Source organism: Nitrincola nitratireducens (assembly GCF_000585235.1).
GTDB lineage: Bacteria > Pseudomonadota > Gammaproteobacteria > Pseudomonadales > Balneatricaceae > Nitrincola > Nitrincola alkalisediminis.
In genome coordinates, this window is the sequence record NZ_AONB01000005.1 from 57,672 (window position 1) to 115,342 (window position 57,671).

The window sequence follows — 57,671 nt, forward strand, 5'->3', positions numbered from 1 at the left end:
TAGTTGCGGCACGTCCTTCTATGGGGAAAACCACATTTGCCATGAACCTGGTTGAGAATGCTCTGATGGGCACGCAACGTCCGGTATTGGTGTTCAGCTTAGAGATGCCTGCAGACCAGTTGGTTACACGTATGTTATCGTCACTAGGTAAAATCGACCAAACCCGTGTTAGAAACGGGCAACTTGTTGAAGAGGATTGGCCGAAGTTAACGGCGGCCGTTAATATGCTCAAGGGAAAGCCCTTGTTTATTGACGACACGGCAGGCATTAGTCCAAATGAAATGCGTAGCCGAGCAAGACGTATTGTCCGAGAACATGGTGATTTGGCGTTAATCATGGTCGACTATTTGCAGTTGATGCAGTTGAAGACGGGCAAAACAGAAGGGCGAACTGCTGAAATTTCGGAGATTTCACGATCCTTAAAGGCGTTGGCTAAAGAAATGCAGTGCCCGGTTGTTGCCTTATCACAGCTGAACCGAAGTCTTGAAAATCGTCCAAATAAACGTCCAGTCAACTCAGATCTAAGGGAGTCAGGAGCGATTGAGCAGGACGCCGACGTCATCATGTTTATCTACCGAGACGAAGTGTATAACGAAGACAGCCCAGAAAAAGGGGTTGCAGAAATCATCATAGGTAAGCAGCGTAATGGCCCGATAGGTACATCACGCTTGGCCTTCATTGGTAAATACACACGCTTTGAAAACTTATCGCATATTCATTACGACTATCCTGAAGACTAAGATTCGCCAGCATCTTTGAATACACGATCTTTAAAGGCATCGGGTAAAAGTGATACTTTTCGGGTCGTGTAGTCAAAAAAGACGACGCCTGTCTTGGCATGAGCGATTTCAACGGCTGTTTTGCGATTGGTGAGTAAATAATAAAAATCGCATCCATATTTGTTGAAGTCGCCCACCGAAATATCTACTTGGATGACATCTCTATGGAAGCCCTCTGCTTTATAAATGATCGCAGAGTCCGTTAGGATAAGTCCAAGTCCTTCGATATCAAGTTCACCGTAACCCAGTTGGTTGAGAAAACGTATGCGGGATTCGTGAATGATTGAGAGAAGTGCATCATTGCTTAAATGCCCGCCATAATTAATGTCACTGATTCGAATCGGTATTTCAGTGCTAAATAGGTAGTTATCTGGCATATCGATTTTGATGCGTGGCATGATTGTTCTTCCTTAGTCATGAGATTTTTCTAACGCAATTTTAATCTATCTATATCATAAAAGTGCGTTGTAACAAGTCAATCTGAACGAGATTAAAGTGAGGTTACAACTCGCACTATGCCCTGGCATAAGGTCGCCAAGTCCTCATCTGTGATTACATAAGGTGGCATGACATAAACCAGTTTTCCAAATGGGCGCACCCAAATGCCTTCTTCAACGAACTTTGGTTGCAAGCGTTTGAGTTCGCAGGGGGCGTTAAGTTCGACGACACCAATACCGCCGAGGCAACGCACATCGGCAACCTTGGGATGATTCTTGAGGATCGCGAGATGTTGCGTTAGTTGAGCTTCAAGCCTTAGGATATTGCTTTTCCAATCCCCCTCAAGCAGTAGCGTTACGCTTTCCAGTGCAATGGCACACGCGAGAGGATTGGCCATAAAGGTTGGACCATGCATGAAGCATCCCGCACCGCCTTGAGAGATGGTTTTGGCAACATGATCGGTGGTCAGTGTTGCAGCTAGGCTAAGATAGCCGCCCGTGAGCGCTTTGCCTAAGCACAGAATATCGGGGGCGATATTGGCGTGTTCGCAAGCAAACAGTTGGCCTGTACGACCAAACCCCGTGGCAATTTCGTCGGCAATGAGCAGGCAGCCATATTGATCGCAGAGGCGTCTGGCATGACGAATATAGTCAGCGGAGTAAAAGCGCATGCCACCAGCACCTTGAACAATCGGTTCCAGAATAAGGGCTGCGGCCTCCGTATGATGCTGCTTGAACGTCCTCTCCAATGCATCTAAATCGGATGCGAGCAGTGCCTCTCCAAAGGGGGTTTCAGGTGCTGGAAGAAAAATTTGACTGGGTAAGGCCCCTTGAAAAATCTGATGCATCCCTGTAACGGGATCGCAGACCGACATAGCGGCAAATGTGTCACCGTGGTAGCCACGACGTAAACTGATGATGCGATTTTTACGGGTATACCCACGCGCTTGCTGATATTGCAAGGCCATCTTGATGGCGACTTCAACACTGACAGAGCCCGAGTCAGAAAAAAACACCTTCTCCAAGCCATCGGGAGTTATCTGCACCAGTTTTTGTGCTAAATCCATCGCTGGCATATGCGTTAAGCCGCCAAACATTACATGTGAAAAAGCATCGATTTGATTTTTAGCGGCTTGATTCAGACGTGGGTGTCCATAGCCATGAATGACAGACCACCAAGACGCCATGCCATCTATTAAGGTTTGGCCGTTGGCCAGTGTGATTCTGACCCCCTTGGCTGAAGTGACGGGATACACCTCAAGCGGGTCCGTCATGGATGAGTAGGGGTGCCAAATGTGCTCACGATCAAAGGCGAGTGCATCTGTGAGTTTTGGATCATGCATAGCGGAGCTCTCAATGGAATTATGGAGTGGAGCGGGTGTCAAGCGCATCAATACTCAGGACTTGGATAGATTGCGCCTCGACTTTCCAGCGTATGTTAAACTCATGTAACGCAAGTCCATAGATACGCTCATCCTTGTCAGATTTATAGGAGGGGCGTGGATCGAGTCTTAGCACGTCTTCAATCTGGGCTTTCAAGGAATAGCCTTGAGATGTTTCGATGCGGTCACACACTTGAATGGCTGACGCTGAAAAGACCACCTCTTTTTGGCTATCAGGCGCATCGGCAGCCCAGTTAAGCTCGGCATCTGTTAAACAGTCCGAATAAGGAAGATAAGGCTTGATGTCCAAAACCGGGGTGCCGTCTAGAAGGTCTGCTCCCGACACATCTAACCAGACTTTGTCTTTATCAATGCGTACGCCATCCAATTTGACCGCTGAGAGCCCGATTGGATTGGGCCGAAAGGTCGAACGGGTTGCAAAAACGCCCATTTTCTCATTGCCACCCAGTCGAGGCGGGCGCACACTGGCTTTCCAGCCAGCAGCAGCCGTCGCACTGAACGCAAAAATAACCCAGATATGTGAGACGTCCTCCAGTCCTTTGACGCTGGCGGCAGAACCATAGGGCTGCCAAATCTCGATGCTTGCCTTAAGCGTGTTGGCTAACCCCGGTTGCCTCGGAATGCCAAATTTCTCTTTAAATGGGCTGTGCACTTGACCTATGTAATCGAGTGTAAGGGACATAGAACCTTCTTGTTAGTTCGTCGCTGCAGTCGGCATTGCCAAAGGGGCTCTCTGAGCAGCGGGTGTAGCGTAGCTCCAGTAACGTGCACCTTTTTCAACCTGTTCAGCAAGACGGTTAATATGGCTGACAGCATCTAAAAGCGCGATGCTGTCTTCACTTGATAAATGGCCTAAGGTACTTTGCTCAAGCAAAAGACTTTTCAAGGTTTGGTATTCTTTTTCCAAGGTTAAGACAAGTTGATGGCCTTGGGTACCTTGAACAGAACTCCCTTCCTTAATTTCACATAGATCGATCAAGGCAATCACTTGTTTCTGATAATTAAAAATAGCTTGTTTAACGCTCTTGTTTTCGACTTGGTCAAGCATTGAATAAAATTCAGGCAGTTTTGCTGATAAGCGAGTGACTTCGCTGTAGTAGCGCATGACGCGCATGGAAATGGGGAGTACTTCATGAATGTCGGGTGATAGATTTTGACGTCCAATCTCTTGATTAAATTCAGCAATTTTACCAATTAAGTATTGAATCCCCTTGGCTTGTTGCTCCAGTTTAGCTGTGGCATTACGCTCTGAGCTAATGGCTTCTCTAGCTAAACGGCTTGATAATTGGCTGACGCGGCTGAGTTCAAGGCTGATGGCTTCGATAGCGAGGGTTGGCGTATTAATGATGGTCTTATCGATGAAACGGGGTCTTGCCTCATCTTCTTCTTGGCTACGAAAACGGGTGAGTAAAAAGCGCTCCAGAGGTGTTGTCAGCGGCCACATGAGGACAACCCCCATGACATTAAATAACGTGTGAAACAAGGCGAGTAATATAACCAAGTCATATTGTTGCGGATTCAGGGCATCTAACTGTCCTGCCAATAGCATGAGCAACACAAGCCCAACACAACCGGTTAATAGATTAAAGGCTACATGTGCAGCCGAGATACGCTTCGCATTGGCTGTTGCGCCAATTGACGCCAGAATCGCGGTGGTTGTTGTGCCGAGGTTGGCTCCGATGACAACGGCTGCGGCAGCTGACATGGTAATCGAATCGGTGTACACCAAGGACAAGGCAATGGCCATGACGGCTGCAGACGCTTGCATTAAAAATGTCATGACGAAACCTGCAATGACAAATAACCCTAAGGCCAATACACCCGTTCCCAAAGCCGCTAACTGAAAATCATCGCTTAATCCATCAAATCCAGCCCTCATAAAATCAAGGCCGATAAAGAAAATACCAAAACCGACGAGCGCTGTGCCGAGGTGCGAGATACGCTGTTGTTTCCCGATAACTTGCAGCAACATTCCCATACCAATAATGGGTAGGGCAAATGCGCTGATCTGAATTTTGAAGCCGATGGTGGCCACGAGCCATCCCACCATGGTTGTGCCAATATTGCAGCCATAAATAACAGCAATTGACTGACCCAAAGTGAGCAGACCCGCATTCACAAACCCTAAGGTTGCAACGGTAACTGCACTTGATGACTGCACAAGAGCGGTAATCAGTGTTCCAGATACGAGCCCTCTTAGACGTGAACGTGTGGCAAACTCCAGGGCTTTTTTAAGCGAACGTCCTGCTGCGTTTTTCATACCGTTGGTGAGCAGTTGCATGCCCAGTAAAAACATACCTATGCCGCCGAGCAACTGGCCAAACATTTCAAATGTCATAGGGGAGATCCTTTGCTGATCTGATTGCTTTATTTTTATCTAATAATAGCCTGAAACTTAACGAAAAATAATCTTTATGCCGGATTATTCAGGCGTGCGAGCCAAGACCCAAATGTCAACGGTTTCGACGCCGTTGTTTTTGAGCAACCGACTAATTTCATTGACGGTGCTGCCCGTTGTCATCACATCATCCACGATTGCGACTCGCTTAGGAAGAGGCTTGTTGAGGCGAAAGCAATCGATCAGATTCTGTTGACGCTCAATAAAATTTAACTCTTTTTGATGCGGGGTTCGTTTGATTTTTCGAATCGCACCTAAATGGGCAGGCAAGGTTAATTGTTTCGAAATCAGATGAGTAAGCAAGGATGACTGATTGTACCCTCGTTTTATTTCATCCCACGGGTGCATGGGTACTGGGACTAAGGCATCAGGGAGTGGAAGGTCTTTTGACAGGATATACTCCGACATAAGACTCGATAGCCAGCCTAGATGTGAGGTTTTCTTGGCGTATTTAATGCTGGGTAGCAATCGATCAATCGGAAATACATATCGAAAAGTGGCTAGGGTTGTATCAAAGGCTGGGGCGTGTTTTAGGCAGCATGTGCAAATCTGCTTAGTCGGAAAAGGGGTGGGACGTCCACATTGATGACAGCAGGATATCGACCAAGGAAGGTCGGACATGCAGTCATCACAGATGCCGAACGTGTTCGCAGGGTGCAAACCGCACAATACACATGTATGGTTATTTTTTAACCACTTGTTAACTTTGTTGAAAAGCATTGGTTGACAAGTCCTTTTGTCAAATTATTATCGCTACCTAATATCCTGTACACGCACATCAGTGTTGGCCGACATCCATTTGGCCAGCGTTGATCATTAAAATAAGGTCACTCAATGCAATACTCTAGCGCAATACGTCATGATTGGACAGAGCCAGAGGTTCAGGCTCTTTTTTCGTTACCCTTTAGTGATTTGATTTATCAAGCACAGACGGTCCATAGGGCGTATTTTGATCCGAATGCGGTTCAAGTGAGTACGTTGCTTTCGATTAAAACCGGTGCTTGTCCAGAAGACTGTAAATACTGTCCTCAAAGTGCCCATTACAACACGGATCTCGAAACCGAACGTTTGATGAAAGTGAGGGCTGTATTAGAAGAGGCCCGTGCCGCAAAGGCAAAAGGCGCAACACGTTTTTGCATGGGGGCCGCGTGGAAAAACCCCAGAGCAAAGGATATGCCCGCGATTTTAGAGATGGTGCAAGGCGTTAAAGCGATGGGGTTAGAAACCTGCATGACGCTTGGAAGCTTAAGTTCCGAGCAGGCGGCTTCACTCGCCGAGGCGGGCTTAGACTACTACAATCACAATCTGGACACCTCCCCTGAATACTATGGTCAGATCATCACAACACGCTCCTATCAAGAGCGTTTAGACACCCTGTCACATGTTCGGGACGTGGGCATGAAAGTGTGCTGTGGTGGCATTTTAGGGCTCGGAGAAAGCCAACGAGATCGAGTCGGTCTGCTCTTAACCTTGGCAAACTTGCCGGCACACCCAGAGTCAGTACCCATTAATATGTTGGTGAGAGTAGAAGGGACGCCTTTAGCCGATGTTGAAGATCTTGAACCCTTTGAGTTTATTCGAACCCTGGCTGTTGCTCGGATTATGATGCCAGCGTCACATGTGCGTTTGTCGGCGGGAAGAACGGCGATGAATGAACAAATGCAGGCTCTGTGCTTTTTGGCAGGTGCGAACTCTATTTTTTACGGTGAAAAGCTGCTGACAACCGAAAATCCGATGGCGGATGCAGATCGGGCTTTGTTTAAAAAATTGGGTATTCATCCGGAGCCGATTCAAGTCTCCGATGAGGATGACGAGGTAGCGCAGTTGATGGATCAAATCCAAATTCAGAAGGATCGTGAATTTTTCTACGATGCATCACGATGAACTCCATGGATTTAATCTTGCAGGCCGCACTCGATGAACGTGCGTTGTCGCATTTGTACCGTCGACGGCTAACGCATAGTGGCCCACAAAAACCGCTCTTGCAGGTTGAAGGGGAGTCATTGCTAGCATTTTGCTCCAATGATTACCTTGGCTTGGCAGCGGACCTCCAAGTTGTATCTGCACTGACGAGAGCTGCATATGAGTATGGTTGTGGTGGTGGAGCCTCTCACTTGGTCTGTGGTCACAGTCAAGCTCATCACCAATTAGAGGAAGAGTTGGCCGCGTTTACGGGACGGGAAAGGGCACTATTATTTTCAAATGGATACATGGCCAATATGGGCGTGATCACGGCATTGACGCATGCATCCGATGCTATCTTCCAAGATAAACTGAATCATGCCTCTCTGATTGATGGCGGATTGTTGAGTCGTGCCACATTCAATCGCTATCCGCACCTCAACTATGACGTGCTTGAAAAGCGCTTGATCCAGTCTCAGGCGAATCGGAAACTGGTGGTCAGCGATGGTGTATTTAGCATGGATGGTGATACCGCCGAAATTGATCGCTTGAGTCGTGTCTGTCAGTCTCATAATGCATGGCTGATGATTGATGATGCTCATGGTTTTGGGTGTCTTGGTGAAAATGGCGGCGGTGTCGCTGAAGTGTATCGCGCATCGCAAGCGCAATTACCGATTCTGATCGGCACGCTTGGCAAGGCGTTCGGTACCTCAGGCGCCTTTGTTGTTGGATCTCATGCTCTAATCGAAACGCTGATTCAATTTGCGAGACCTTATATTTATACAACGAGTCTATCGCCTGCTATTGCTGAAGCGACGCGTGTAAGTTTGTCCTTGATTCAAGCAGAGGGGTGGCGGCGTCAAAAACTTCAGGCGTTAATTGCCTATTTTAAAAATGGATGCCAAGCACTCAACCTTCCCTTAATGCCATCATCGACACCGATTCAGCCTTTACAGGTGGGGGGATCGCAACAGGCCCTTAAGATCAGTCATGCCTTGAGAGAGAAAGGGATACTGGTGACTGCGATACGACCACCGACGGTGCCGGATGGACAGTCACGTCTACGAGTGACCTTGACAGCACTGCATGATTTTACCCACCTAGATCGGTTGCTGGATGCTCTGTCTGATTTGGCGCCCTTGTTTGTTGAACCGGTGGAGCGTCAGTCATGAGTGCGAAACAGGCGGGAAATGCACCTTTAGACCTAGTGGTGTTAAGCGGGTGGGGCAGTGATCCGAGCATATTTGATGGATTCCTATCCAGATGGTCTTCGAGTTTTCGGATCACCAAGATCGATTATCAGTCAGTACCACTGCCAAGTGGAAATGAGAGCATCAAAGACCTTAAGTTGCATTTAATCGACGCGCTGCTTGAGCAAGTGCCTCAAAAGGCGATTTTACTTGGCTGGTCATTAGGTGGATTGGTGGCCAGCTGGATTGCAGATCGATTGCAGGCAAAAGCTCTTATTACGTTAGGCTGGAACCCTTGCTTTGTTCAGAAGGTCGGCTGGCACCCTGCAATGCCGCAGGATGTGTTTCAGGTATTTTCCTCAGATTTTAAAGCGAATGTTCGGCAAATGCAGATGCGTTTTATTGCTCTGCAATCGCAGGGTTCCGTCCAGGCATCAAAAGAACGTAAGGCCTTGTTAGCAAATCGAAAAGACTACTTGGATGCACAGGCATTAGAGCAGTCTTTGCAATACCTTGGATTGTTGGCATCGGATGCCCGTTCCGAACTGGTTCAGCTCAATTGTCCTTCATTGTTGCTCTATTCTGAGCATGATGCGTTGGTTCCGCTAGAGATTATGTCTGAGGTTAGCCCTCTAAACCTTCAATCAACGGTTGGGTTGATTGAAGGTTCCGCTCATCTACCTTTTATCTCCGAGCCGGAACAGGTGAATCGATATTTGTACGACTTCTTGCGTCAGCAGAATCTAGTGGCTGAGGAGGACGTATGATTGCAGGTTATGCTGATGAAAAGCGCAAAATTGCGGCACAGTTTAGTCGTGCGGCAAAGGAGTATGATAGTGTGGCCTCTTTTCAGCGTGAGGTGGCCGATTATTTATTGAGCACCCGAGTGAACTCCGCGCAGGCTGCGAATGAGGTCTGGTTAGATTTAGGTGTGGGAACGGGCTATGCATTGCCCTGTCTTCGGCAATTGAATCCGCGAGGTGTACTCATCGCATTGGATATAGCGGAAGGCATGTTGGCGCAGGCGTCTGGACGGTGTGATCGGTTGGCGGTGAGCAGAGTCTGTGGTGATGCAGAGCATCTTCCCTTCGCTGCGGATACAGTGCATCATATTTTTAGTAGTTTGGCTGTGCAATGGTGTTTTGATCCAAGCCAGTTATTTAAGGAGTTGCATCGAGTTTTAAAGGTCGGTGGTCGTGCAACTTTGGCAACCTTGACTGAATCGAGTCTCTTTGAATTAAAGCAAGCATGGCGAAGTATCGACAATGATGTGCATGTGAATCGTTTTTTATCTCATGGTGATATTCTCAAGTATGTGCAGCCATATTTCTCAGTGGACTCTGAAGAAAAGTCCTATCCTTTGAGCTATCCCGATGTGATGAGCTTGATGAGAGATTTAAAAAAAATTGGTGCCAATCATGTCATTGGCAAGGCATCATCGGGTTTGAGTAAACGCTATTCTGCGCGTCAACTGATGAAAGCCTATGAGCCTTTTTCAGAGGGAGGCGGTGTGATCGCAACCTATGACGTGTGTTTTTTAGATCTTGTAAAGGTATCTGAATGAAACAACATTTTTTTATTACCGGCACGGATACTGGGGTCGGTAAAACACTGGTGTCAACTGCCCTGTTAACCTTATTTAATCAGCAGGGGTATGCAACGATTGGATTAAAACCCGTTGCGGCAGGGTGTGAGATGACACCCGAGGGATTGCGCAACGACGATGCTTTGCAGTTGCAAAACGCAGCGAGTGTTGAGTTGGATTACGACTTAGTGAACCCTGTGGCGTTAGCACAGCCCATAGCGCCTCATTTGGCGGCGGGTTTTAAAATGCTCAGTGCCGAGCGGATTGCTGCGTTTTGCCGTGGAGCTATGCTGCACGATGCCAACATATACATTATTGAAGGGGCTGGTGGATGGCGCGTTCCTTTGAACCGCAGAGAAACCATGGCAGACATACCCAAGCTTCTAGAGATCCCGGTGATATTGGTTGTGGGAATGAAGCTCGGTTGTCTTAATCATGCCTTGCTGACCGCTGAATCCATTCGTCGAGACGGTTTGCAACTAGCCGGATGGGTGGCAGTCGAAACCGAGCCATCAATGCTCGTACTGAATGAAAATATACGCTCCTTGCAAGAACGAATTCCTGCGCCATTCTTGGGACATATACCCTATATGGCTGCACCCAGCGCTGAAGCTGCGGCAGCATGTCTCAGTATTGAGTGTTTAGAGGTCGTCTAAAAAAATTGAACAAAATATGCTCAATTCTGTCATATGTGCTATACTCAGATTGACGTTTCTAACAACTTAAGAAACAAAAAAGCAAACAGGTGACGTATGAATATCAATGGTGTTTCTGCCCAGGCAACGGGGCTTTTGAACGTTAATCGTGGATTGGATAACAATCAGCGCCAGGCAGGTGATATTCAAGGAACAGGCCGTTCAGATCGGCCTGAATTGGCGACGGGTGTTGAAGTCAATCCGGCTGTTGCTCAATCTGCTGTTAATGCAAATGTTGCTGCGGCTTCCACGCAAGTGGTGAGCGAGAGCAGCGAAGTTCTAGGCTCAATGATTGATACCCGAGTGTGAGTAAACCTATCGGGTTTTGAATTAAACGGAGGCTGTTGTATGCAAATCAATAGCTATACTCCTGTTATCCCTGCAGGAGGAAAAAGTGCGAACACTGGCACGATTTCCTCTTTGCCAGTCTCTGCAAACGCTTCTGAGGTCGACACCAAAAATTCGGCCTCTCTGCCTCCTCCTTCGACTCGCATCGTTCCCACTGAAGGTGTTAATACGCCTGTAAACAGGGTGTCGTCCTCTACGTCTGTTTCCAAAGCCGAACAGCAGCAAGAGCAACAAAAACAGCAGGTTTTACAAGAGTTGGCGAGTCGTGATCGTGAGGTCAAGCAACACGAACTGGCGCACAAGGCGGCGGGTGGTCGTTATGCAGGAGCGATTACTTATGACTTTCAGCGTGGACCTGATGGTGTGATGTATGCTGTTGGGGGGTCTGTCAGTATCGATACCTCGCCAGTTCCCGGAGATCCTAAAGCCACTCTAGAAAAAGCCGAAACCATTGTCAGGGCCGCTTTAGCTCCAGCTGAGCCGTCAACTCAAGATTTAAAGGTGGCAGCGAGTGCTCGGGCGATGGCGAACGAAGCTAGGGTTGAGCTTCAGAAAGAGCAGGCCGAAAAATTGGCCAAAGAGACAGAGTCTTCTGACGAGACAGCAAGTCAAACGATAAGCGCTGAGCAAGAGGAAGAAACGCCAGCCCTCAGCACTGTGCAAGAGTTTCGCTCCGAAGCTGAGACCGAAGAGGAATCTCAGCGAGAAAAACGTGAAGAGATTGCTGAAGCACTAAAAGAGCAACGACAGGAAACGGCCGAAAAGTTGAAAGAATTTGTGCGTCAGCTGTCTGAAATTCAAGAAAAGATTAAAGAGTTGAATCTCCGCTTAGTTGAAACAGGCGCCTTGCAGCGCCTGAATGAACCCGGCTCTTTATTTGACACTCAAGCTTAACTCTTTCCCTCACTCAGTAGAAAGCGCTCAACCAATTTTAGGAAGAGCGCAGGTTTTTCTGCATGCGGCCAATGACCCGTGCCTTCAATAATTTTGAACTGATAGTTCGGAAAGAGTGTTTCTATCGATTGCTGATGCTCGCGCTGAATATAGGCAGACAAGCCGCCTTTTATGAACAGGGTAGGGCCTTGGTAAGGTGTACCCTTAGGAGCGGCTGATATGTTTTTATATTCCTGTTCTAACACGCTTAGATTCATACGCCAAGCAAACTGCTTTGTCGGTGTTCTATAGAGATTTTTGAGTAGAAAGGCTCGGGTAGAGGCCTCTGGAATCATGTGTTTAAGTTGCTCATCCGCCTCATTGCGTGAGGATAGGGATGGTAGATCAATGTTCGATAAACCACTAAAGACTTGCTCATGATGATGCGGGTAGGCTACAGGTGAAATGTCAGCAACAATCAGTTTTGAAATCAGCTGAGGTTGATTGAGTGCTAACTCCATCGCCACTTTCCCCCCCATAGAATGACCAAGCATATAGCAAGGGGCCACTCCAAGGGTGTCGATCAATTCGACTAGGTCTTGTGCCATGCTGGGGTAGTCCATGGTCTCTGAATGGGGGGAGCGACCATGATTGCGCAAATCAATGCTGATAACATCGAAGTGCTCGCTAAGTGTCTTACTGATTCCTCCCCAATTCTCCAAGGTACCAAAAAGTCCGTGTAAAATAAGTAAAGGAGCACCGTTACCGGAACGTTGATAATGAAGTTGCATAGAAGATCTCATTTTATGTCGATGAATTATCGATACGAGTGACGCTCAGCGCTAAGCTGCCTTTTGACAGTCTTGCGTTGATTGTTTCATTAAGCTTAACCTGACTCGATTCAGTAATACCTAAGCCATCGGCTGTTTGCAAAATGGCATAGCCTCGGCTGAGCGTAGCCAGTGGGCTCACTTGATGCAGAAGCGCGGCTTGGTGTTTTAAGCGATTATGTTGATGATTTATGAGTTGGTGCATCGCTAACCTGTGTCGTGCGTCTAGTTGCTGTAGGTATCGATGGTGCTGCTGAACTAAATTGAAAGGCGCCTGCTTCATCAGCCGTTTATTCAGCTGTTCAAGTTTAAGCTGAGTATTTTTGATTTGGCGTTGCATCAGCGAGTGTAGACGCAGCTCTGCTCGATCAATGCGTTGGGCCTGCTCTCTGAGTTTATCGCCTGGGTGGCGTAAACGCTTTTTCAGATGAGAGAGCGACTGACGGCTTGTATCCATCTTTAGCAGTATGGCTTGATAAAGTTGACGAGTCAGGCGCGATAGTTGGTTGTGTATATCGAGTTGATTCGGGCTCAAGATTTCAGCGGCCGCAGAAGGCGTCGGAGCTCGATAGTCCGCCACCCAGTCGGCAATGGTGATATCGGTCTCATGCCCCACAGCCGAAACGATGGGGAGTTGGCTGGCAAAAATAGCACGAGCCACGCTTTCTTCGTTAAAAGGCCAAAGATCCTCAAGCGAGCCACCGCCACGTCCTACAATTAAAACATCACAGCGACGATCACGATTGGCAAATTCAATGGCCTTGACGATTTGCCCTGCAGCTTCTTTTCCTTGCACGGCTGTCGGATAGAGTGTGACCTCTAAACCGGGAAAACGGCGCTGGAGTACGTGTAAAATATCATGTATCGCAGCTCCCGTTGGCGACGTGATGATACCAAGATGCGTGGGGTGTACAGGCAGTGCGCGTTTATGCTCAGTGGAAAATAACCCTTCAAACTGAAGCTTGGCCTTCAAGGCTTCAAATGCAATTTGCAATTGCCCGGTTCCGCCAAGTGCCATTTGTTCTGCAATGAGTTGGAAGTCTCCACGACCTTCATACAAGCTTACTTTGGCAGTAAGAACCACTCGGTCGCCCTCTTTGGGCAGTGTTCGAATAAACTGAGTACGGTTTTTAAACATGGCACAGCGAACCTGTGCACGTGCGTCTTTTAAGGTGAAATACCAATGGCCAGACGAGGGGCGCGCCAAATTGGAAATCTCCCCTTCGACTTGAATAAGGCTAAACGAGGACTCTAATAATGTTTTGGCAGACTGATTGAGTTCGCTGACAGAGAGAGGTTTGGATAAATTCATAAGAATGATTGGACTGACTCATCGTTTTGTCTAAGGTCGGTTACATAAAAATAACACAGTATTGACATTGAAAGCTTGGGGTAGATTGAGAAATTATACTATCTTGTATATACTAATGGGTCTTATTTTTCCAATGTCAGACAGGCTGCTTGATAATGTTGCGAATCGTTGAAGAAGCACTTACCTTTGATGATGTACTTTTAGTACCTGGGTATTCAGAAGTACTGCCAAAAGACGTTTCACTGAAAACCCGCCTCACCAAGGGCATTGAATTAAATGTGCCTTTAGTATCGGCAGCGATGGACACCGTGACTGAAGCCCGTTTAGCAATCGCTATGGCGCAAGAAGGCGGTATTGGTATTATTCACAAGAACTTAGCGCCAGAGCTACAGGCCGCTGAGGTTCGTAAGGTCAAGAAATATGAGTCAGGGGTTGTCTCCGAACCTGTGACATGCTCGCCAGATACCCGCGTAAAAGAAATTCTTGAAATGGCCCAAAATTATGGTTTTTCAGGATTTCCTGTACTTGATGGCGAGGATTTAGTTGGGATCGTGACCAGTCGAGACGTCCGCTTTGAAAGCAATATGGATGCGCGTGTCGAATCCATCATGACTCCAAAAGATCGCTTAGTGACGGCAAAAGAAGGCGATGACCCTGTTTATATTCGTGATTTATTGCGTCAGCATCGAATTGAAAAAATTCTGTTGGTCGATGATAACTTCCGCTTAACGGGCATGATGACCGTTAAGGATATGAGCAAAGCCAAAGCCTTCCCTTATGCTGCCAAAGACGGCAAAGGGCGTTTAATTGTCGGTGCGGCTGTTGGAACTGGGCCAGAAACACCTGAGCGCGTTGAAGCCTTGGTGAACGCTGGTGTCGATTTAATCGTCGTTGATACGGCGCACGGCCACTCGAAAGGCGTTATTGATCGCGTAAGTTGGGTTAAAGAGAATTTCCCGCAGGTTCAAGTAGTGGGGGGCAACATCGCGACAGCGGAGGCCGCCATTGCGTTGGCTGAAGCGGGTGCGGACGGTGTAAAAGTCGGCATAGGTCCAGGCTCTATTTGCACCACACGTATCGTTGCCGGTATTGGTGTTCCTCAGATTAGCGCGGTTGCGAATGTTTCCGAAGCCTTGAAGCCTTACGGTGTGCCTGTGATTGCTGATGGCGGTATCCGTTTCTCGGGTGATATCTCTAAAGCGATAGCGGCTGGTGCGTCGGCTGTAATGGTCGGCTCGATGCTGGCGGGTACGGATGAAGCACCGGGTGAAGTTGAGCTATTCCAAGGTCGTTCTTTCAAGTCATACCGTGGTATGGGCTCTTTAGGGGCGATGTCGGGATTGACTGGCTCATCGGATCGCTATTTCCAAGACGCGAAGGCGGGTGTGGAGAAGCTTGTGCCTGAAGGCATCGAAGGGCGTGTGCCCTGTAAAGGCCCTATGCACAATGTTGTTCATCAATTGATGGGCGGGTTGCGTGCTTCCATGGGCTATACAGGCTGTGCAACCATTGAAGAAATGCGCACTAAGCCTAAGTTCGTTCGGATTACCAGCGCGGGTATTACTGAGAGTCATGTTCATGATGTCAGCATTACAAAAGAAGCACCTAACTACCGCGTAGGCTAAATCTGATACGGTATTTTTTTGATTAAAGTGGGGCGTTTGCTGCCCCATTTTTTGTTTTTAAACCCGGCTGCGTAAATCCTTTTTCGGCAGCGGATTTGATGATTAGACTAGCCTTCACCGGAGTCACTGAAATGAGTAAAGATATTCATGCGCAACGAATTCTAATTTTGGATTTCGGTTCGCAGTATACCCAGTTGATCGCCAGACGCGTTCGAGAGCTTGGCGTCTATAGCGAGATTCATGCTTTTGACATGAGTGAAGATGCAATACGTGAATTCGCGCCAAAAGGAATTATTTTGGCCGGTGGGCCTGAGTCAGTGACTGAATTGGACTCACCAAGGGCTCCAGAGGTCGTATTCGATCTTGGCGTTCCTTTACTCGGGATTTGCTATGGCATGCAGACCATGGCTGAGCAGTTGGGCGGTGCGGTCGAGTCGTCTGAAAAGCGAGAGTTTGGTTATGCGCGGGTGCGTTTAGCCAGCAGCCCAAGTCGCTTATTGGAAGGTATCGATGACCATATCGCCAATAACGGCTCCTTATCTTTAGATGTTTGGATGAGTCATGGCGATAAAGTAACTGTGATGCCTGAAGGGTTTCATGTAATTGCGTCGACTGAGTCAGCTCCCATTGCGGCAATGTGCGATCCTGCGCGTCAGTTTTATGCCGTTCAGTTCCATCCTGAAGTGACGCACACTAAACAAGGTATGCGGATTCTGGATCGCTTTGTTCGAGAAATCTGCGGTACTGATGCGTTGTGGACAGCACAAAACATCATTGATGACCTTATTGCCAAAGTGCGTGATCAAGTCGGTGACGAAAAAGTTCTGTTGGGCTTGTCAGGGGGTGTTGACTCATCCGTTGTGGCGGCCTTATTGCACAAGGCAATCGGTGATCGTTTGACCTGCGTTTTTGTTGATAATGGTTTGTTGCGTAAAAACGAAGGCGAGCAGGTCATGGACATGTTTGCGCGTAACATGGGTGTGAATGTTATTCGTGCCGATGCTGAAGAACGTTTCTTAGGACGCCTTGTTGGTGAGACTGACCCTGAAGCCAAGCGTAAAGCAATTGGTAACACCTTTATTGAAGTCTTTGATGAAGAGGCTGAGCGTCTAACTGAGTGCCGTTTCTTGGCGCAGGGCACTATTTACCCTGATGTTATTGAGTCTGCCGCCTCAAAAACAGGCAAGGCCCATGTAATCAAGTCGCATCACAATGTGGGTGGACTGCCTGAGGACATGAAGTTTGATCTGGTTGAGCCTTTGCGCGAACTTTTTAAAGACGAAGTTCGCAAGATCGGTTTAGAGCTAGGCTTGCCGTATGACATGGTCTATCGTCATCCCTTCCCAGGCCCAGGTTTAGGTGTTCGTATCTTGGGTGAGGTGAAAAAAGAGTACGCGGATATTCTTAGAGAAGCTGATGCCATTTTCATCGAAGAATTGCATAAAGCCGATTGGTACCACAAAACCAGCCAAGCCTTTGCTGTGTTTTTACCTGTGAAGTCCGTAGGTGTTGTGGGTGATGGCCGTCGATATGAATATGTAATCGCGTTAAGAGCCGTTGAAACGATTGACTTCATGACCGCGCGTTGGGCACATTTGCCTTACGACTTGTTGGAGACTGTTTCAAGCCGCATCATTAATGAAATCGCTAAGGTTTCACGTGTGACCTATGATGTGTCGAGCAAGCCGCCAGCTACGATTGAGTGGGAATGACAGGTTAAGCCTGTAAAATAAAAAAGGCGCTTGTGCGCCTTTTTTGTTAGGTTAAGGTATCAGTCAGTTAACCAGCAGGTTGTAATGCTTTTATCGGTGGTTGCGGGTGTTGTTTGGCTTGGGCCAGATCCTAGTTCATCTGCATAGTGAGCCAAGCGCGGGCAGTGCTCACTCCTGCCATTTCTAGACGAAGAGTAAGGTCAGGGCTGATCGTCGCTCGGCCGTTCAGTACACGAGACAAAGCTACGCGGGGCATGCCTAGTCGCTCAGCAGTTTCCTTAACGGTCAGGCTCAGCTCGACAATGACGTCATCGCGCAGCAATTCGCCGGGGTGTGGAGGGTTTATCATCATGGTTTTTTCTCCCTAGTGGTAATCGACGTAATTGACCAATTCAACATCTACTACAATGAACCGAAAGGTCGCATACCGGTTGCCGTTTACTCGGATTGAGCAGTATCTGTTCAGCGCTCTTTTGGCATGGGAAAGCAAGCTTGAGCTAGACAGAATGAGGACTATTCTGGAAGAGGCGATTCGATCAGAAAAATGGCTACCGATGTGCGATTCTCTTAGAGGTTCAAATGATGATGAAAGGGTAGATTCAGCAAAGCTAGAATCTCTCAAGTCAATAAACCTCAGTAAACAGGCTGCACCTCAACAGTAATATGCGACAGTTCATGAATGTGCTCAAGTTGTGCCTTGTAATGAGCAGGTTCTTTCGGTTCCTGAGTCGCTAACGCGATGATCGCTGCAAAATGACCAGGGCCGACTTGCCAAACATGTAGGTCGGTGATTCGGTCCTTGCTGTGAGTCATCGCTTCCTGAATTTCTTGGCGTACGGCTTCTCCCTCAGAGGCGGCGTCGAGCAGAACACTTCCAGCGTCACGGATCAAACTCCAAGACCAGCGAGCAATAACCAGTGCACCCACCACGCCCATGATGGGATCTGCCCATTGCCAACCATAGCTGCGACCGAGTAGCAGCGCGACAATCGCTAAGATTGAAGTTAGAGCGTCAGCCAGAACATGTAGATAGGCGGCACGGAGGTTGTTATCACGTGCTTTAGGATGATGGTCGTGGTGATGCGCGTCATGTGCGTGGGCATGATGGTGGTGATGGTGGGAGTGATCATCTTTTAGCAGCCACGCGGAGACTAGGTTGACGATCAAGCCGACAACGGCCACCGCGATGGCCTGTTCGAACTGGATGGCGACAGGATTGGTTAAACGAAGAAAACTCTCCCAGCCGATTAACAGCGCGATCAGCGCCAGCACTACGGCACTGGCAAATCCGGCAAGATCACCGAGTTTGCCAGTGCCAAACGTGAAGCGTGGGTTATTTGCATGTCGACGCGCGTAGCGGTAGGCCAAGACAGTAATCAGCATTGCACCAGCGTGAGTGGACATATGCCAGCCATCGGCCACTAGCGCCATCGAACCATAGACCGTACCTGCGATGATTTCGATCACCATCATGCTGGTGGTCAGTGCGATGACCAACCAGACTTTACGTTCGTTTCGTTGGTGGTCATCGCCTAAAAAGGAGTGAGAGTGGCTCATTGTCGAAACCTGTGTACTTGCCATCTTTGATATTCCTATGAGGTTCTATGGAGTTATTTCATGTAGTTCGAATGACCTCGATCATTTCCTCACCGGCTTGTCGGCGTTCATCCTCGGTTGGTGCGGCGATGATGTGCTCACGAAGATGGGCTTCCATCACTTCAGATGTCAGCCCCGTTACGGCGCCTCGCACGGAGGCGATTTGACGTAGTACCTCGCTACAGGCGGCATCTGTCTCTAAGGCGCGTTCAACCCCCTCAAGCTGACCCCTGAGTCGACGAACGCGTGCGATGAGTTTTTCTTTTTGGCGAGTCGTATGAGCCATAAGATTGTATCCCAAATATAGTATAGGGGGGTATGTTACAACATGAATAGAAATGGGTAAAGACCGGCAGGTTTGGTCTAGGTGATAGGGCTGCTGGGTTTAAAGCTTGGAGCCGTAGATTGACCAATCAAAAATATAGAAGTGCCTTTAAGCGCTCATTTCAAAAAACCGAATGGAAACAACGCAGAACTCACGTATAATCACAACCTCACAATCAAGCTTAATCCAAGTGCGCTTACGTATTGATTGTAAATACATTTTTTCGTTTGGTATCAAGTGAATCTATAACAGCTATGTCGACTGAACAAACCGATCAACAATGGATGAGGCAAGCCTTGGACTTGGCTCAGCATGCGGCCGATCTAGGCGAGGTGCCTGTTGGGGCTTTAGTTGTTTTGGATGGGCAGATAATCGGGCGAGGTTGGAATCGCCCGATCACGGGGCATGATCCTTGTGCGCATGCGGAGGTGATCGCCTTACGTGAGGCTGCCTTAGCGGTGCAAAACTATCGATTGGTGAATGCGGATCTTTATGTGACGCTTGAGCCTTGCATGATGTGTGCAGGTGCTATTGTTCATGCCCGTATCAGGCGAGTGATTTATGGGGCATTAGAGCCCAAGGCAGGAGCCTTATCAGTCAGCTTCAAGCGCTCTCGTTGGCGCATCTCAATCACAAGCCCGACGTGATTGGCGGTGTGTTGGCAGCAGAGTCTAGCGAGTTAATTGGCCAGTTTTTTCGGCGCCGTCGTGAAGAGCAAAAGCGCCTTAAAGGCTTGGCGCAAAATTCCTAAGCACGCGTTCGCTAATGTCCTGCAGACTGTCTTCCGATAAGGGAGGTAAGGTGCTGAACTGCTCTAGGATTGAATTGCTTTGTAATTCCCACTGTAAAATATCCATGTACTTAATAATGTTATCTACATACTGCACAGGTTCATGTCCACGTGCGTATCCGTGCCGCAGTTGGCTGTAGTAACGTTCTTGTGCCAGCAGAGGCAGGTGTAAGCGAACATCCTCCCAGCGATCAGGGTTTTTGCCCTTTTGTTGCGTAAGTCGTCGCGCGTCAAGAAGGTGTCCATATCCTATATTATAGGCAGCGAGAGCAAACCATGTGTGATCGGGTTCGGGTATTCGATCGGGAATTCGGCGTTTCATTTGTTGCAGATAGCGCGCGCCGCCCATGATGCTTTGTTCAGGGTCGGTGCGATCCTCAACATCCACTTCGCTTGCGGCTGCGTGTGTCAGCATCATAATGCCTCTAACGCCGGTGGCTGAAACAGCATCAGGGTTCCAATGAGATTCCTGATAGCCAAGGGCGGCCAGTAGCTCCCACGCAAATCCAGTTTCATTGGATGCATTCTTAAAATAAGGCTCTAGGGGTACGAGTCGTTCTTCTAGGTGTTTTCGAAACGAAAGAGTGTCAAAAAAATTCAACGGATTTTCTTGTGAAAAGTAACGGGCTTCCAGTGTTGCGATTAGCGTCTGAGTCTCTTCCAAAGCGAAAAAGCGATACATCTCTTTCAGAAGAGAGGTGTCATTGCTTTTGGTTAAAAACCAGCTGATAGGCTTGGGGTCACCCAAGGCGAAGGCTTTGCGAAGGCCTGGAAAAAAAGAGCGCTGAGTATTAAAAAAATAGGAGTCGATTAAGGTGAAGTCCAGCTCTTGGTTATGCACTGAGCGCAGAAGATCGATCATATCTTGGTTTTCTCGCTCCTCCCAAGTGAGTTCAGAATGCTCCTGTTGGATTTGCCCTAATATGTCTGCATAGCTAGAATTCGCAAGGATGGCAATCGATTTTCCATAGAGTTGTTCAATGGATTTAGGGGCTTTAAACCCTTGGCGAGTACGATAGATAACCGACGGCGCCGATTCGCGATAGGTGGGGCCGGGAATCAATTGATTTAAGCGTTGATCGGTGTTTAACAAGTTTGCAGCGATAAAATGAGCGCTGCGTTGATTGAGTAACGAAAAGAGTTCGTTTAAGTCTTTGCTGATGTACAGTTCTAGCTCAACGCCGAGGTGATCGGCAAAGGCCTTGGTCAGTTCATATTCAAAGCCGACGGCTTCGCCGCGCTCAAGGTAGTAGGTCATTGGATTATTAATGGTGGCGACGCGAAGAATGCCTTGATCTCTGATATAATCAAGCTGGGTTGATGATCGAAGACTGATCATTACCAGTGAGAACATAAAAATGACGACTGACACAAAGAGTATCAGCTCCCGTAAGGGATGAGGCTTCGTAGTAAATAACATAGTCTCTGCTTTTCTGGTATCCAGTGCCTCAGATCAGGTAAACTATACACTTAATTTCCCGCTGTTAATGCCTGCACGAGGCAGGTACCAAAAGAGGCTCGAAATCGACATGCTCGTTCTGCGTGGAGCACCCGCTCTCTCGGCTTTTCGCACGATAAGTTGCTATCCTTGTTACAATCGGTGAATTCATCTGTAACAGGCGTATATGCTGAATATATACACTTTGCAAATACTGAAGCTGCATTGAGCTCAGAAGAGCACAAGGTGCTAGATCAGATTCTGACCTATGGACCTCGGGGTGAAACAGAGGTTCCAGATGGAGATCTGTTTCTTGTTATTCCGCGGCCAGGCACCATTTCACCTTGGTCTAGTAAAGCGACCGATATCGCCCATAACTGCGGGCTTAAGTCGATCCGCCGAATTGAGCGGGGTTTAGCCTACTATATTCATGCTGAAAGTGCACTGAATTCAAATCAGCGAGATCAAATATCTGCCTTGCTGCATGACCGCATGACGCAATCCGTTTTTGCTGCGCTGGACGATGGTCAGCGTTTATTCCGGCAGGAAGCGCCAAGGCCTTTGGCCAGTGTTGACCTTCTTAGTGGTGGTCGAGAAGCACTTTCGCAAGCCAATACAACACTGGGCTTGGCGTTAGCTGAAGATGAAATTGACTATCTTTACAGTAGTTTTGTCGAGCTAAAGCGTAATCCTACGGATGTAGAGTTGATGATGTTTGCTCAAGCAAACTCTGAACACTGCCGCCATAAAATCTTCAACGCAAGTTGGGAAATAGATGGTGAGCTACAAGAGAAGTCGCTCTTCGGGATGATCCGCAATACTAACGAGCAAAGTGGTGATCGTGTATTGTCAGCATACAAAGACAATGCTGCCGTTATTGAGGGCACCACAGCGGGTCGTTTTTATCCAGAGCCACAGACGCTTGAATACGCCTACCATCAAGAGCCTATTCATATATTAATGAAGGTTGAGACGCATAACCATCCCACAGCAATTGCACCCCATCCAGGGGCTGCGACGGGATCCGGTGGTGAGATCCGTGATGAAGGTGCAACGGGTAAAGGTGCAAAACCGAAAGCAGGTTTGACGGGCTTTACGGTATCTGATTTGAAAATACCTGGATTTGAACAGCCTTGGGAGTCTGATTACGGTAAGCCTGAGCGCATCGTGACGCCTCTGGATATCATGATTGAAGGCCCAATTGGTGGTGCTGCATTTAATAATGAGTTTGGTCGTCCGAATTTAACGGGTTACTTCAGAACGTTTGAGCAGCAGGTGCCAGGAGCTGCTGGTGATGAAGTGCGTGGATACCACAAGCCCATCATGATTGCGGGCGGTATGGGTAATATCAAAGCAGAGCATGTTGAAAAAGGGGATATTCCTGTCGGAGCGAAGCTGATCTGCTTAGGCGGGCCTGCGATGTTGATTGGTCTTGGGGGCGGTGCTGCTTCTTCAATGACATCAGGTAGCTCGGCGGAGGATCTGGATTTCGCATCGGTTCAGCGTGAAAACCCAGAGCTGGAGCGTCGCTGTCAAGAAGTGATCGATCGCTGCTGGCAGTTGGCTGACAAAAACCCCATTGCCTTTATTCATGACGTCGGTGCGGGTGGTTTATCCAACGCTTTTCCAGAGCTGGTTAAAGACGGTGGACGTGGTGGGCGTTTTGAGCTGCGCAACATCAATAATGATGAGCCGGGAATGTCGCCATTAGAAATCTGGTGCAATGAAGCGCAAGAGCGGTATGTATTGGCGGTTACGCCCGATCAGCTCGAAACCTTCGAGGCCATTTGTGCTCGTGAGCGTTGCCCATACGCAATTGTGGGTGAAGCAACGGATGAACACCATCTTGTCCTGAACGATCAGCATTTTGAATCGAAACCTGTCGATTTACCAATGAGTATTTTATTTGGTAAACCACCAAAAATGCACCGTAGTGTTCAGCGTTTAGCGTACGACTTGCCAGCATTCGAGACGGATGATATTGAGCTGGAAGAAGCGGTTGAGCGTGTATTAAAGTTACCTGCGGTAGCGTCTAAGTCTTTCCTGATCACTATCGGTGATCGCAGTATTACGGGAATGGTGGCAAGAGATCAGATGGTTGGGCCTTGGCAGGTTCCAGTTGCTGACTGCGCCGTGACGGCTGCAGCTTATGACACCTATGCTGGTGAGGCAATGGCAATGGGTGAGCGTACACCTTTGGCCTTGATTGATGCACCTGCTTCAGCTCGGATTGCCATCGGCGAGACTCTGACTAACCTGGCTGCGGCTCGCATAGACGATATTTCGGATATTAAGTTATCAGCTAACTGGATGTGTGCAGCAGGGCATCCAGGCGAAGATGAAAAACTTTTTGATGCCGTTGCCGCCGTGGGTATGGATTTATGCCCTGCGTTGGGAATCACCATTCCAGTCGGTAAAGACTCTATGTCAATGCGTACTGTTTGGACGGAAGACGGTGAAAATAAGAGCGTAACGGCTCCGATGTCATTAATTATTTCAGGCTTTGCGCCTGTGGTTGACATACGCAAAACATTAACGCCTCAGTTGAAAACAGATCAAGGCGAAACGGATCTGATTTTGATTGACTTGGGTGCTGGCAAAAATCGTTTAGGTTTGTCTGCATTGGCGCAAGTCTATAATCAAGTGGGACAAGATGCGCCGGATGTGGATGATCCATATTTGCTGGCGTCTTTCTTTGCTGCCATTCAAGAGCTTAACGAGCAAGGTGTGTTGTTGGCTTATCATGACCGTTCAGACGGTGGTGTGTTTGTTACCTTGGTTGAAATGGCGTTTGCTGGGCGTTGTGGTTTAGATATTAGCTTGGATATGTTGGCTTCAGAGCAGAATGAAATTGTTCGCTCACTCTTTGCTGAAGAGTTGGGTGCGGTAATTCAGGTTCGCCGTTCTGATGTTGAGATGGTGCTCACTGAGCTGACGGCAGCCGGTTTGGGCGATCTTGTCAGTGTGATCGGTAACATTAACGATGATGACCAGATCAATCTTTATTTTGATGAAGAAGAGATTTTCAGTGAATCTCGTTCAATGCTGCAAAGCTATTGGGCTGAAACCTCGTATCAGATTCAAATGTTGAGAGACAACCCTGAGTGTGCTCAGCAGGAATTTGATCGCATTCTTGATCGAAATGATCCGGGTCTGCATGCGTCTTTGAGCTATGCCATTGATGAAGATGTAGCGGCGCCCTTTATTGCAAAGGGTGTTCGTCCTAAGGTTGCCATCCTGCGTGAGCAGGGGGTTAATGGTCAAGTCGAAATGGCTGCCGCGTTTGAGCGTGCAGGTTTTGCGGCACTTGATGTCCATATGAGTGATATTCTAGCGGGGCGTATTTCGTTAGAGGCCTTCCAGGGAGTTGTTGCCTGTGGTGGTTTCTCCTATGGAGATGTGTTGGGCGCTGGAGAGGGGTGGGCAAAGTCTATTTTGTTCAACTCGTTGGCGCGTGATCAGTTCAGTGCATTTTTTGAAAGACGTGATAGTTTTGCGTTGGGCGTGTGTAATGGCTGTCAGATGATGTCGAATTTGCATAGCCTTATTCCAGGTGCCGAACGTTGGCCGCGTTTTGTGCGTAATCGCTCGGAGCAGTTTGAAGCGCGCGTTGCGATGGTTGAAGTTCAACAGAATGCCTCAATTTTCTTGCAAGGAATGTCAGGATCGCGGATGCCAATCGCGATTGCGCATGGTGAGGGGCGTGCGGAGTTTAGAGATGATCAGCATCTCACTGCCTTGTCTCAATCGGCGGATATCGCGTTGCGTTATGTTGATAACTACGGAAAAGTGACTGAGAGTTATCCAGCAAACCCGAATGGATCTCCATTGGGTATCGCAGGGGTAACAACACCGGATGGACGTGTCACGATTATGATGCCTCATCCTGAACGTGTGTTTAGAGCTGTCCAGAACTCTTGGTATCCAAGTGATTGGAGCGAAGATGGTAGTTGGATGCGGATGTTCCGTAACGCCAGAGTGTTTGTTGGTTAATTGTTGATGGCCCTGCTGCCTGTGGTGGCGGGGTTGTTCTTTAATTTGGTCAATGACAGGCAATAAAAAAGCCACTTTAAAAGTGGCTTTTTTGTGTCAGCGAATCATTATTGACCGCGACGAGTGCCTTTGATTTCAACGTCTACACGACGGTCAGGGCGCAAGCACGCAATCAATTCAGCGCCACGGCCAGAGCAGTTAGCAACTGGTGAGCGGCTACCCATTGAGCTGGTAGACATCAAGTTTCTGTTTACGCCAGCGTTCGCAAGCGCAGCAGCAACTGCATCTGCACGACGTTGAGATAGACGGTCATTGTAAGCCATGTTACCGATACGGTCAGCGTGACCTGTTAGGCTGATGCTTTCAACAGTTGCCAAAGAACCAATGTGGTTAACAATCGTAGAGATGTCACCTACACGGGTGCTGTCGAAATCGAAGTAAAGTGCGAATTTACGATCGATTTCAGCAACTTCTGGAGCTGGTGCTGGAGCAGGAGCTGGCGCTGGAGCGGGTTCCGCTTGAGCTACATAACCTGCACAGCCTGGAACCGCTTTTTCAGGGGTCCAAGAAGAGGTTTGCCAGCACTCGCCGAAGCTGGTGCGCCATACAGTGTCGCTGGAGTTAGCAGCATAACCAGGAACCTGAGCCTGAGCGGCAGAGAAGCCGAGAGTCATGGCCAGGCCTGCAGCAATTGCAATTTTCTTCATCATCATTTCCTTGTGCCAGGTTGGATGTTGGTCTTTTTAATTAATTGTCAAAGCCTATTAAAGCCCATTATACCTTAACCTAAGGTAAACAGCCTGTCAGGCAGTCTAAAAGGTATGGTTAAGATTTACACAAGTAAGTATAACAGATCCTGCGGGGATCAGGGCAATACCTTCTTGAAGGGTTTAACCAAAACTCTTTTATACACCCCTGCAGCAAAGTATGGATCGTCATCGGCCCATGATTTTGCTGCTTGTAACGAAGCGAACTCCGCTACGATTAGACTTCCAGAGAAGCCTGCCGGGCCGGGCTCTTCACTGTCATTGACAGGATGCGGACCAGCGATTAATAGTCTGCCCTCAGAACTCAGTACCTTTAAACGCTCTAAGTGAGCGGGTCTGGCCTTCATTCGGGCATCGAGGCTGTTATCCACATCCTCTGCTATTATTGCATAATACATTAGACATCTCTCCTGTTTAAGTATTTGTCAGCAATTTTTATTCAAAAATAAGTATTTTATGCCATGCTCGGGTCTATCATCATCCCTTTATTGACATGATTGCAATATATTACCCAATTCACGTTACACTTAATGTACAGCATTTGAGGTTTGTTTCTATTACATACCTATGGAATGGCGCTCCTTTTGAGCTTAATCCTTTTGCTTGGAGGGACATATGATTCACTATGATTTGCATTTGCACAGTCGTGCATCGGATGGAGCCTTAGCTCCTGCTGAACTGGTCAGCTTGTGTGCCGCTAATGGTGTGCAGGTGATGGCTTTGACGGATCACGATACATTCGCGGGAATTAATGAGGCGAGGTTGGCCGCTGAGCAGATTGGCCTTAATTTAATTGTGGGAACTGAGTTGACCTGTTTATGGAATCGTCGCTCAATTCATATATTGGGGTTGGGATTGGATGATGCTTTTGAGGGAGTGAAAGACTATCAAGCAGAGTTGTTTTGTTTGAGGCAGGAAAGGGCAGCGCGTATCTCCGAGCGCTTAATCAAAAAAGGTGTAGATGTGTCTATATTTGACTTGGCTATGCGTTATTCAGAAGGAGGGCAGATAGGGCGCCCTCATTTTGCTAAAGCGCTGGTTAAGCTAAGAAATGTTAAAACATTGCAGGAAGCGTTTGATCACTATTTGGGGCAAAACAAAGTTGGAGATGTGAAAGCATTGTGGCCTGATTTGAGGCGTTCTGTTGAGTTTATTCGCCAGGCGGGTGGTATTGCTGTTATAGCTCATCCCACTAAGTACAAAATGACATTTACGAAGTTGAGAGAGTTGGTGGCTGACTTTAAAAAAGTAGGCGGAGAGGGAATAGAAGTGGGTTATCCTGGTTTGAATCCGGATCAGGGGCGTGAATTGATTAAGCTGGCGACTCAGCAGGATTTGTTGATGTCGGCGGGGAGTGATTTTCATAATTCATTTAATGCTTGGACATTGCCGGGGCGTTTTCCTGCATTAGAGGTTAATGAACAGCATGTTTTGAATCGTTTGCTGTTATAATTAGATTCATTATGGGCTGTTTTTTATCCTAAAGGGGATGATCTGTGAGTCAATTGTTTCAAATACACCCTGACAATCCGCAAAAGCGTTTGGTTGCTCAGGCCGTAGAAATTCTTAAGAAGGGTGGCGTTATTGTTTACCCTACGGACTGCGCGTATGCCTTGGGTTGCTGTCTTGGCGATAAGCAGGCGATGGAAAGAATTAAGCAAATACGTCAGTTGGATGATAAGCATAACTTTACCCTAGTGTGTAGTGATCTATCGGTTATATCAACGTACGCTAAGGTTGATAACAGTGTTTATCGTTTGCTTAAAGCGCATACGCCCGGTGCTTATACATTTATTCTGAATGCGACAAGCGAAGTGCCGAGAAGGCTGTTGCATCCTAAACGTCGTACTATTGGTATACGCGTTCCGGCCAATAATATTGTCACAGAGTTGCTGAAAGAATTGGGTGAACCGATTATGAGCACATCTTTAATGCTTCCTGGCGAGGAAATGCCATTGACAGATCCCTACGATATTCGCGAATCACTGCAGCATCATGTTGATCTTGTCATAGATGGAGGGTTTTGTGGTATGGAGGCAACAACGGTCGTTAATTTAGTCAATGATGTGCCTGAGGTGGTTAGAGTGGGTGCAGGTGATGTTTCTTTTTTTAATTAAGGCCTGAGCTACTTATACATTTTTTAATTGCGCTATATAATATACCAGTCTGTAACTCTAAAAGTCTTTTAAAGGAAGCACTATGTCTGATTTTATTAAAAACCTGACGCGTAAAAATTCTCTAAGAAAACAATGTCAAGAGCTGTCTCTGCTTGAAATTGAAAAGGTTTTAGGAGACCTTAACGAAATTTATACTGAGCGTAAGGAAGAGGAAGCTAAGCGCGAAGCTGAAGAGAAAGCACGCGTTGAAAAAATCGAACAAATCCGTTTGGCGATGAAAGAAGCAGGTATTGATCTAAACGATCTTGCTGACTTGGTTGAGTCAACTCCGCGTAAAAGTGTAAAAGCTAAATACGTTATTACAGATGACGAAGGCAAAGTGCATGAGTGGTCTGGACGTGGTCGTACACCTGTTATATTCCAAGAATACATGGATGCAAAAGGCATCTCTAAAGAAAATCTTCCAACTGTTGATTAATAATCAAATAGTTGAACAATTAAGGTAGCGTCAGTGGAAAACGAAAAGTTACAAAAAGTATTGGCGCGCTCCGGTTTTGGCTCACGTCGTGAGATGGAGCGTTGGATAGAAGAAAAAAGGCTTACAATTAATGATTCGCTTGCCACGCTTGGTGATCGAGTCGGGCCTTCGGATAAAGTAACCCTGGATGGCCGTAAGATTGACTTGATTTTTTCAGGTCATGTTCCGCGTCGCGTATTGATTTACAATAAGCCGTTGGGTGAGGTGTGTACACGTCATGACCCTGAAGGGCGTCCCACCGTCTTTGATTCCTTGCCTCCTCTTAAGCAAGGGCGTTGGATTGTGGTCGGCCGTTTGGATATCAATACCACGGGGTTGTTAATTTTTACAACCGATGGTGAGTTGGCAAATCTGTTGATGCACCCGTCTGCTCAAATAGATCGTGAGTATGCGGCACGTGTATTAGGCGAAGTCGACGATGACATGTTGGGGCGGTTAAAGCAGGGCGTGTTGTTAGAAGATGGTATGGCTAAGTTCACGGATGTCCGCTTCTTTGACGGAGAGGGGGCGAACAAATGGTTTCACTGTGTGCTGATGGAAGGGCGGAATCGTGAAGTTCGCCGTTTATGGGAATCGCAAGGTGTACAGGTTAACCGTTTGAAGCGTGTCCGGTTTGGTCCAGTTTTTCTTCCCAGTGAAGTAAAGGTTGGAACCTGGCGAGAACTCAGTCAAAAAGAATGCAATATGCTGGCGGCTGAAGTAAATCTTGACGTTGATCGAGTAAAGTTTGTACGCACACCTGCTCAGAAAGATGAGGATGTGCGTCGGTATAAAAATCAAAAAGTCAGGCAGGTTGCCAAGGGTGGTGACCAGAACCGACCAGAGAAGGCTGAGAAGCCTAAGAAGCGGCCTAGGTCTGTAGGTAAACGAGGGGCTGGGCGTTAATTTTTAGCTCGGTGTTTGGAGCACAAGGATAGAATTATCCTTGTGCATCCATTGATTGACCGTGAACATCTTTGCTGTCTGGCCCCATTAAATATAAGTAAAGTGGCATGATATCAGCGGGTGTTGGATTTTTTTCAGGTGATTCTGCAGGGTACGCGTAGGCCCTCATCTGAGTACGAGTGGCGCCAGGATTGATCGCATTGACTCGTATGTTGTCTACATTGTCTAACTCGTCAGCCAGTACCTGCATCATTCCTTCAGTGGCGAATTTCGAAACCGCATAAGCACCCCAGTAAGCTTTGCCTTTGCGACCAACGCTAGAGGTGGTGAAGATGATCGATGCATCTTCGGATGCTTGAAGCAGAGGCATCAGTGTCTGCGTGAGCATGAAGGGAGCATTTACGTTGACCTGCATGACTTGTTGCCAGATGATAGGATCGTAATTTTCTAAAGGTGTTCTGACCCCGAGTATAGAGGCGTTATGCAGAATGCCATCAAGTCGTCCAAACTCTTGATGCAGTGTATTGCATAACTCTATATAGTCATGTTCCGTTGCAACATCTAAATTGAGCGGTACGATTGCGGCTTGTGGGTATCCAGCTGCCTCGAGCTCATCATAGAGCTTTTCAAGCTTCTCTTGTGTTTTTCCTAGCAGAATAACCGTGGCACCGTGGGCAGCGTATTGGCGAGCAGCTTCTTTACCAATACCATCCCCAGCACCTGTAACCAAGATGATCTTATCTTTCAGTAAATCTGAGGGAGCGTTGTAAGTAAACATAATGTTCTGACTTCCAGCTTTATATTCAGTAAGTATTCTTTCATATAGAGTATGAAGATAGTCTAAATGATTTATATTGATTGTAGCAGTGGTAAAAGCTCTGTGGCGTGATCAACTTTAAAATGGCTTGACCACTCATCAATAGACTCATCGATGGCTAAATAACCAAAACCTGCCGCGATGGTTGTCATGCCAGCCGCATGCCCTGCTTGAATGTCCCGAATATGGTCACCGACGTAGAGGGTTGTCTGAGGGGTGACGTTCATATGTTGCATGCCAATAGTAATCCTTCAGGAGATGGTTTGCTTACTGTGACATCCTCAGGGCATATAATAGATGCACAGCGTTGGCTTAAGTGAAGTTCGTGTAAAATTTTATGGGTGAAGCGGGCGGGTTTATTTGTTACCACGCCCCAAAGGATGCGTTCTTGATCCAGCCATTCAAGCAGTTCGTTAAAGCCTGCGAATAAGGTGGAGTGTAATGCGGGTTGTTTTTCATACTCGCTCAAGAGTTCAGCGAGTAAGTCATTAAACTCTGGGTGTTCAGGCTCAATGTTAAATGCCGTTTGAATGACGGCTTTCCCCCCGTTGGAAACAGATCTGCGAAGGGTGTCGTAATCTAGTGTAGAGGAGAGATTGCGTGCTTGTCTCATCTGTGTGGCTAGATGATAAAAATCAGGGGCGCTATCCACCAGTGTGCCATCTAAATCAAAGAGAACGGCATTGAAAGATCTCATGCTTGCTCCGCTTTTTGTGTGGCCATCATGTAGTTAACATCAACATCTTTGGGTTCGAGTCGATATTTTTGTGTGAGTGGATTGTAGACCAGTCCGGTCATTTCGATGACGCGAAGTTGATTGTCTCGGACCCATTGAGCCAGTTCGGACGGTTTAATGAATTTTGAAAACTCATGAGTGCCCGCTGGGACTAGTTTAAGGAGTCGTTCGGCTGCAAGAATAGCGAAAGCGTAGCTCTTGGGGTTGCGGTTGAGTGTGGATAGGAATAAATGACCACCGGGCTTGACCATGCGGGCGCAGGCTTGAATGACTGAAGCGGGGTTTGGTACGTGTTCAATCATTTCCATGCAGGTTACGATGTCAAATTGTTCTGCATTGCTTTCAGCCATCTCTTCCGCTGTGATTTTTTGATAGCTCACTTTAACACCGCTTTCGAGTCCATGAAGTTTTGCAACTTTAAGCGGAGCTTCGCCCATGTCAATGCCTGTTACATGAGCGCCACGTCTTGCCATGGCTTCCGATAAAATGCCCCCTCCACAGCCTACATCCAACACTTTTTTTCCAGACAGTTGGCCTATGCGATCAATAAAGCCCACCCGCAACGGATTGATGTCGTGTAAGGCTTAAATTCACTGTTTGTATCCCACCAGCGACTGGCCAGTTCTTCAAATTTAGCGATCTCGGCAGGGTCTATGTTGAGTGAACGGGTGTTGCTCATGAGAAGTCTCTTTTAAATACTTAATTTAACCTAATTCTAACACTCATAGCAGAGGTGAGTCAGCGTGTGTTTATGGTACAATACTGCGTTGATGAATTACCGTAATTACGGTGTGTAAGCATACCGAATCAAGGAACACTGAGCGAATGGGTGATCTAGCGAAAGAAGTCCTGCCAGTTAATATCGAAGATGAGCTTAAGCAGTCTTATCTCGACTATGCCATGAGCGTGATCGTAGGGCGAGCCCTACCTGATGTGCGCGATGGCTTAAAGCCTGTTCATCGTCGTGTATTGTTTGCGATGAACGAGCTGGGCAATGACTGGAATAAACCGTATAAAAAATCAGCCCGTGTGGTGGGTGACGTTATTGGTAAATACCATCCTCACGGAGACAGTGCTGTCTACGATACAATTGTTCGTATGGCACAAAATTTTTCGATGCGTGCAACGCTGGTTGATGGACAAGGTAACTTTGGATCCGTCGATGGTGATAGCGCCGCGGCAATGCGTTATACCGAAATTCGAATGGATAAGATTTCGCATGAGCTCTTAGCGGATCTTGATAAAGAAACCGTCGATTTTGTGGATAACTATGATGGTACGGAGCGTATTCCGGCTGTTTTGCCAACACGAGTCCCTAATCTTTTAGTGAATGGCTCGTCAGGTATTGCGGTGGGAATGGCAACGAACATCCCCCCTCATAACCTGTCTGAAGTGGTTAAAGCCTGTTTAGCGCTGATTGATAATCCTGAGCTAACCGTCGATGAGCTAATGGAATACATTCCAGGCCCTGACTTTCCAACGGGAGGCATCATTAATGGTCGTGCGGGGATTTTGCAAGCCTATCGTACGGGGCGTGGTCGAATTTATGTTCGTGCGCGCCACCATGTTGAAGACAATCCCCGTAATGGTCGCCCCATGCTGGTCATTACCGAGATACCCTATCAGCTCAACAAAGCGCGTACCATCGAAAAAATTGCTGAGTTAGTAAAAGAGAAAAAGATCGAAGGTATCAGCGAGCTTCGCGACGAGTCTGACAAAGACGGAATGCGTATTGCCATTGAGTTGCGTCGCGGTGAAGTGGCTGAAGTGATTATCAATAACCTGTTTTCTCAAACGCAGTTGCAAAGTGTGTTTGGGATTAACATGGTTGCGCTGGTTGATGGACAGCCAAAAACCTTAGATTTAAAGTCAATTCTTGAATGCTTCATCCTGCACCGCCGTGAAGTGGTGACGCGTCGTAGCGTTTACGAATTGCGAAAAGCGCGTGAGCGTGCGCATGTCCTTGAAGGATTGGCCATTGCCCTTGCGAATATAGATCCTGTTATACAGCTGATTAAAGAGTCTCCTTCTCCAGCTGAAGCCCGTGAACGACTGATTGCCAAGCCATGGTTGCCGGGTAACGTTCTCGATATGCTTGAGCGCGCTGGCGAAAATGCTTGTCGTCCTGATGACTTAGCGCCTGAATTTGGCATGCGCGATGGGCAGTATTATTTATCGCCCGTTCAGGCTCAAGCTATTCTTGATTTGCGTTTGCATCGCTTAACGGGTTTGGAGCACGAAAAGCTAATCGCTGAATATCAAGGACTTGTTGATAAAATCGCCGAGCTTTTACATATTTTGGGCTCTCGTGAGCGCTTGATGGAAATTATTCGAGAAGAGCTCGAAGCCATCGAAAGTGAATACTCAGATCCACGTCGTACCGAAATTATGGCATCGCAGCAGGATTTAACCCATGCTGATTTAATTACGGAAGAGGACATGGTCTTGACTGTGTCTCATAACGGTTATGCGAAAACTCAGCCGATCACGGATTATCAATCTCAGCGTCGTGGCGGTAAGGGTAAGTCAGCAACGGCGATGAAGGATGAAGACTTCATAGAGCATCTTTTAATTGCCAACACGCACGATACCGTCTTGTGCTTTACCAATAAAGGTAAGGTGTATTGGCTCAAAGTGTATGAAATTCCACCTGCGAGCCGTGCATCACGTGGTCGCCCGATGATTAATATTCTTCCGTTAGACGAAGATGAATGTATTACAACCCTTCTGCCAGTGAAAGAGTTTGACGAAAATCGTTATATTTTCATGGCAACCGCGATGGGTACGGTAAAGAAAACGCCTTTGCAAAGCTTTGCACGTCCGAGAAGCACTGGATTAATTGCTTTGGACACGGTAGATGGCGATCGCTTAATTGGAGCATCGATTACCAATGGCAATGACGATGTCATGTTGGTTACAAGTGCCGGTAAGGCCGTTCGCTTTAATGAGCAAGATGTACGTCCTATGGGTCGAACGGCCCGTGGTGTCCGCGGCGTAAAAATGAACGAAGACACTAGGGTTATTTCTCTTATTATTCCGCAAGAAGGGGGGAATGTACTGACGGCTTCTGAAAAAGGCTATGGTAAGCAAACCGCCGTTGAAGATTTCCCACTGCGTGGGCGTGGCGGTCAAGGCGTTATTGCAATGCAATGCACGGATCGTAACGGAGCCTTAGCCGGTGCTGTTCAAGTATTTGCTGGTGATGGCATGATGCTCATCAGCGATAAAGGAACACTTGTACGTACGCGCACAGATGAAATATCGGTGCTAGGACGCAACACGCAAGGCGTTATGCTGATACGTTTATCTGACGAAGAGAAGCTGGTGGGTATTGCTCGGATAGAAGAGCCAGAGGATGAGCAATCGGATTCTGATACACTTGTCACCGCTTCGGATGATCATGTTCATACTGATTCTGATGTATCTGAGGATCAAGATGTCTCCGATGATCAAGATATAGAGTAATAGGCTTACTTTAACCCTTTCAAGGCAGCCGTTCGCTGCCTTGGATTTATAGACCGGAAATGAGTCATGACGCGCAAGTATAATTTCAGTGCAGGACCCGCTGCGCTGCCGGATGAAGTGCTCAAACAAGCTCAGGAAGAAATGTCGGATTGGCAGGGCAAAGGCCTGTCTATTATGGAAATGAGTCATCGTAGCGATGAGTTCGTATCAGTGGCTGAGCAGGCTGAACAAGACCTGCGTGATCTGATGCAAATTCCAGCCAATTACAACGTCTTATTTTTACAAGGTGGAGCAACGAGCCAGTTCGCGATGTTGCCAATGAACCTGTTGAGAGGTCATACGTCCGCCGATTACATTAATACGGGTATCTGGTCTAAAAAAGCCATTGCTGAGGCGTCTCGTTATTGTGACGTTAACATTGCTGCAACCACAGAATCTGATAAGTTCTGCAGTGCACCTACTCAAGAAGATTTGGTGTTAAACCCCAATTCTGCGTATGTTCATTACACCAGTAATGAAACTATCGGTGGTGTTCAGTTTGATTATGTTCCCCAAACAGGTGACGTGCCCCTAGTGGTTGATATGTCGTCAGATATTTTGTCTCAACCGATTGATGTGAATCAGTTTGGATTAATTTATGCTGGCGCACAAAAGAATATAGGTCCTGCAGGTTTAACTGTTGTCATTGTGCGTGAAGATCTTTTGGGAAATCCTTTAGCGTCAACCCCTTCAATGTACGACTATAAAGTGCATGCCGAGGCGGGATCGATGCACAATACGCCACCTACGTTTGCTTGGTATCTTGCTGGACTGGTTTTTAAATGGTTGAAAGCGAAAGGAGGGGTTGAAACCCTCGCTGCAATTAACCTGCGAAAAGCAGCCAAGCTCTATGCTGCAATTGATCAAAGTGATTTTTATGGGAACCCCGTAGCGATTCGCAATCGCTCAATCATGAATGTTCCATTTACGTTAGCCGATGCGCGACTTGAAAGCGCGTTTTTAAGTCAAGCGGAAGCCGCAGGTTTAGTCAACTTGCAAGGGCATCGCTCGGTCGGTGGCATGAGAGCAAGCTTGTATAATGCAGTGCCTGAAGCCGCCGTAGATGCGCTGATTGAATTTATGGTTCAATTTGAAAAAGAAAACGCATGAGTGGTCAACAGGTATAACCGATGACAAAACCAAATACGCTCAACGAGCAAGAGCAAGCACTGCGTGTATTGCGAGACCAGATAGACGATATTGACATGAATATTCAGCGCTTGATTAATCAACGTGCTGAGTGCGCAGGCAAGGTTGCCGACGTTAAACAGCGCTACGGTCAGTCAGAGTCTCCTGTTTTCTACCGCCCTGAACGTGAAGCTCAGGTGCTTAGACGTGTGATGGAGCGTAATACGGGGCCGCTTCCGGATCACGAAATGGCAAGGCTGTTTCGAGAAATCATGTCATCGTGTTTGGCGCTTGAGCAGCCTGTAAAAGTTGCCTTTATGGGGCCGGAAAATAATTATGCTGAGCAGGCGGTACGTAAACACTTTGGTTTATCGGCTCAGAGCGTTGCATTTGCAAGCTTAGAGCAGGTATTTAAAGCGGTTATGGACGCCAGTTGTCATTATGCTGTCCTTCCGATTGAGTCTCCCCAAGAAGGTTTAGTAAGTCATACGCTCGATCTGTTGAATCAATACGACGTGTTTATTTGTGGTGAGGTCGAGTTGCAGCTCGGGGGAGACGCTTTGTCATCGACTTTTGAAACACGCTTTCTCGTGCTAGGTCGTCAGCAGGTTGCCCCCAGTGGATGTGATAAAACCTCAATCTTGATTCGCTCAGAAGACGATCGTCCTGGTGCGCTGTATAGTTTGTTGGAGCCTTTCCGAAAGCGGGGGATCAGTTTGACCCGTTTAGAAACACGTTCCAATACTGGTGCACGCCCGGTATCGCTGTTTTATATGGACTTTGAAGGGCATCGAGATGATGAGACTGTGGCTGAGGTTCTTGCAGAGCTACAGTCGACCCCTTTGATACTTAAAATATTGGGCTCATACCCACAAGCGGTTCTTTAAGGTAGAACCTAGAGGTGAATAAATGTCGTGTGATTATGTGGCATTAGCCAATAGCGGAGTTCAGCAACTCAAGCCTTATCAAGCGGGTAAGCCGATTGAAGAATTAGAACGAGAGCTTGGAATTTGCAATATTATTAAGTTGGCGAGCAATGAAAACCCACTAGGACCATCACCCAAGGCAATTGCCGCTATTCAGCAAGAACTAGCGGAATTGACTCGCTACCCTGATAGCAATGGTCATCAGCTTAAACAAGCAATATCTCGGAATTTTGATCTTGATCCGGCACAAATTACGCTAGGCAATGGTTCAAATGATTTATTGGAGTTGATTACTCGCACCTTTTTGAATTCTACAAATGAGGCTGTGTATTCAGAGTTTGCTTTTGTCGTGTATCCCTTGGTTGTGCAAGCGGTAGGTGCGAAAAGTGTTGTTGCGCCTGCAAAAGAGTTTGGGCATAACCTTCAAGCGATTTCAGAAGCCATTTCTGACAAGACGCGTCTTATTTTTATTGCCAATCCAAACAATCCCACAGGTACCGTAATTGCGAAGGATGAGTTATGCGCCTTCTTGGATAGCATACCTGCGGATATACTCGTTGTGTTGGATGAAGCCTACAGCGAGTATGCGATGGATGATGCAATGCCGAATGGATTGGCGTTGGTAAAACACTACCCTAACTTAATAGTGACACGTACCTTCTCTAAAGCCTATGGATTGGCAGCATTGCGTGTTGGGTTTGCTGTGTCAAATCCGGTTATAACCGATTTGTTGAATCGTGTTCGTCAGCCGTTTAATGTGAATAGTTTTGCAATGGCGGCGGCCGTGGCATGTCTGAATGATACGGACTATTTAGCACAGACGGTGGCGTTAAATGCACAGGGAATGCAGCAATTAACCAAAGGCATTCAACAAATGGGTTTGGGGTATATCCCATCCAAGGCCAATTTTATCACGATTGACATGGGCGAAGATGCATTGCCGATTTATCAAAAGCTCTTGCATGAGGGTGTGATTGTGCGGCCGCTTGGTGTGTACAACCTGCCCAATCACCTAAGAGTGACGATTGGTACAGAGTCAGAAAATACTCGCTTCCTTCTTGCGCTAAAAAAGGTTATTCAGTGTTAACCTATACGACACATCGACTTCTTATTATTGGTTTAGGCCTTATCGGAGGCTCCTTTGCTAAGGCCTTAAAGTCGCGAAAAGTAGTGCAGCACGTAGCGGCCTATGACCGTCATCCTCAGGAATGCGATTTAGGCATGCGTCTAGGCGTCATTGATGAGGCCGTAGAGGATTTACCCAGTGCTGTTCAGCAGGCAGATGTAATCGTCTTGGCTGTACCCGTCAAAGCTATGGAGGCCGTTTTAAAAGATATCCAGCCTTTTCTGAGACCTACAACACTCTTAACGGATGTGGGAAGTACGAAAGGGCACTTAGTCCAAGCTGTTCGTCAGGTATTTCAACAGATTCCATCCGGATTCGTACCCGGTCACCCCATTGCGGGTGCTGAAAAAAGTGGTGTGATTGCCGCCGATGCTGACTTATTTGAGCGTCATAAAGTTATTTTAACGCCTCTTCCTGAATCCGATCCAAAAGCGACACTCGAGGTTGCTCGTTTGTGGCAGTCGGTTGGAGCGGAAGTGTTACAGATGGATCCGTATCGCCACGATCAGGTCTTGGCTGCGACCAGTCATTTGCCACATGTGTTGGCCTTCTCACTGGTCGATACATTGGCACATGAAGAAGAGAATCGTGATATTTTTCGCTATGCGGCAGGCGGTTTTCGAGACTTTACACGGATAGCCGCGAGTGATCCGGTGATGTGGCATGATATCTGCCAAGCCAATCGTGATGCTATTCTTAAGCAAATAGATCAGTTTACCTCTGGCGTGGCGCGTTTAAGATCCGCAATAGCGGCAGGCGATAGTCAGGCCATGTTGGGTATTTTTAGTCGTGCTAAAGTCGCAAGAGAACATTTCTCCACCTTGCTTGCTGGCTCCGCTTACTCGGCTAATACTCAGGATATCGATTTGCGTATTGAGCCTGGTAGTCCTTTGTCGGGTCAGGTGACAATACACAGTGATCGGTCAATTTCACACCGGGCAATCATCATAGGTGCGTTATCAGAGGGTGTCACCGATATCGAAGGCTTTTTCGAAGGTGAAGATAGCTTAATGACGATTAAAGCCTTCCGTGAAATGGGAGTCGTTATAGAGGGGCCCCATCAAGGTAGTGTTCGTATTTATGGTGTGGGCTTGCAGGGCCTGCAGCCACCCAAAGGCCCCTTGTACCTTGGCAAGTCTGAAACCTCATTGCAGCTTCTTACCGGGTTATTGGTTGCTCAATCGTTTTCGACAGAGGTTTTCGTTGATGAGGCCTTGAGTCAGCAAAGTTTGTTATCTACCTTGATGTCACTTAGGACGATGGGTGCCAAAATCGACAGTAATGAACAGGGGGGGCCGCCTTTTAGAATATCGCCGTCAATCCTGAAAGGGGCTGAAATTGAACTCCCCCATGCCAGTGCACAAGTAAAGTCGAGCGTATTGTTAGCGGGGCTTTATGCGCAAGGGCAAACCTGCTTAAAAACAAATCGTTTTTGTCGAGATCATACCGAGCGCATGCTAAAAAGCTTTGGCTATCCGTTGAGTGAGAGTGAAGAAGCGGGTGAAGTTAAAACAACAATCAATAGTGCGGGCACATTAACGGCCACAAAAATACGTGTTCCCGGTGATTTTTCGACAGCATTGATGATGATTGCCGCGGCAACCCTCGTGCCTCAATCCTCGTTGACATTGACCGATATCGGTGTGAATCCACACCGAACAAAGCTTTTACCACTCTTATCAAGAATGGGAGCCAATATCCAACTGACCCTGCATAAGGATACAGGGTTTGAACCTGTCGCGGATATACGGGTTACCTACGCTCAATTAAAAGGGCAAGTGTTCACGGCTGAGGATGTGGCCTGTGTGGTCTACGAGTTACCATTTTTAATGGTTTTGGCATTATTCGCAGAGGGGCAAACCCTTATTCATCTGCCAGAAACCTTGTCCGCCAAGGAAAGTGCGTTGATTCTGAGTACCGTCGCCGTTTTACGGGAGCAGGGAGCACAACTTGAGCTAAATGGCTCACAGCTGGTATTAACTCCTTCTGCATTGAAAGGTGGTGAGATTTCAGACGTGTTACCCCCCATCGTTGCCTTTGCGATGATTGTCGCTTCAACAAGAGCGCAACAGGCATTAAGGATTAAACATTCAGCGGCATTGCTAGCGGCGTATCCTGCGTTGGTCGAACAATTAAGGCATGCCGGTATTAGTATTCATAAGGAGTCGGACTAATGTCCTCACTACTACCTCCAGTCATAACAGTAGATGGCCCAAGTGGTTCAGGAAAAGGTACTATTTGTCGTTTGTTAGCCAATGCACTGGTTGGTTATTGTTAGATAGTGGAGCTTTGTATCGCTTGACGGCAGTTGCCGCCCGGCATCATGGTGTATCTTTAGATGATGTCGAGTCCTTACAGGTCATGGCTGCGCATTTGGATGTGCAGTTTTTGTCTGAAAGCACGGATAGCGAGTTGAAAATTATTCTTGAAGGTGAAGAGGTTACACAAACAATTCGCACGGAAGAAGTGGGTGCCGACGCGTCAGTAATAGCCGCATTAGGCCCGGTTAGGCAGGCTTTATTACAGAGACAGCGAGACTTTGCGCAGCTTCCAGGGTTGATTGCAGATGGGCGTGATATGGGGACAGTGGTCTTCCCAGAAGCCCCTTTGAAAATATATCTTGATGCAAGTGCAGAAGAACGTGCAAGCCGACGCTATAACCAGTTGATTAGCAAGGGAGTGAGTGCTAGCCTTGAAGATATATTAATTGATATTAAATCGCGGGACGATCGTGACATGAATCGCACGGTCGCACCTTTAAAACCGGCGCCGGATGCGGTGATTCTGGACACCACCAAAATGACAATTGAGGAGGTGTTAGAGGTGGTGCTGGATGAAGCGAAACACAAAGGGCTGCGTTAAGCAGTACTATTCTGAGGATGCACGGTAATGACTGAAAGTTTTGCACAGCTATTTGAAGAGAGCCTCAAAGAGCTGGAAATGGCGCCAGGTTCGATTGTTTCTGGCACAGTGGTGGCGATTGAAAATGACTTTGTTATTGTCAACGCAGGATTAAAATCTGAGGGTGTCATCCCTGTTGAGCAGTTCCGTGATGAGAAAGGACAGCTTGGCATTAAAGTGGGTGATGTAGTTAAGGTTGCCTTAGAAGCCCTAGAGGATGGTTTTGGTACGACGCTTTTATCAAGAGAGAAAGCGAAGCGTGCAGAGTCTTGGCAGGTATTGGAGAAAGCCTTTACTGAGCAAGAAACCGTTACTGGCTATATTATAGGTAAAGTACGCGGTGGTTTAACGGTTGATATCAACGGTATTAATGCGTTTCTACCTGGCTCTTTGGTTGATGTACGTCCACTTAGAGACACGGCGCACCTTGAAGGTCAAGAGCTTGAGTTTAAATTGGTAAAGCTTGATGCACCGACCAATAACATTGTTGTTTCACGCCGCGCTGTACTCGAAGAGTCTTACAGTGAAGAGCGTCAAAAGCTGCTTGAAAAAATGGAAGAAGGCATTGTCGTAAAAGGTGTGGTTAAAAACCTCACTGATTACGGTGCGTTCATTGAATTGGGCGGAATTGATGGCTTGCTTCACATTACTGATATGGCGTGGAAGCGTGTTAAGCATCCAAGTGAGTTGCTAAGCGTAGGCCAGGAAATCGATGTGAAAGTACTTAAGTTCGATAAAGAGCGCAGCCGTGTTTCTTTAGGTCTTAAGCAACTGCAAGCCGACCCATGGGAGCAGTTGATCGGCAATCATAAAGTCGGTGACAAGCTTAAAGCAAAAGTCACTAACCTTACCGATTACGGCTGCTTTGCTGAGCTGGATCAAGGTGTTGAAGGCTTGGTGCACGTATCAGAAATGGATTGGACGAATCGCAATATTCATCCATCCAAAGTGGTTCAAGTGGGTGACATCATTGACGTTATGCTACTCGATATTGATCAGCAGCGCCGACGTATCTCTTTAGGGATGAAGCAATGCTCTGAGAACCCATGGCAGCAATTTGCATCGACCTTTAATAAAGGTGATCGTCTATCTGGCCAAATCAAGTCGATTACAGACTTTGGAATCTTTGTTGGACTAGAAGGTAATATCGACGGCCTTGTTCATATGTCAGACTTGTCGTGGGATGAGCCGGGCGAAGAGGCGGTTAAGCGTTTCAGCAAAGGGCAACAGGTTGAGACGGTTGTTTTATCCGTTGATCCTGAGCGTGAGCGTATCGCGTTGGGTATTAAGCAAGTTGATTCAGATCCGTTTGCAGAGTATGCCGAAAGCCATCCTAAAGGAACGGTTGTTAAGGGCTCGGTTGTTTCTGTCGATGAGCGTCAAGCACTGGTCGGTCTAGCAGAGGGCGTTGAAGGAATTCTGAAGGTGTCAGAAATCTCCAAAGATCGCGTTGATAACTTGCCAGCACTCTATCCAGTAGGAACTGAGATTGAAGCCGCGATTATCAGTGTTGATCGTCGCAATCGCACTTTGAATTTGTCGGTGAAGCAGCTTTCGGATCAGGAAGAGAAGCAAGCAATTAAATCGGTTCAGGAGCAAGTGGTTCCTGAAGCGGCTGGCCCGACAACCATTGGCGACTTGATCAAAGCACAAATGAAGAAAAACACTAAATAAGCACCTGCGGACCGGGGTGCCATAGTTGTCGGGTTAGGTCTAACCCGACATTAACTTAAGTGGAGGAATAACATGACTAAATCAGAGCTTATTGAGCGCCTGATAGATCAGCACCCACAGCTTTCTGTTAAAGATGTTGAGCTTGCCGTGAAAACGATGCTTGATCATATGACAGAAGCGCTTTCTAGCGGTGATCGAATAGAGATTCGAGGTTTTGGCAGTTTCTCGCTTCACTACCGTGCTCCGCGAATTGGTCGCAACCCAAAAACAGGGGAATCGGTTTCATTGGACGCGAAATATGTTCCTCATTTTAAGCCAGGTAAAGAAATGCGCGATCAGGTCAACGATAGCCTGAATGCGAGTATGTAGACTCTAACCTATGGGAGGGTAGCGCGTGCGCTTAATTAAACGAATCATATTATTTATTGTGCTGTTATGCGTGTTGGTGATTGGTATTCTGTTCGCAATACATAACACAACACCTGTCACAATTGATTTGATTTTCTTCACCTTGCCTCAAGCAAGTCTTTCACTATGGTTGTTAGGCGCGTTTTTGGTTGGGGGTGTTCTGGGTGTTGTGCTTAGTTCATTTATTATTTTTTCACTGAAAGCAAAAATACACTTTTTGAAGAAAAATATTCAATCGGCTAAGTCGGAACTGGATAAGCTCAAAACATCTGGTGTCAAAGATCTGGTTTGACCCAAATGCTATGTTTCTATCGGCAGTGTATCGAACACTGCCTTTTTTATTGCAGATCTTCCGATGTTATAGGTAGGCTTTATGCAAAAAGACGCTAAACAAATTATTGTTGCTTTAGATTATCACAATGCTGCGGACGCGCTAGCAATGGCCTCTTCATTGAATCCTGATGATTGTCGAGTTAAAGTGGGTAAAGAGCTTTTTACATTGACAGGTCCGAGCATTGTTGAGGCACTGCAGGCAAAGGGGTTTGACGTTTTTTTAGATTTGAAGTTTCATGACATTCCCAATACAACGGCAATGGCGGTTAAGGCGGCGGCTGAAATGGGGGTGTGGATGGTGAATGTCCATGCATCGGGTGGTCGGCGAATGATGGAAGCTGCCAAAAATGCCTTAATGCAAGTCAATCAGCAGCAGACCCTACTGATTGCTGTCACGGTTTTAACGAGCTTAGAGCAGGTTGATTTAGCCGAAATAGGCTTGAATATCTCTCCCTTAGAGCAGGTTAAGCGGCTCGCGCTTTTGACAGAAGCATCAGGTCTTGATGGGGTTGTATGCTCCGCACAAGAAGCAAAAATGCTAAGAGAATGCATCTCACCGGACTTTGCTTTGGTGACGCCCGGAATTCGTCCTGCCAGTGCTGAAATCGGCGATCAAAAACGAGTTATGACGCCATTTGAGGCTGTTCAGTCTGGCAGTGATTACTTAGTCATAGGTCGTCCAATTACGCGCTCAGCGGATCCTCAAGCCATGTGTCGCTTGATCCAGGAAAGCCTTATTGTTTGATGTTTCGTTAATAAAATTTGAGAGACTATGCATTTCAGCTAGACAAAGAAATGCATATTTATTATATTGAACCTATCGGCAAGGGTTGCCGACATTTAACTTATAAGGACGTAAACATGAAAAAATCTCGCCTTTTATCCTGCGCGTTACTTGCTACTTCTCTTTTTGCCTCTTTATCCTTTGCATCTGATAAAATCAATTTAAACACAGCGTCCGCCTCTGAATTGGCAAATGCCCTGCAGGGTATAGGTGTGGCTCGTGCTGAATTGATTGTGGAGTACCGAGATGCAAAGGGGCCTTTTGTGTCCGTTGAAGAATTAACAGAAGTGAGCGGTATAGGTCCAGCAACGTTGGAAAGAAATCGTGCAATTTTGACGGTGTCTGACGAGGGCAGTAAAGAGTAGAGTGGGTTGGGGCACGGTGTTTACCGTGCCTTTTTCAAAGTACAAATGCCAAAACTACGGGGATAAAGAGCAGGCTTCCTATGTTGCCAATTAATACGATGGCCGCAACTAAATGTGGCTCTTGATTGTAGCGCTCGGAGACCATGTAGTTTAATACAGCGGGTGGAAGCGCTGCGAAAATCAACAAATAGCCAAAATGGGCGGGTTCAAGCTTAAAGAAGGGTTGCAGCAGTAAGGCCAAAATTAACCCAGAGGCTGGAGCGAGTATGGCACCCCATAATCCAATTTTCCAATGCGTAAAGTCAATGCTGGTCATGCGTACGCCTAGTGCAAAGAGCATAAGAGGGATAGCGATTTGCCCGAGCATGTCGATAAAGGTTTGTAATGCAGAAGGCAGGGTAAAATGACTGTAACTCCAAAAAATACCCGCAATTGTGGCGATAATCATTGGCATTTTGAGCAGATTGAGTAATTTGGTTTTATTGTCGAGAATATAAAGACCCAGTGTAAAATGAAGCAAATTCTCGACTAGAAATAGGACGACAGCTGCGGGTAAAGCGGCCTCACCAAATGCCAGAACAATGAGTGGAATACCAAGATTACCACTGTTCGTAAACATCATGGGAGGCAAAAAGGTTTTGGGCTTCACTCCAATGAGTCGGCATAGAGGCCAAATTAAAACACCCGAAAGAATGACAATGAGCCCCGCAGCCAACGCAAGAGGGTAGTAGTTTTGCAAATCAAAGCTTTCCGCTGACATGACCGAAAAAATGAGAGCGGGTGTGAAAATATCAATATTGATTTTGTTTGCGACAGCCATGTCAGTTGGGCGTTTACGAGCGTAAAAATAGCCAACACATACAATTGCAAGCAGTGGAAAGATGGTTTGAAAAATTCGCTCTGCAACCGAAAATGAGAAAATATCCATGATTTAAAAAAGCCGATAGAAAAAAGAAAACTATACGGCTTTGTTCAGAAAATACCAGCCTCATGGCTGTTGTCTCTTGAATTAATTGCCCTTACGGTCGGTTTTGTTCGATGGCCTTTGATTGCTGATCCAAAAGATACAGAATCGAGCGATATTCAATGCCACTGTGCTGTGTGAGTCCTATTTCACAGGTTCTGCTTGTTGAAGCCCCCATATCACAGGTTTGCACAGCCGTTTTTAATGTCCGCAATGAAGAGGCATTGAGTTCAGGATGGGTAAAGCCTTTATCGCCAGCAAAGCCGCAGCAGGTGATTTGATCTGGCAGCACAATATGTGATGCACAGCGACGACTGATTCGAATCAGCGCATCGGCTAGTCCCATTTTGACGGTGCTGCAGGTTACATGCACAGCGAGTTGCATTTCTTTTGCTTCAATATCAAGTTTGTTCAATACAAAACGGTCAATGAACTCGACGCTGTCAAAGATTTGCAAGCGTGGGTCAAGATTGTCTTTCATCCGCAGGCTGCAGGGGCTAGTGTCAGAAAAGATAGGAACAGTGCCATCTTGTGTGAGTTCAAGTAGCGTTGTGTTGAGTTCGTCAGATTTCAACTTCGCTGCTTCAAACAGGCCCTTGGATTCAAACGGCATCCCACAGCAAAGTTGCTCAATTTTGGGTGGAAAAATAACTTCAAATCCGGCTTTGGTTAAAAGGTTCAGTGTGACTTCATGGAGCGATCGGGTTTCTGTATCTTGTGATGATGTACCGAATGTCCGGCTGGCACAGCTCGCAAAATAAATAACCTTGCTACTCGGATTTGTCTGTGAGGGTAGCTCCCGTGCTTGAATTCTATTCGCGGCCCTTGGCATAGACGGTGACCAGGTTGGAACCTTCCCTTGTGATAGTCGTGTAATACCAGAAGAGGTTTTACGAAGAAAATTGGCTCCCAATACGCGTTGCGTCTGGTGTGCTACTGTCAACAATATGCGACCTGACGCTAAAAGCGTGGAAAAATTTTGTGCGAGCCAGTTGGCCTTTTTAGTCCAAGTAATATGGTTCTCAGCTCGAATAGCACGAGTTAAGTTACCCGTGTTAATGGAAACTGGACAGGTGTTTGCACATAGTCCGCAGGCTGCACAGGTTTCCTCCCCTTGGTATTGATAATCCGCTTCCAGACGCTTTAAACGCTCAGGGTTACTGCCTGTTCGACGCAATTCGGAAATCTCACGCCAAATGACTATTCTTTGTCGTGGTGTCAGTGTCAATGCTCTTGATGGGCATGAAGGTTCACAAAAACCACATTCAATGCACTTGTCTATCAATGGGTGTGCAGCGGGCATGGGTTTAAGGTTGGCTAGATGTACCTGAGGGTCTTCATTCAATAAAACGCCCGGATTGAGTAAGTTGTTCGGATCCAGTCGTTTTTTAAGGCTCCACATAAGTTGATAGGCATCCTTTCCCCATTCCCGTTCAACAAAGGGGGCCATGTTGCGGCCGGTACCGTGCTCCGCTTTCAAGGAGCCATCGTATTTATCGACAACCAAACGAGCGACATCCTCCATTAGCTGCTCGTAACGTTTAACTTCATCTTTGCTATCAAAGGATTGGGTAAAGACAAAGTGAAGATTGCCTTCTAATGCGTGCCCAAATATTAAGGCTTCATGATAGTTAAGTTGCTTGAAAATCGAGTGGAGATCTTCAACGGCATCCGCAAGTCGTTCAACTGGAAACGCGACATCCTCAATAATGACGGTCGTCCCAGTTAATCTTACGGCGCCTACGGCTGGAAACAGGCCTTTTCGAATTGCCCAAAATTCTGCACAGCGAGAAGGGTCTGTATAAAATTCAACTTGGGATGCCGTCTCGAATTGACTTAAGGTTGCAATAATTTCATTAATGGCTTGGTTAAGTTGATGTTCGTTGCTAGCACGGGTTTCAACAAGAAGTGCAGCTGCGTTTGGGTTAAGGTCAGATATAAAGTCAGGCATTCCGGGCTTATGCATGACTGAGGTGAGTCCGGCGCGGTCAATAAGCTCCACTGCAGCAACGGGTGTATGTTTTAGAGCGGCAACGGCTTCGCAGGTAACGCGTACACTGTTAAAAAAAATGAGTGCTGACGCTTTGTGGGGATGTTCCTCAACGGTGTTGTAGGTGATTTCAGAAATAAATCCAAGCGTACCTTCTGAACCAATCATTAAATGCTGAAGAATATCAATTGGATCGGTAAAGTCGATCAGGGAATTGATTGCATACCCCGTGGTGTTTTTTAGTCTATACTTATGCTTAATTCGTTCTGTGAGTGCTTGATTAGCAAGTGTTTGTTCTGCCAATAAGCTTAGCTCATTTAACAGGGTTGCGTGTGATTGTTTAAATGCCTGAATCGAATCAGGGCATGCTGTGTCAAGTAGGCTACCGTCAGCAAGGATTAAACGCATTGACTTTAGCGTTTGGTAACTGTTTTGCGCTGTTCCACAACACATACCACTGGCATTGTTTGCAGCAATCCCCCCAATTTTTGCTGCATTGATGGAGGCTGGATCAGGCCCTATCTTACGTTGAAAGGGGAGCAGGTATTTATTTGCATTTCCGCCAATAACACCCGGTTGCAACGAAATTTGCATGGTATCTTGCGAAATTTTGTAGCCATCCCAGCCGTCAGCAAGCACAATAAGAACAGAGTCTGTGATCGCTTGTCCGGATAAACTCGTGCCAGCAGCTCTGAAGGTTACTGATATTCTGTGCTTATTTGCTGCTTTTAAAAGTTGTTGTATTTCCGTTTCTGAAGTGGCTTGAACAACGATTTGAGGTACGAGACGATAGAAGCTTGCATCTGTTCCATACGCAAGCGTACGTAAGGGGTCGGTGATAAGGCGCGATAGAGGGATAAATGAACTGATATCATCAAAAAAGGGTTGAAAGTGCGTATTCATTGACGTTCCTGAACAATTAATTGGTAATACCAATTTACATTTATTATGGTTTAACTTTATTCTTTATGTTTGGTTTCGTCAATCCATTCAATAAATATAGTGCTTTTCTGTGTTTCTATGTTTTACTTATTGGTAATACCAATTTTATACGGGGTGTGTAAGTAAGGTTGATGGGGTATCTTAGAGTGAAACAGCCAAAAATTTCAGATGTGATCATGCAACAAATGGAAGCGATGATCTTAGAAGGTGCGCTTAAGCCTGGTCAGCGTTTGCCGCCTGAGCGAGAATTGGCATTAAGGTTCGAAGTGTCAAGGCCGTCTGTTCGTGAAGCTGTGCAGAAAATGGTGGCAAAGGGGTTGTTGAGCAGTCGGCAAGGGGGAGGGACCTATGTAACCGAGCGCTTAGGCGAGAGTTTGTCAGATCCATTGTTGGATTTGTTTAAACACCACCCAGAAGCTCAATATGATTTACTTGAGTTTCGTCATGCGCTTGAAGGTGTGTCAGCTTACTACGCGGCCATGCGGAGCACAGCGGCTGATAAGCGTGAAATTCGTAAGTGCTACGAGGACTTGCAGCGCTATCATGATGAAAAAGCCTTTGATAAAGAAGTCATGGCGGATGTCGATTTCCATCTAGCGATAGCGGCGTCAACACATAATATGGTCTTGCTGCATATGATGAGAGCTTTATTTACGCTGTTGCGACACCACATAGGTGATAACCTGAAAAATATCTATCCAAAAGATAACTGGAGATCTAGCATTCATTCTCAGCACGGTGTTTTGCTGGAGGCCATTGAGAATGGCGAGCCCGAAAAAGCTCGAAAGGCAGCCCATGATCATCTTATGTTTGTTGAAGAGGCGCTTTTGGAGCAAGGGCGGGAAAATACACGTCTTGAAAGGTCACTGCGGCGTTCTTCATTAACCGATGTAGATGAGTCTTAATGAAAACTTTTGTATTTTTACTACAAAAATAGCCTTTAACTCTTAAGCTGACGTCAATATTTGGTATCTTATAGACAGTTATTCCATTATTGCGTAGTATTACTACACGAAATTACCAAAAAAAACTGTGCAATGCAGCATGAAAACATGCCTAAGGGCGTCTAGTCTTTCAAAACACGGTTAAAAACTGACTGGAGAATAACAAAGTGCAAGATATCATCGACGATGTAGATCCAATTGAAACTCAGGAATGGCTTGAAGCCCTCGAGTCGGTTGCGAAAAATGAGGGCAGTGATCGGGCTCGCTATCTGTTGAAAAAACTTGGCCATAAAGCCTCAGAAATAGGTCTAGGTGCGGCGGGAACATTAACTACGCCTTACCGTAACACGATCAATCCGCGTGACGAAGCTCGTATGCCGGGTGATTTGTTTATGGAGCGTCGCATACGCTCATTTATCCGCTGGAACGCGATGGCAATGGTGATGCGTGCCAACAACAATAGCGATGCGTTGGGCGGCCATATATCAAGCTTTTCATCCTCAGCAACTCTTTATGATATTGGTTTTAACTATTTCTTTCATGGTCCAGAAGGTGACCGTGAGTCGGATATGGTGTTTTTCCAAGGGCACATTTCTCCAGGAATCTATGCTAGAGCGTATCTAGAAGGGCGCTTGACAGAAGAGCAGATGGATAATTTCCGCCGTGAAGTTGATGGAAATGGTTTATCTTCCTATCCACACCCATGGTTAATGCCGAATTTTTGGCAGTTCCCAACCGTATCGATGGGTCTCGGTCCAATTCAGGCGATTTACCAAGCACATGTCATGCGCTATTTGTCAGCGCGTGACTTGGTCAAACGTGGAAACCGTAAAGTCTGGGCATTCCTTGGCGATGGCGAGTGCGATGAGCCAGAATCCTTGGGTGCAATTTCATTGGCTGGACGTGAGCAGCTCGAAAACTTGGTTTTCGTTGTTAACTGTAACTTGCAGCGCTTGGATGGCCCCGTTCGTGGTAACGGTAAAATTGTACAAGAACTCGAATCCATTTTCCGTGGTGCGGGTTGGAACGTCATCAAGTGTCTATGGGGACGTCATTGGGATCCTTTGTTTGAAAAGGATTCGAAAGGGTTGCTGCAAAAGCGCATGGATGAAGTGGTTGATGGTGAGTTGCAAAATTATAAAGCCAACGGCGGCGCTTACACGCGTGAACATTTCTTCGGAAAATACCCTGAGCTGCTAGAAATGGTCAGTGATATGACCGATCAGGATATTATGAATCTGAACCGTGGTGGCCATGACCCGTACAAGGTGTATGCGGCTTACAATGCGGCCATGAATCACAAAGGACAGCCTACCGTTATCTTAGCGCAAACTGTTAAAGGCTATGGTACTGGTAAGTCAGGAGAGGCGAAAAACGATACGCACTCCATGAAGAAAGTGGCACTGGATGATCTAAAAGCCTTCCGTGACAACTTTAATATTCCGCTTACCGATGATCAGCTCGAAGATCTTCCTTACTACCGTCCATCACCTGACTCACCTGAAATGAAGTACATGTTCGAGCGACGCAAGCAGCTAGGTGGTTTCTATCCTGCGCGACGTAATGAGTTCCAGCAGTTGGAAACACCTGACCTTGAGGTCTTCAGTGGACAACTCAAAGGGACCGGTGAGCGTGAAATTTCAACTCAAATGGCTCTGAACCGTGTTCTAAGCACTTTGGTGAAAGACAAGAACATTGGTAATCGCATTGTTCCGATTGTACCAGACGAGGCCCGTACCTTTGGTATGGAAGGTATGTTCCGCCAGTTAGGTATCTATACGTCTCAAGGGCAACGCTACACGCCTCATGATCGTGATCAGATCATGTTTTACAAAGAGTCTAAAACTGGACAAATCCTAGAAGAAGGTATCAACGAGTCTGGTGCATTTAGTGCTTGGTTGGCTTGTGCGACTTCGTACAGCAACAACAACTGCCCAGTGATTCCTTTTTACATTTTTTACTCTATGTTTGGATTCCAGCGTGTAATGGATCTGACATGGGCAGCGGGCGACTCTCAAGCGCGTGGCTTCTTGATCGGAGCAACCTCAGGTCGTACGACGCTTAATGGTGAAGGTTTGCAGCACCAGGACGGTCACAGCCATCTTATGGCTCAAATGATCCCGAACTGTGTAAGCTATGATCCAACCTATGGTTATGAGTTGACAGTCATTGTTCAAGATGGCTTGAAGCGCATGTTCCATGATCAAGAAAACAAGTTTTACTACATCACGACTTTGAATGAAAACTACACTCACCCAGATATGCCAACGGGTGCTGAGGAAGGAATCATTAAAGGGATGTATTTGTTAGATGAAGGGAAAAAAGCTGACCTTAAAGTTCAATTAATGGGCTGTGGTTCGATCCTTCGTGAAGTCAGAGAAGCTGCACTGATTCTGCGTGATGAGTTTGGTGTGGAATCAGATGTATGGAGTACTACTTCTATCAATGAACTGCGTCGCGATGCGATGGCTGTTTACCGTTGGAATTTCCTCCACCCAGAAGAAGCGCCGCGTGAGTCGTTTATTGAGCAATGCTTAAAAGGCCATGAAGGTCCAGTGATTGCATCAACTGACTATATGCGTATGTATGCTGATCAGTTGCGCGAATACATTCCACGCCGTTATAAAGTATTGGGTACAGATGGTTTTGGTCGCTCTGATACGCGTGCGAAACTGCGCGAATTCTTCGAAGTGAATCGCTATTATGTCGTTGTTGCAGCTTTAAAAGCCCTGCAGGAAGAAGGCAAACTGGAGGCTTCAGTCGTCGCCAAAGCCATGCAGAAGTTTAATATTAATCCTGAAAAACCGGCTCCTTGGACCGTGTGATAACAGGCACTTCTGATAGGTTAAGCGAGAGGATATTATTGTGAGCAAACTGACAGTTACAATTCCTGACCTAAGCGGTGCATCAGATGTTGATGTTATCGAAGTGTTGGTCAAAGTGGGTGATCGTGTGAATGAAGGCGATAGCCTTATCGCACTTGAAACGGATAAAGCGTCTATGGAAGTGCCTTCAACCGCTTCCGGCGTGATCACAGCTTTTCATGTTAAAGAGGGTGATCAGGTTAATGAAGGCGACTTACTGCTAGAACTTGAAGTCGAATCGTCAGCGGCACCAGAAGTTTCCGTGGCAAAGGAAGACGTGAAAGAGCCCGTGGTAGTTGCACCGGTGGCCAGTCCGGCACCCGTTGCCGCGTCTACTTCTGTTGAAAAGGTTTTAATTCCTGATTTAAGTGGCGCTTCTGATGTAGATGTCATCGAAGTGCTAGTAAAAGTCGGCGACAGTGTTAACGAAGGCGATAGCCTTATTACACTGGAGACAGATAAGGCTTCGATGGAAGTTCCAGCGCCATCATCCGGGGTTATTAAAGCTTTGCACATTAAAGAAGGTGATAAGGTTAACGAAGGTGACTTGTTAATCGAGCTTGAGAGTGCTTCAGCTACTGTAGCTACTGTAGCTGCAGTGGCTGAAGCTACAGTTCCTTCTGCAGTGACTACAGAAGCGGCGCCTGCGCCTGCTGCAGCTGTTGTGTCTTCTGATGTGCAATCAGTCTTGATCCCAGATCTCAGTGGCGCTTCAGATGTTGATGTCATTGAAGTTCTAGTAAAAGAGGGTGATAGCATCAATGAAGGCGATAGCCTGATTACTCTAGAGACTGATAAAGCGTCGATGGAAGTTCCTGCTCCCTTTGGTGGAGTGATCACTTCCATGAAGATTAAGGTGGGCGACAAGGTTAACGAAGGTGACTTGCTGCTTGAGGTGGAGGTTAAGGGGGCTGCATCAGTTGCGACTGTTGCGGCATCACCAGCACCAGCACCAGCACCTGCTGCATCGGCGCCGAGCGCGCAGGCTCCTTCTGTCGCTAAGACTAGTGCTCCAGTTGATTTAGCCAATCTTGAAAAGTCCAATCGTCAAGTGCATGCTGGGCCAGCGGTACGGGCTTTGGCACGCGAGTTTGGGGTTGATTTGTCTCGCGTGACAGGTACAGGATCCAAAGGACGTATTCTTAAGGAAGACGTGCAGCTCTATGTCAAAACGACATTGAAGCAGTTGAGCGAGAAGCCGCAATCAGCTCCAGCGCTTGCCAGTGGTTCAGGGATACCTGCTATTCCGGCTGTCGATTTCAGTAAGTTTGGTGAAATCGAAATGGTTAAGTTGAATAAAATCGATAAGGTGACGCGTGATAATATGTCGCGTTGCTGGTTGAATATTCCTCATGTAACCCAGTTTGATGACGCGGATATCACGGCTCTGGAAGCTTTCCGTAAAGAAGTTAAGGATGAGGCACTGAAATCTGGCGTTAAGTTGACTCCTTTGCCTTTCTTGATCAAAGCCTGTGCAATCGCTCTCAAGCGTCATCAGAAGTTCAATGCGTCTTTGCATGCTGATGGTGAGCATATTGTGTATAAAAAATATGTAAACATTGGCTTGGCTGTTGATACGCCAAATGGACTCATGGTTCCTGTCATCAAAGATGCGGATCAAAAGTCTGTGTATGAATTGTCAAAAGAGTCAGTTGAGTTAGCTGGAAAAGCAAAAGATCGTAAGTTGAAGCCAAATGAGATGCAGGGCGCTTGCTTTACGATCTCTAGCTTAGGTGGAATTGGCGGTAAAGGGTTTACGCCGATTGTAAATGCGCCTGAAGTAGCCATTTTGGGTGTGTCTAAAGCCGATATTCAGCCTCGCTGGAATGGAAAAGAGTTTGAGCCTCGTTTGATGCTGCCTTTGTGCTTGTCCTATGATCATCGTGCAATTAACGGTGGGGATGCAGGCCGGTTCTTAACCGACTTGAATGCACTGTTGAGTGATATTCGACGCTTGTTACTCTAAGGTAAACTCCCTTTGAAAAAGGCTCCTTTGTGGAGCCTTTTTTGTTTGCCCTGTGAAGCTGGTAACCCCATCAGGCTAAAATCTGAGTCACCTTGCTGGGGAGGGAATGTTTGCTGGTCTAAAGACAAGACCTAAAGACCTAAAGACCTAAAGACTTAAAGACTTAAAGATCGAAAGACGTGGGATGGTAGGGGCAGTGAGAGGATTCAGAAATGAAAAAGCTCCGACTAGCGGAGCTTTTATATAAAGGATCTTAGATTATTGCTTTTTATCTTTTAGACGCTCTTCCCAGAAGGTCGCATTCTTGATGCCAAGCTTCACTGGGTCGAAGGTGATTGGACCACCTGCTTTTTTCTGAGCTTCATAGTCTCTTAGTGCGATCATAGTCGGCTTCGCAACGAAGAAGATAATGATGATACCTACAATGTTAATCCAAGCCATGAGGCCTACACCAACGTCACCTAAGTCCCAAATATAACCAGCACTGTTAACGGTGCCGTACGCCACCATAAACATGATGACAAGCTTAACGATGGTTAATGGGATGTTGATTTTGAATAGGCTGTTCAGATACGCAACATTGGTTTCAGCAATGTAGTAGTAAGCCAAGATAGTGGTGAAGGCAAAGAAGAAGAGTGCAAACCCTACAAACATTGGGCCTATGTTACCAAAGACACTTAACAGTGCCATCTGAGTGAAGGCTGCAGATCCAATAACAGTTGATGCATCAACGTTTTGTACAATGAACTGGCCTGCTTCGAGCGTGCCTTGGACGTTGTACTGTTGTGTGATCAAAATCATGAACGCTGTTGCAGAGCAAACGAACAGTGTATCAACATACACAGAAAATGCTTGCACGAGACCTTGCTGTGCTGGGTGATCAACTTCCGCTGCAGCAGCTGCATGAGGGCCAGTACCTTGTCCAGCTTCGTTTGAGTAGATACCACGCTTCACACCCCAGCCAATCGCGGCACCAAAGCCTGCTTGAGCTGTGAAAGCGTCAGACAGAATTAAGCCAAAAATGCCAGGCAGTTTGTCGAGGTTTAAGAAGATAATGATCAAGGCCATAACGATATAACCGAGGGCCATGAAAGGAACAACGATCTGTGTAAAGTGAGCAATGCGCTTAATACCACCAAAAATGATAAACGCAAGTACGATCAATATAACCGCCAAGGCAATCAGCTTGTTCGTGCCGACTTCACCATAACTGCTACTGACCATGTTGCCATCACCAAAAACCTGAGTGAAGGCATTACCTACCGCGTTGGCTTGGATTCCGGGTAAGAACACACCGCACGCAATAATTGCAGAAATAGCAAAGAGAACCCCTAACCAGCGCCAACCTAGGCAACGGTCAAAGTAATAGGCGGGTCCACCGCGATACTGGCCATTATCGTTAACCTTGTAAATTTGACCTAGGGTTGATTCTGCATATGCGGTACTTGCACCTAAGAAAGCAACCACCCACATCCAGAAGATTGCACCGGGTCCACCAAAACCAATCGCTGCAGCAACACCCGCAATATTACCTACACCCACACGACCGGAGAGGGAAACTGCAAGTGCTTGAAATGAAGAGATGCCCTGTGCAGATTCACGTGAGCTAAACAGCAAACGCCACATTTCTTTAAAGTGGCGAACTTGTGCAAACCGGGTAAGAATTGAATAGAACAAGCCTGCGCCCAAGCAGAGGTAGATGAGAGCATTGCTCCAAATATAGCCATTGAGCGTATTAACAAGTGTTTCCATTGTTAGTTCCTGGTTCATTATTGTTGTTAAATCAGCTAAACGCTGAAGCCGGATATTTTCCTACAACATATATCTAATATCTATCAATAACACTATATAATATGGCTAAATATGCCTTTATTACGATATTATTTCCTGTTTTTTGATTTAAAAACAGGATAAAAAAGTAAGCAATATGAGTTGCTGATAAAAATGTTATGGTTGAATCAGTTTTTAATCTATGTAATACAATGGCTTAGAATGGGTGTGCTTCGTTACAGCTCGTTTGGTTTGAATGTTGGTAGTGTTTCTCCGATTCAGTTAGTGAGGTCTGAGTCATAAAGGGGAAACACAATTCATGTAAGCGTGAAGTATTCGATGTGTGTGGGAGGTCGATATCCACATCAAGCATGTGAATATCGACGAGATGTAAAGCTTAGAGGCTTAGTGCAGCAATGCCCGCTTTCGCAATCTGAGCGTCTTCGTTTGATTTAACACCTGACACACCGACAGCGCCAATCACTTGGTTATCGACAATAACAGGAACCCCACCTTCAAGTGTGGCGCTAATAACAGGGGCTGATAAAAACGCATTGCGCCCTGCATTGATCATATCTTCATACACCTTTGTTTCACGTCGACCGAGGGCAGCCGTTCTGGCTTTTTCGATGGCGATATAGGATCCGACAGGTGCGCATGCTTCGGTACGCTGCATCGCCAGCAAATGGCCACCGTCGTCAACGATAGCAATGGCGACGGCCCATTGGTTGTCATTCGCCTCTTGTGCGGCTGCAGCCAAAATCTGTTGGGCATCTGCAAGCGATAAAGCGTGTTTAGTGTACATATAGAAAAACTCCTAATAAGGTTATTTGTGATCGTTTAGGGCACGTTCGAGAATTTCAATCCAGTGCAAAACAGGTGTTCTGTCTGCAGAATTGAGGTGTGTTTGGCAGCCAATATTAGCTGTTGCAATAACATCTGGCTGTTCTTTTTCCAAGGCATCAAGCTTGTTGTCTCGTAATTGTATAGACAATTTGGGTTGAGTAATAGAATAGGTTCCTGCAGATCCGCAACATAAATGGCTATTTTCGACGTGAGTTAATGAAAATCCAAGATTTTTAAGTAGAGACTCAACTTTGCCATTCAGTTTGAGTGCATGCTGAAGTGTGCAGGGGCAGTGGAAGGCGATCCGAGCGTTGGTGTCGGGTTTAAGCGTTTCCAAATTTTCGTTTAGTAAAACCTCAATAAGATCCACACTGAGTTCGGAAATGCGTTTTGCTTTGTGCGCATAGTCAGTATCATGCTTAAGTAGATGGCCATAGTCTTTAATAAAGGCACCGCAGCCACTCGCCGTTTGAATAATGCCTTCTGCTCCCGCGTCAATGCTTGGCCACCAAGCATCGATGTTTTTCTTGGCTCTTTCCAAAGCCCTTTCATGCGCATTTAAATGATAATCTACCGCACCACAGCAGCCTGCTTCTCGAATACTGACAAGATTTATGCCAAGTCTATCCAATACACGTGCTGCCGCTGCATTGGTGTTAGGTGACAAGCTTGGCTGAACACAGCCTTCTAGTACTAAATAGGTTCGAGTGTGAAGGGTATCGGGTCGATTCAGTTTTTTTGTCGGTGCCGCAAGGGGAATTTTGTATTTTAGGGCCTTAGGTAAAATTGGACGTAGCCATTGTCCTGTTTTGAGTAGAGGAGTAAACACGATTGGATTTGGAATGACGTGTCTAAGGGTATTACGTGTAAATTTTTCAACAAGTGGACGTCCAACCTTGTCTTCAATGGCGGCTCTACCTATGTCTAAAAGTGTATGGTACTCCACACCTGAAGGGCAGGTGGTTTCGCAGTTACGACAGGATAAACAACGATCAAGGTGCTGTTGTGTTTCTCGACTGATGTCGGCTCCTTCTAAAAAGTTTTTAATTAAATAAATGCGTCCTCTTGGTCCATCTAGTTCATCTCCCAGCAGTTGATAGGTGGGGCAGGTTGCTGTGCAGAAGCCACAGTGTACGCAACTGCGT

Annotated in this window: 47 protein-coding genes and 4 pseudogenes (2 of these 51 cut by a window edge); 30 read left to right on the forward strand and 21 right to left on the reverse strand. The window is 46.8% G+C overall.

The features are described from left to right. Window positions 1–740 carry the 3' portion of a replicative DNA helicase gene (gene dnaB, locus D791_RS06455; protein ID WP_089503609.1) on the forward strand. 646 nt of this gene lie to the left of the window's left edge, so 740 of the gene's 1,386 nt are visible here — the last part of the coding sequence; its start codon lies off the left edge, out of view; it ends in the stop codon at window positions 738–740. On the opposite strand, the gene D791_RS06460 is transcribed toward dnaB, so the two are convergent. From D791_RS06460 to D791_RS19565, 5 genes are all read right to left on the reverse strand, one after another. After that, entirely contained in the window at window positions 737–1,177 is a 441-nt protein-coding gene (locus D791_RS06460) for an acyl-CoA thioesterase (protein WP_036509358.1), read from the reverse strand. The two genes, dnaB and D791_RS06460, sit on opposite strands and share 4 nt — an antisense overlap. 92 nt (window positions 1,178–1,269) lie before the next feature. Further along, on the reverse strand, window positions 1,270–2,559 hold the full coding sequence (gene bioA / locus D791_RS06465) for an adenosylmethionine--8-amino-7-oxononanoate transaminase (RefSeq protein WP_036509360.1): 1,290 nt from the start codon (window positions 2,557–2,559) through the stop codon (window positions 1,270–1,272). Window positions 2,560–2,578: 19 nt separating this feature from the next. Beyond that, on the reverse strand, window positions 2,579–3,301 hold the full coding sequence (gene tsaA / locus D791_RS06470; RefSeq protein ID WP_036509362.1) for a tRNA (N6-threonylcarbamoyladenosine(37)-N6)-methyltransferase TrmO: 723 nt from the start codon (window positions 3,299–3,301) through the stop codon (window positions 2,579–2,581). Window positions 3,302–3,313: 12 nt separating this feature from the next. Then, a complete protein-coding gene (locus D791_RS06475) occupies window positions 3,314–4,957 on the reverse strand; it encodes a Na/Pi cotransporter family protein (protein WP_036509364.1) in 1,644 nt (547 codons plus the stop codon). Between the two features lie 84 nt (window positions 4,958–5,041). Beyond that, window positions 5,042–5,737: a ComF family protein gene (locus D791_RS19565; RefSeq protein WP_081763765.1), complete on the reverse strand. Its 696-nt coding sequence runs from the start codon at window positions 5,735–5,737 to the stop codon at window positions 5,042–5,044. Window positions 5,738–5,851: 114 nt separating this feature from the next. Between D791_RS19565 and bioB the strand changes: the two genes are divergently transcribed. The 7 genes from bioB (at window position 5,852) to D791_RS18855 (ending at window position 11,631) form a co-directional block, all read left to right on the forward strand. Next, window positions 5,852–6,901 (forward strand): biotin synthase BioB, encoded by a 1,050-nt coding sequence (gene bioB, locus D791_RS06485; RefSeq protein ID WP_036509367.1) that lies wholly within the window; start codon window positions 5,852–5,854, stop codon window positions 6,899–6,901. A 5-nt stretch (window positions 6,902–6,906) separates the two neighbouring features. Then, window positions 6,907–8,091, forward strand: a complete 1,185-nt coding sequence (gene bioF, locus D791_RS06490) for an 8-amino-7-oxononanoate synthase (RefSeq protein ID WP_089503612.1) — start codon at window positions 6,907–6,909, stop codon at window positions 8,089–8,091. Further along, window positions 8,088–8,876 (forward strand): alpha/beta fold hydrolase, encoded by a 789-nt coding sequence (locus D791_RS06495; protein ID WP_036509383.1) that lies wholly within the window; start codon window positions 8,088–8,090, stop codon window positions 8,874–8,876. Before bioF ends, D791_RS06495 begins: the two co-directional genes overlap by 4 nt. After that, a complete protein-coding gene (gene bioC, locus D791_RS06500) occupies window positions 8,873–9,673 on the forward strand; it encodes a malonyl-ACP O-methyltransferase BioC (RefSeq protein ID WP_036509386.1) in 801 nt (266 codons plus the stop codon). Before D791_RS06495 ends, bioC begins: the two co-directional genes overlap by 4 nt. After that, window positions 9,670–10,350 (forward strand): dethiobiotin synthase, encoded by a 681-nt coding sequence (gene bioD / locus D791_RS06505; protein WP_036509389.1) that lies wholly within the window; start codon window positions 9,670–9,672, stop codon window positions 10,348–10,350. Before bioC ends, bioD begins: the two co-directional genes overlap by 4 nt. A 96-nt stretch (window positions 10,351–10,446) precedes the next feature. Beyond that, window positions 10,447–10,698, forward strand: coding sequence for a hypothetical protein (locus tag D791_RS06510; RefSeq protein WP_237748540.1), 252 nt, complete (start codon window positions 10,447–10,449; stop codon window positions 10,696–10,698). 39 nt (window positions 10,699–10,737) lie between these two features. After that, entirely contained in the window at window positions 10,738–11,631 is an 894-nt protein-coding gene (locus tag D791_RS18855) for a putative metalloprotease CJM1_0395 family protein (RefSeq protein WP_051514309.1), read from the forward strand. Here the strand turns inward: D791_RS18855 and D791_RS06520 are convergent. Beyond that, complete coding sequence (locus D791_RS06520; protein WP_036509391.1) at window positions 11,628–12,401, reverse strand: alpha/beta fold hydrolase; 774 nt, start codon at window positions 12,399–12,401, stop codon at window positions 11,628–11,630. The two genes, D791_RS18855 and D791_RS06520, sit on opposite strands and share 4 nt — an antisense overlap. Before the next feature lie 13 nt (window positions 12,402–12,414). Next, window positions 12,415–13,752 carry an exodeoxyribonuclease VII large subunit gene (gene xseA, locus D791_RS06525; RefSeq protein WP_036509393.1) on the reverse strand — a complete coding sequence of 446 codons (1,338 nt, stop codon included), beginning with the start codon at window positions 13,750–13,752 and terminating at the stop codon, window positions 12,415–12,417. Between the two features lie 155 nt (window positions 13,753–13,907). Here xseA and guaB point away from each other — a divergent pair, with 155 nt between their 5' ends. Both guaB and guaA read left to right on the forward strand, forming a co-directional pair. Then, the gene (guaB, locus tag D791_RS06530; protein WP_036509396.1) at window positions 13,908–15,377 is read left to right on the forward strand and encodes an IMP dehydrogenase; all 1,470 of its coding nucleotides are present in this window, start codon (window positions 13,908–13,910) and stop codon (window positions 15,375–15,377) included. Window positions 15,378–15,508: 131 nt separating this feature from the next. Continuing rightward, complete coding sequence (guaA, locus tag D791_RS06535) at window positions 15,509–17,089, forward strand: glutamine-hydrolyzing GMP synthase (protein WP_036509398.1); 1,581 nt, start codon at window positions 15,509–15,511, stop codon at window positions 17,087–17,089. Between the two features lie 130 nt (window positions 17,090–17,219). Here the strand turns inward: guaA and D791_RS06540 are convergent, their stop codons facing one another. The 3 genes from D791_RS06540 to D791_RS06555 all read right to left on the reverse strand — a co-directional run bounded on the left by D791_RS06540 (window position 17,220) and on the right by D791_RS06555 (window position 18,971). Continuing rightward, the gene (locus D791_RS06540; RefSeq protein ID WP_081763766.1) at window positions 17,220–17,441 is read right to left on the reverse strand and encodes a HigA family addiction module antitoxin; all 222 of its coding nucleotides are present in this window, start codon (window positions 17,439–17,441) and stop codon (window positions 17,220–17,222) included. Window positions 17,442–17,722: 281 nt separating this feature from the next. After that, the gene (gene dmeF / locus D791_RS06550; RefSeq protein WP_036509403.1) at window positions 17,723–18,670 is read right to left on the reverse strand and encodes a CDF family Co(II)/Ni(II) efflux transporter DmeF; all 948 of its coding nucleotides are present in this window, start codon (window positions 18,668–18,670) and stop codon (window positions 17,723–17,725) included. A 34-nt stretch (window positions 18,671–18,704) separates the two neighbouring features. After that, complete coding sequence (locus tag D791_RS06555; RefSeq protein ID WP_036509405.1) at window positions 18,705–18,971, reverse strand: metal/formaldehyde-sensitive transcriptional repressor; 267 nt, start codon at window positions 18,969–18,971, stop codon at window positions 18,705–18,707. 293 nt (window positions 18,972–19,264) lie between these two features. Between D791_RS06555 and tadA the strand changes: the two genes are divergently transcribed. Next, a complete protein-coding gene (gene tadA, locus D791_RS06560) occupies window positions 19,265–19,657 on the forward strand; it encodes a tRNA adenosine(34) deaminase TadA (RefSeq protein ID WP_475095582.1) in 393 nt (130 codons plus the stop codon). A 78-nt stretch (window positions 19,658–19,735) separates the two neighbouring features. Here tadA and mltF read toward each other — a convergent pair whose 3' ends face one another. After that, on the reverse strand, window positions 19,736–21,220 hold the full coding sequence (gene mltF / locus D791_RS06565; RefSeq protein ID WP_051514310.1) for a membrane-bound lytic murein transglycosylase MltF: 1,485 nt from the start codon (window positions 21,218–21,220) through the stop codon (window positions 19,736–19,738). 109 nt (window positions 21,221–21,329) lie between these two features. Here mltF and purL point away from each other — a divergent pair. Continuing rightward, a pseudogene (gene purL, locus D791_RS06570) lies at window positions 21,330–25,231 on the forward strand (phosphoribosylformylglycinamidine synthase). A gap of 107 nt (window positions 25,232–25,338) precedes the next feature. Here the strand turns inward: purL and D791_RS06575 are convergent. Together D791_RS06575 and D791_RS06580 are read right to left on the reverse strand one after the other, a co-directional pair. After that, window positions 25,339–25,938 (reverse strand): OmpA family protein, encoded by a 600-nt coding sequence (locus D791_RS06575; protein WP_036509407.1) that lies wholly within the window; start codon window positions 25,936–25,938, stop codon window positions 25,339–25,341. 158 nt (window positions 25,939–26,096) lie between these two features. Then, the gene (locus D791_RS06580) at window positions 26,097–26,396 is read right to left on the reverse strand and encodes a YciI family protein (protein ID WP_036509409.1); all 300 of its coding nucleotides are present in this window, start codon (window positions 26,394–26,396) and stop codon (window positions 26,097–26,099) included. Window positions 26,397–26,613: 217 nt separating this feature from the next. Between D791_RS06580 and D791_RS06585 the strand changes: the two genes are divergently transcribed. The 4 genes from D791_RS06585 (at window position 26,614) to rluB (ending at window position 29,538) form a co-directional block, all read left to right on the forward strand. After that, window positions 26,614–27,450, forward strand: coding sequence for a PHP domain-containing protein (locus D791_RS06585; RefSeq protein ID WP_036509411.1), 837 nt, complete (start codon window positions 26,614–26,616; stop codon window positions 27,448–27,450). A gap of 44 nt (window positions 27,451–27,494) precedes the next feature. Beyond that, window positions 27,495–28,115 (forward strand): L-threonylcarbamoyladenylate synthase, encoded by a 621-nt coding sequence (locus D791_RS06590; RefSeq protein ID WP_036509414.1) that lies wholly within the window; start codon window positions 27,495–27,497, stop codon window positions 28,113–28,115. A gap of 82 nt (window positions 28,116–28,197) precedes the next feature. After that, window positions 28,198–28,593, forward strand: a complete 396-nt coding sequence (locus tag D791_RS06595; protein ID WP_036509417.1) for an H-NS histone family protein — start codon at window positions 28,198–28,200, stop codon at window positions 28,591–28,593. A 33-nt stretch (window positions 28,594–28,626) separates the two neighbouring features. Then, a complete protein-coding gene (gene rluB / locus D791_RS06600) occupies window positions 28,627–29,538 on the forward strand; it encodes a 23S rRNA pseudouridine(2605) synthase RluB (protein ID WP_036509419.1) in 912 nt (303 codons plus the stop codon). A gap of 34 nt (window positions 29,539–29,572) precedes the next feature. Here rluB and D791_RS06605 read toward each other — a convergent pair whose 3' ends face one another. The 3 genes and pseudogenes from D791_RS06605 to ubiG form a co-directional block, all read right to left on the reverse strand. Further along, complete coding sequence (locus D791_RS06605; protein WP_036509421.1) at window positions 29,573–30,316, reverse strand: YciK family oxidoreductase; 744 nt, start codon at window positions 30,314–30,316, stop codon at window positions 29,573–29,575. Window positions 30,317–30,387: 71 nt separating this feature from the next. Beyond that, window positions 30,388–31,052 (reverse strand): annotated as a pseudogene (locus D791_RS06610) (HAD family hydrolase). Beyond that, window positions 31,049–31,770, reverse strand: a pseudogene (gene ubiG / locus D791_RS06615) (bifunctional 2-polyprenyl-6-hydroxyphenol methylase/3-demethylubiquinol 3-O-methyltransferase UbiG). Before ubiG ends, D791_RS06610 begins: the two co-directional pseudogenes overlap by 4 nt. 146 nt (window positions 31,771–31,916) lie before the next feature. Here ubiG and gyrA point away from each other — a divergent pair. The 11 genes and pseudogenes from gyrA (at window position 31,917) to D791_RS06670 (ending at window position 44,240) form a co-directional block, all read left to right on the forward strand. Further along, window positions 31,917–34,556, forward strand: coding sequence for a DNA gyrase subunit A (gyrA, locus tag D791_RS06620; protein ID WP_036509422.1), 2,640 nt, complete (start codon window positions 31,917–31,919; stop codon window positions 34,554–34,556). Between the two features lie 66 nt (window positions 34,557–34,622). After that, window positions 34,623–35,705 (forward strand): 3-phosphoserine/phosphohydroxythreonine transaminase, encoded by a 1,083-nt coding sequence (gene serC, locus D791_RS06625; RefSeq protein ID WP_036509423.1) that lies wholly within the window; start codon window positions 34,623–34,625, stop codon window positions 35,703–35,705. Between the two features lie 20 nt (window positions 35,706–35,725). Then, window positions 35,726–36,610 carry a chorismate mutase gene (pheA, locus tag D791_RS06630; RefSeq protein WP_036509425.1) on the forward strand — a complete coding sequence of 295 codons (885 nt, stop codon included), beginning with the start codon at window positions 35,726–35,728 and terminating at the stop codon, window positions 36,608–36,610. A gap of 22 nt (window positions 36,611–36,632) precedes the next feature. Continuing rightward, a complete protein-coding gene (gene hisC / locus D791_RS06635) occupies window positions 36,633–37,736 on the forward strand; it encodes a histidinol-phosphate transaminase (RefSeq protein ID WP_036509427.1) in 1,104 nt (367 codons plus the stop codon). After that, window positions 37,730–39,949 carry a prephenate dehydrogenase/arogenate dehydrogenase family protein gene (locus D791_RS06640; protein WP_036509430.1) on the forward strand — a complete coding sequence of 740 codons (2,220 nt, stop codon included), beginning with the start codon at window positions 37,730–37,732 and terminating at the stop codon, window positions 39,947–39,949. The genes hisC and D791_RS06640 overlap by 7 nt, the downstream gene beginning before the upstream one ends. Then, window positions 39,949–40,637 (forward strand): annotated as a pseudogene (gene cmk, locus D791_RS06645) ((d)CMP kinase). The gene D791_RS06640 and the pseudogene cmk overlap by 1 nt, the downstream one beginning before the upstream one ends. Window positions 40,638–40,664: 27 nt before the next feature. Next, entirely contained in the window at window positions 40,665–42,350 is a 1,686-nt protein-coding gene (gene rpsA, locus D791_RS06650) for a 30S ribosomal protein S1 (protein WP_036509432.1), read from the forward strand. Between the two features lie 72 nt (window positions 42,351–42,422). Further along, window positions 42,423–42,719: an integration host factor subunit beta gene (gene ihfB, locus D791_RS06655; RefSeq protein ID WP_036509435.1), complete on the forward strand. Its 297-nt coding sequence runs from the start codon at window positions 42,423–42,425 to the stop codon at window positions 42,717–42,719. Between the two features lie 25 nt (window positions 42,720–42,744). Next, entirely contained in the window at window positions 42,745–43,050 is a 306-nt protein-coding gene (locus tag D791_RS06660; protein WP_036509439.1) for a lipopolysaccharide assembly protein LapA domain-containing protein, read from the forward strand. Between the two features lie 81 nt (window positions 43,051–43,131). Next, window positions 43,132–43,836 carry an orotidine-5'-phosphate decarboxylase gene (gene pyrF / locus D791_RS06665; RefSeq protein ID WP_036509441.1) on the forward strand — a complete coding sequence of 235 codons (705 nt, stop codon included), beginning with the start codon at window positions 43,132–43,134 and terminating at the stop codon, window positions 43,834–43,836. A 116-nt stretch (window positions 43,837–43,952) separates the two neighbouring features. Further along, window positions 43,953–44,240, forward strand: a complete 288-nt coding sequence (locus tag D791_RS06670) for a ComEA family DNA-binding protein (protein WP_036509444.1) — start codon at window positions 43,953–43,955, stop codon at window positions 44,238–44,240. 34 nt (window positions 44,241–44,274) lie between these two features. On the opposite strand, the gene D791_RS06675 is transcribed toward D791_RS06670, so the two are convergent. Both D791_RS06675 and D791_RS06680 read right to left on the reverse strand, forming a co-directional pair. Beyond that, the gene (locus tag D791_RS06675; protein ID WP_036509446.1) at window positions 44,275–45,168 is read right to left on the reverse strand and encodes an AEC family transporter; all 894 of its coding nucleotides are present in this window, start codon (window positions 45,166–45,168) and stop codon (window positions 44,275–44,277) included. A 91-nt stretch (window positions 45,169–45,259) separates the two neighbouring features. Further along, complete coding sequence (locus D791_RS06680; RefSeq protein ID WP_036509449.1) at window positions 45,260–48,097, reverse strand: FAD-binding and (Fe-S)-binding domain-containing protein; 2,838 nt, start codon at window positions 48,095–48,097, stop codon at window positions 45,260–45,262. 170 nt (window positions 48,098–48,267) lie between these two features. On the opposite strand from D791_RS06680, the gene pdhR reads away from it, so the two are divergent. The 3 genes from pdhR to aceF all read left to right on the forward strand — a co-directional run bounded on the left by pdhR (window position 48,268) and on the right by aceF (window position 53,910). Beyond that, entirely contained in the window at window positions 48,268–49,041 is a 774-nt protein-coding gene (pdhR, locus tag D791_RS06685) for a pyruvate dehydrogenase complex transcriptional repressor PdhR (protein ID WP_036509451.1), read from the forward strand. Between the two features lie 206 nt (window positions 49,042–49,247). Then, complete coding sequence (aceE, locus tag D791_RS06690; RefSeq protein ID WP_237748541.1) at window positions 49,248–51,905, forward strand: pyruvate dehydrogenase (acetyl-transferring), homodimeric type; 2,658 nt, start codon at window positions 49,248–49,250, stop codon at window positions 51,903–51,905. A gap of 40 nt (window positions 51,906–51,945) precedes the next feature. Beyond that, entirely contained in the window at window positions 51,946–53,910 is a 1,965-nt protein-coding gene (gene aceF, locus D791_RS06695; RefSeq protein ID WP_036509454.1) for a dihydrolipoyllysine-residue acetyltransferase, read from the forward strand. Window positions 53,911–54,168: 258 nt separating this feature from the next. On the opposite strand, the gene D791_RS06700 is transcribed toward aceF, so the two are convergent. From D791_RS06700 to glcF, 3 genes are all read right to left on the reverse strand, one after another. Beyond that, on the reverse strand, window positions 54,169–55,662 hold the full coding sequence (locus D791_RS06700; protein WP_036509457.1) for an alanine/glycine:cation symporter family protein: 1,494 nt from the start codon (window positions 55,660–55,662) through the stop codon (window positions 54,169–54,171). Window positions 55,663–56,077: 415 nt separating this feature from the next. Further along, window positions 56,078–56,485, reverse strand: a complete 408-nt coding sequence (locus tag D791_RS06705; protein ID WP_036509459.1) for a heme-binding protein — start codon at window positions 56,483–56,485, stop codon at window positions 56,078–56,080. A gap of 21 nt (window positions 56,486–56,506) precedes the next feature. After that, a protein-coding gene (glcF, locus tag D791_RS06710) for a glycolate oxidase subunit GlcF (protein WP_036509461.1) crosses the window boundary here: on the reverse strand, window positions 56,507–57,671 show its 3' portion. 65 nt of this gene lie beyond the right edge of the window; the window shows 1,165 of its 1,230 coding nt (coding positions 66–1,230); the start codon falls outside the window, past its right edge — the gene reads right to left on this strand; it ends in the stop codon at window positions 56,507–56,509.

What these genes read in the sequence shown, in the direction of transcription:
- D791_RS06460 (WP_036509358.1), bottom strand. Translation starts at nt 1,177, where the DNA reads ATGCCACGCATCAAAATCGATATGCCAGATAACTACCTATTTAGCACT.
- bioA (WP_036509360.1), bottom strand. Translation starts at nt 2,559, where the DNA reads ATGCATGATCCAAAACTCACAGATGCACTCGCCTTTGATCGTGAGCAC.
- tsaA (WP_036509362.1), bottom strand. Translation starts at nt 3,301, where the DNA reads ATGTCCCTTACACTCGATTACATAGGTCAAGTGCACAGCCCATTTAAA.
- D791_RS06475 (WP_036509364.1), bottom strand. Translation starts at nt 4,957, where the DNA reads ATGACATTTGAAATGTTTGGCCAGTTGCTCGGCGGCATAGGTATGTTT.
- D791_RS19565 (WP_081763765.1), bottom strand. Translation starts at nt 5,737, where the DNA reads ATGCTTTTCAACAAAGTTAACAAGTGGTTAAAAAATAACCATACATGT.
- bioB (WP_036509367.1), top strand. Translation starts at nt 5,852, where the DNA reads ATGCAATACTCTAGCGCAATACGTCATGATTGGACAGAGCCAGAGGTT.
- bioF (WP_089503612.1), top strand. Translation starts at nt 6,907, where the DNA reads ATGGATTTAATCTTGCAGGCCGCACTCGATGAACGTGCGTTGTCGCAT.
- D791_RS06495 (WP_036509383.1), top strand. Translation starts at nt 8,088, where the DNA reads ATGAGTGCGAAACAGGCGGGAAATGCACCTTTAGACCTAGTGGTGTTA.
- bioC (WP_036509386.1), top strand. Translation starts at nt 8,873, where the DNA reads ATGATTGCAGGTTATGCTGATGAAAAGCGCAAAATTGCGGCACAGTTT.
- bioD (WP_036509389.1), top strand. Translation starts at nt 9,670, where the DNA reads ATGAAACAACATTTTTTTATTACCGGCACGGATACTGGGGTCGGTAAA.
- D791_RS06510 (WP_237748540.1), top strand. Translation starts at nt 10,447, where the DNA reads ATGAATATCAATGGTGTTTCTGCCCAGGCAACGGGGCTTTTGAACGTT.
- D791_RS18855 (WP_051514309.1), top strand. Translation starts at nt 10,738, where the DNA reads ATGCAAATCAATAGCTATACTCCTGTTATCCCTGCAGGAGGAAAAAGT.
- D791_RS06520 (WP_036509391.1), bottom strand. Translation starts at nt 12,401, where the DNA reads ATGCAACTTCATTATCAACGTTCCGGTAACGGTGCTCCTTTACTTATT.
- xseA (WP_036509393.1), bottom strand. Translation starts at nt 13,752, where the DNA reads ATGAATTTATCCAAACCTCTCTCTGTCAGCGAACTCAATCAGTCTGCC.
- guaB (WP_036509396.1), top strand. Translation starts at nt 13,908, where the DNA reads ATGTTGCGAATCGTTGAAGAAGCACTTACCTTTGATGATGTACTTTTA.
- guaA (WP_036509398.1), top strand. Translation starts at nt 15,509, where the DNA reads ATGAGTAAAGATATTCATGCGCAACGAATTCTAATTTTGGATTTCGGT.
- D791_RS06540 (WP_081763766.1), bottom strand. Translation starts at nt 17,441, where the DNA reads ATGATGATAAACCCTCCACACCCCGGCGAATTGCTGCGCGATGACGTC.
- dmeF (WP_036509403.1), bottom strand. Translation starts at nt 18,670, where the DNA reads ATGGCAAGTACACAGGTTTCGACAATGAGCCACTCTCACTCCTTTTTA.
- D791_RS06555 (WP_036509405.1), bottom strand. Translation starts at nt 18,971, where the DNA reads ATGGCTCATACGACTCGCCAAAAAGAAAAACTCATCGCACGCGTTCGT.
- tadA (WP_475095582.1), top strand. Translation starts at nt 19,265, where the DNA reads ATGTCGACTGAACAAACCGATCAACAATGGATGAGGCAAGCCTTGGAC.
- mltF (WP_051514310.1), bottom strand. Translation starts at nt 21,220, where the DNA reads ATGTTATTTACTACGAAGCCTCATCCCTTACGGGAGCTGATACTCTTT.
- D791_RS06575 (WP_036509407.1), bottom strand. Translation starts at nt 25,938, where the DNA reads ATGAAGAAAATTGCAATTGCTGCAGGCCTGGCCATGACTCTCGGCTTC.
- D791_RS06580 (WP_036509409.1), bottom strand. Translation starts at nt 26,396, where the DNA reads ATGTATTATGCAATAATAGCAGAGGATGTGGATAACAGCCTCGATGCC.
- D791_RS06585 (WP_036509411.1), top strand. Translation starts at nt 26,614, where the DNA reads ATGATTCACTATGATTTGCATTTGCACAGTCGTGCATCGGATGGAGCC.
- D791_RS06595 (WP_036509417.1), top strand. Translation starts at nt 28,198, where the DNA reads ATGTCTGATTTTATTAAAAACCTGACGCGTAAAAATTCTCTAAGAAAA.
- D791_RS06605 (WP_036509421.1), bottom strand. Translation starts at nt 30,316, where the DNA reads ATGTTTACTTACAACGCTCCCTCAGATTTACTGAAAGATAAGATCATC.
- gyrA (WP_036509422.1), top strand. Translation starts at nt 31,917, where the DNA reads ATGGGTGATCTAGCGAAAGAAGTCCTGCCAGTTAATATCGAAGATGAG.
- serC (WP_036509423.1), top strand. Translation starts at nt 34,623, where the DNA reads ATGACGCGCAAGTATAATTTCAGTGCAGGACCCGCTGCGCTGCCGGAT.
- pheA (WP_036509425.1), top strand. Translation starts at nt 35,726, where the DNA reads ATGACAAAACCAAATACGCTCAACGAGCAAGAGCAAGCACTGCGTGTA.
- hisC (WP_036509427.1), top strand. Translation starts at nt 36,633, where the DNA reads ATGTCGTGTGATTATGTGGCATTAGCCAATAGCGGAGTTCAGCAACTC.
- rpsA (WP_036509432.1), top strand. Translation starts at nt 40,665, where the DNA reads ATGACTGAAAGTTTTGCACAGCTATTTGAAGAGAGCCTCAAAGAGCTG.
- ihfB (WP_036509435.1), top strand. Translation starts at nt 42,423, where the DNA reads ATGACTAAATCAGAGCTTATTGAGCGCCTGATAGATCAGCACCCACAG.
- pyrF (WP_036509441.1), top strand. Translation starts at nt 43,132, where the DNA reads ATGCAAAAAGACGCTAAACAAATTATTGTTGCTTTAGATTATCACAAT.
- D791_RS06670 (WP_036509444.1), top strand. Translation starts at nt 43,953, where the DNA reads ATGAAAAAATCTCGCCTTTTATCCTGCGCGTTACTTGCTACTTCTCTT.
- D791_RS06675 (WP_036509446.1), bottom strand. Translation starts at nt 45,168, where the DNA reads ATGGATATTTTCTCATTTTCGGTTGCAGAGCGAATTTTTCAAACCATC.
- D791_RS06680 (WP_036509449.1), bottom strand. Translation starts at nt 48,097, where the DNA reads ATGAATACGCACTTTCAACCCTTTTTTGATGATATCAGTTCATTTATC.
- pdhR (WP_036509451.1), top strand. Translation starts at nt 48,268, where the DNA reads ATGGGGTATCTTAGAGTGAAACAGCCAAAAATTTCAGATGTGATCATG.
- D791_RS06700 (WP_036509457.1), bottom strand. Translation starts at nt 55,662, where the DNA reads ATGGAAACACTTGTTAATACGCTCAATGGCTATATTTGGAGCAATGCT.
- D791_RS06705 (WP_036509459.1), bottom strand. Translation starts at nt 56,485, where the DNA reads ATGTACACTAAACACGCTTTATCGCTTGCAGATGCCCAACAGATTTTG.